Genomic DNA, 43,438 nt, shown 5'->3' with positions numbered 1-43,438 from the left:
GGATATCCATATTGCAATTCATATTTCTGAAACAAAATATTATTAAGTCTTGCATTTACCGATAACCAGTCTGTTAACTGATACTCACCTTTAAAGTTCAACTCATTTATATCCTTCATTTTCAACACTTGCCACTGTTGAACCATCGATGTTCTAAAAATAGTTTTACGGCCACCGGCGTATAAGTAATTGACTGAAAGAGTCAGGTTACTGATTGGTTTAACATCTGCATTTAATTCGGCAGTGAATGCAGGTCTACCCCAAGCCTTCTTCTCAGAAAAGTCGGACAGCGTAGGAGAACCAACATATGCCACATAAGCATCCTTATATTTTACATTATAAAAATAAGCTGTGAGTCTGGCCGAAAGGTCCGTATAAGGAATTAGATTGGTTTTTATAAGGCCTCCGATATTCCCTGTACCTATATTTGCATATACAGGTGCACTTACATTTCCCCAAGCACCCTCAGATACAAGACTATTCTCTAGATTATTCTGATAAATATACAAATGATCCTTGTCTGTTTGCTTATAGCCTGCAAATATATCAAACTCGAAACCCTCAACAACCCCTGATTTAAAGCCGGCCTTAAGATCATAAAGTGTTTTAGAATATTCTATTCTCGACCAAAGATTGACATATCTGTTTTCTTGCAAAATATCCAGAAAAGTGTTGTTGTTAATACCACCTGTAGCCTCAGCATAGAAAGTATTCTTTTCATCAATATGAATAGCTGCTTTTAAGTTAGGGGAAAATAATATCTTATTCTTAACATCGAATACAGTACTCACGTTCACACCTAAGTCAGCGTTCCAGCTGCTTCCCTGAAACTTGATATAAGGAGTTGCCGTAATACTTGTCAGGCTATGATAGGCATCAGGCATATATATAGAATTATCGCTAAAAGACTGATTCATCAACCATCCTTTTACACCAATAGATTTATCTGAACCAAAATCAGTGAAGAAATTAGCATTTAAATCAATTTGTCCACCTTTAGGCCCTTCACCTGCGACTTGATAACCATACTTGTTCTTAAAGTTCTGATACGTAATTCCTGCATCATATTTTAATATACTCTCACTTTCCTCTCTTGACTTAAGGCCTGCGCCTACGCTGAATACATCTACATTCTGACGAGAATCTAAATCGAAACGATTAATTTCCGGAGAACTTTTAGCGATAAAAGGATTACCATAATAGTTATATGACGTATTATAGAAAGAGGCATCTATCCACAAAATAGATGGATCGAATGTATGTTCATACTCCAGATTGATCTTGCTTGCTGAATATTTTGCCTTGGCATCTTCCAGTTCTAAATTCTTTTGAAGATAATCGACAGTACCACTAGTGGATGAATGAGTGGCAAAAATATCTAACCGATCTCTTGTTGCATGAACTATTCTATATCCTAACGCTCCTTCTATATTCGAATTACTACCGGCTCCTAAATTGAGATAACCTCGCTTCTTACTATAATCTACACCTGTTTTTATATCTCCGGGCTCAGCACTTCCCAATTTATTGTTAGCTAATGAAATCTGAGGAACTGAACTTAGATATTTTAATTCCTTCGGCTTGATTATCGGAGAGTATATAGATGGCAATGTATTTATTTTGGAAGCATCCTGTAATGTCGGATTATAATCACGCTCAAGTAATACCTGACGGATTATAGTAGAATCTTTCTGGGCTACGGCTGCCAAACTCACAAAGCCTAAAGCCATAGCAAAAACCGATTTATATAATATTTTCTTCATCGTTATTCTTTTTTCTATTTTGTATATCCTCATATTATTTCAAGTCTGCAAGACGTTTTGATATCATATCCTTCAGATCTGATTCAGACCCTTTATAGTTCGCTTGCAAACTTTCGAGATACTGACGAGCTTGGAACTTATCGCCCTTAGCTGCATATACATCTGCCAATACAACAACGGCACGCGCCATCCAGTATTCGTGCGGTGTACCTTCTTTCATAAAGGCTTGTACTTGTTTTTCTGCCTTATCGTATGATTTTGCTTGATAATATATTTCAGCCAACAAATATTGTGATTCGGCACCGAATACAGAACGAGTATCTTTAGCTACTTCCTGCAAATCGGCGATAGCCTTATCTCCTTGTCCTAGATTTTTCAACGATTGGCCTCTATAGAAACGAGCTTCGTTTGCTACACTTCCTGTTTTACTACCTTGTAGTAGCTTGTCTGCTGCCGCAACTACTTCGTTGTCTTTTTTCATCAGATAAGCGCAACGCAACATACCCAATTGAGCTACATCTTTATTTGCTATATTGGATGCTACCATGTTCAAATGTTCGTATGCTGCATAAGCCGATTCATAATTTTTTCTGTCAAATTCTATACCTGATGCATAAATCAATGCATCATCAATATATTTAGGATTATTACTATTGATAACTTCTTTGAAATGGTCTAAAGCCGATGTAAAATCTTTAGCTTCAAAAGCCATACTACCTAGATAAAAATTGGCATCACTAGTAAATACTCCCCTAGGGTATGCTTGCAAATATTTGTTCAATGCAACTTTTGAATCATCTTTACGCCCTTTCATATATACATTCTCTGCTGCCAGATATGTAAGCGAATCCTGGCGTGTGGCTGAAAGAATAGTTCCCTTACCCAAGGAGTTTACATATGAAGCATAAGAACCTATATCATTTATATCTTTATAAACACCTTCTAAACTCTGAATAGCAGTACGAGCTTCTTCTGTATTGGGATAGCTATCAACAACCTGTTTATAAGCTGCTATAGACTTCTGTGGATTATTGGTATTGAAGTATAGCTGACCTAATTGCACACCGGCTTTCTGTGCTAAATTAGATTTTGGATATTCTTTCAATAGTTTTTCTAAAACAGAAATTGCTTCAGATTCTTTGTTCAGCATTACTAAGGCTCTACTCTTTTCATATAATGCATTATCAAAATAATTAGAGTTCGGATACTTAGCCATCATGCTGTTCAACGCGGATATTTTTCCATTGTAATTTCGTTGAAGACCCAATACGAATGCTTTCTGAAATTCTGAATAGTCGGCGTTTGTAGGATTAATATTAGCTGCCTGAGAATAATAGCTTTCTGCATCTGAGAAATTACGGTTGAACAGATAACAGTCTCCGATACGATTTAAAGCATCCGGATAATTGGCTGATTGGCGATTAACTTCTGCAGATGTATATTTCTTAAAATTAGTCAAAGCCTTATTGTAATTCTTCTGCTGAAAATCAGTATAAGCCAGATTGTACAAAGCTAGTGGGTAATTTGCCTGCCTTGGCGACACTTGCGCTATATAAGTCGAGTAATCGCGGGCTGCGGCCGAATAGTCGCCTTTGCGATAAGCAATATCTCCACGCCAAAAATAAGCTTCATTTTTGGCTTCGGTATTGTAGTTTCCCATATTAATGGCTGCATTCAGATCTCTTTCGGCAGCATCGTATTGTCCGTCTATAGACTCTTGAACACCTAATTGAAATAAAATTAATTGTTTGGCGTCCAATATTTGTCTCCCCGGCGATTTAATAGTATTAATAGCAGACAGTGCTGTATTATAATTTTTAGTAGACAAGAGTGTCGTTGCTAATGCACCATTCACTTCGTCTGTATATTTCGAAGATGGATATTCCGTTAGAAATCGTTGGGAGGCAGTGATTGCTTGTCCGAAAGCCGAACCGCCATCACGATTCATAAGCATTACATAATTATATAAAGCCTCTTCGCTAATGGTAGTATTAAATTTAGTACGTGCTGCAGCATCGAATGCCATAATCGCATTTGAAATATCATTTACTTTCAGGTATGATTGTCCCAAAAGCATATAACCGGCTTGTCCCAATAAATCGTCGGTAGAAGCCACATCTTTTTTCAAAGCATTCACCGCATTACCATATGCTCCCGTTTGATAATAAGCTTCAGCTAATTGATACATATCTTCGCGGAAAAGGGCAGGCGCAGTTTCCATATGTTTTTCATAATTCTGAATAGCATTTCGAATATCACCCTGACGATAATAGCTGTTAGCTAACAAACGGTATACTTCCGTTGTATTTGTACTATTCGGATATGAGTTGATGTAATCTCGTCCAACTGATAGTGTTTCATTTAGGTCTCCTTGCAAATAAGCCGACTGCATAAGAAAGAATGTGGAAGTCTCTTTATATTCCGACTTACTTTTTAGTTTTCTAAAAATTGGTATAGCCAGATTGTACTCTCCATCCTGAAAATTTGCATAAGCCAAATAGTATGACGCCGGCTCTGCATATTTCTGACTATTACGAGTTAAGAGGCCAAAAAGACGTTTTGCCTCTGCTCTATTGCCAGTTTGTAGATTTGCATAAGCTGTTCTATAACTATAATCTTCTTGCTCCTTTACATTCAGGTAATCAACATCGGCCTGAGACAGCCAATACAAAGCCTTTTTCCAGTCTTTTTCAGCAAAATGTGTAGATCCAATGAAAAAACAAATCTGATTGCGATGATATGTTTCGGGATATTGCTCAAGATAATCTTTCAACTTATTTGCAATATCGGCAGTTCCCATATAATACATGGAGCTAACAAGCATATAATCTGCTTCGGGCATTAACTTTTCGTCCGATGATTTCTTTTTAAACTCTTCCAATGTGTTTATACACCCAACAAAGTTATCGTCTATAAACATCTCTTTTCCTTGTGTAAAAAGCCTGCCGGGCAGTTCCGTATACACAGACTTTTGTGCAGAAGCATATTGCATGCTCAACACAACTCCTAATGCTACAAGTAGTCTCTTCATATTTTCATTTTTTGTATTTTCTTAATCACTTCTTTCACTGAGATCAGTCCGAATAAGTCCGGATTAAGATCTGATATTTTAATAAATTCAAGTTTAGAAACATCATCCGCCGCCTTCAGATTTTGTGTATCTCCTATCTGACAAAGATATACTAGATCTAAAGTCTGAACTTCAAATTCTGAATATATATATTTATTAGGAATCGAAAATAGATACCTTGTATCTTTCACTTCTAGATTTGTCTCTTCTTTTACTTCACGAATCACTGCTTCCTCTCCCGTTTCTTCCATATCTACAAAGCCTCCGGGAAGATCTAATGTTCCCTTAACCGGTTCATGTGCACGGGTGGCTACCAGTAATTCATTTTTATCGTTTATAATAATAGCTATTGTAGAAGAACAAGAATTGAAATAATAGATGAATCCACATTGTTCACATCTTTTCGATTTGAAATTATTTTCTATAAAATGGTCTGAACCACATTTTGGGCAATATTTAAATTGTGTTAGAGGATGCATCCTTTATTATTTAGTTATGTACTCTGAATTCCCTTCTCTTTTGTGTATTCGTCCGCAATCAAAGTAAGTTCTTTATACCAATCTTCTCCAAACCGACGAATAAGCGGCTCTTTAAGAAACTGATATATCTTGAGGCCTTCTTTATTACCAAGCAATACTGCTGCTTTACAAACACGCCAACGATGATAGTTAACAGCAGTAAATTCTCTGTATTTTTCTAAACGTATTGGATATAAATGACAGGAAATGGGTTTGTAGAAATCTACTCGCCCCTCCCGGTAGGCCTTTTCTATAGCACATTTACAAATTCCTTTCTCATCGTAATAAGTAAAAACACAGTCCTTACCATTTACAATAGAGGTTACCATATCCCCATCGGTATCTTGATAAGCTACACCTTGTTCTTTAATTACTTGCTGAGCCTGGGGAGAGAGGTCATCCCAAACTTTAGGTAAGATATCCTCTATAATCTTAACTTCTTCATCTTCCAGAGGAGCCCCGGATTCGCCTTCTACACAACATTCCCCTTTACAAACAGACAAGTCACAAAGGAAATTTTCTTCTATGATATCCGTTGCAACTATCGTATCGTTGATTTGAAACATTTATTTTCGTTTTAACTTATCTTGATTTATTATAATATATTTAATATTTGGCTATAAAGATACATTTTTGTATCCACATGATATACACCTTTACCTGTTAATTAAGGTTTACGAGCGATCCCTCCTCCACTCAAATTCAGAAGCAAATATGCTAACATCCGTCATTTAACAAGTGACCGAATATTAATATGAATCTTAGTTACGTATTCGAATTTAACAAAAGCATTTGCCTTATGTCGGAAATTCTCTTATTTTTGCACTTGATTTCTTTAAAGGCAGGACAATTTAGCCTTCCGGCGCAGTAGTTCAATGGATAGAATAGAAGTTTCCTAAACTTTAGATTCGGGTTCGATTCCCGGCTGTGCTACTCAGAACCCGTCTAAACAGCGGGTTTTTCATTTATTTATCCAGTTCTGATATTCATAAATATCTTTTCAATAAAAAGTCCAACAATATACAACAAGTATACCTTTTATTTTTTTCACATCTGCCAAAAGTATTTATCATTGTTTTTTGCTTACTTTTGTGATGTAGGTAAACCATCATTCTTCCTATTTGTTATAATCATATATATTTTTTTTAAAATGAATTACATTATGAGAACAAAATATTTATTATTACTAGGATTATCCCTACTGTTATTTAGCATCAATACATCGGCTCAAATCAGATTTGGTGTAAAAGGAGGTATTGATGTAGTTAATAACAAGCTTGATCTCAACATTCTAAAAACGAGCAATAGATTAGGCTACCAGATAGGACCTTCAGTAGAGTTTATAGTTCCGGCTTCGGGTTTCGGAGGAGAAGTTTCGGTCCTGTATGGTCGCAAGGAGTATAAAATAGAAGATAAGACCGCTGATGCCACTATATCTGACTACGACTACATCAGCATCCCGGTAAATATCAAGCAACGTATCGGACTTGGACCCGTATTTGGTGTATTCTTCACCGGAGGGGCTTATGGTAATGTTAAAGTTAATGGTGGTAGCATTAAGGTTAAGGATGTAATTAACGAATATAAGTCTAAAAATTTCATTTTGGGGTTAGGTGCAGGTGCAGGAGTAACTGTACTTCGCCGTATTGATGTAGGCCTGTATTTTCGTGGTGATCTTACAAAGAACTATGGAGATGAATATATGGATGCAGGTATATTCCAAAACAAGAAAAATCAAACCTGGACTGTAGGGCTTAATTATTACTTCTAAAATTAAAAATGCTTTACGCCGACGTAGTATTACCCCTTCCATTACAAGGCTTCTACACGTATATTATTCCGCCTGATTTACCTTTCACTGTAAAAGAAGGTAGTAGAGTAATTGTACAATTTGGGAAGAAAAAATTTTACACGGCAATTGTATTCAAAATATATGAATCGGAAGAAAAGCAATCTCCGATAAAAGATATTGTCTCCACTCTTGAAGACACTCCTATTGTGACCCCTCTCCAAATGAAATTTTGGGAGTGGGTTTCTTTTTATTATATGTGCTCTCTTGGTGATGTTTACAAGGCGGCTGTTCCCTCGGCATTGAAGCTCGAAAGCGAAACCCATATTTTATTAAATTCTGACTTTGAAGCCTTAGAGCCATTTACATCGAACGAACAAAAAGTTTTCTTTCTACTTTCGCCCGACAAACCTTTTAGCATAGCCGAAATAGAAAAAAAGTCAGGCTTATCAAATATAATCCCGACGATAAAATCATTAACAGACAAAAAGGCTATCTACATAAACGAAAATATTCAAAATACCTATACGGCTAAGACTCAACCTGTAGTCCGTTTAGCGAAACAATTTACTGAGGAGGAACTAAATAATATTCTGGATGAACTAAGCCGAGCAAAAAAACAACAATATTTACTATCGATATTCTTAGATATAAATAAGTCGGATAAACTTATTACAAAAAAACGACTACTGGATGAAACTTCGATATCTCCATCTGTGCTTTCCGAATTGGTAAAAAAAGGATTCTTAGACATTTATGATCATGAAATAAGCAGATTCGATTATGGTGATGAAAATATGGATTCAGCCTATATGCTAAATATACATCAACAAAAAGCATATACGGAAATCACCAATTCATTCAAGGAGAAAGAAACAACTTTGTTATATGGTGTAACCTCCAGTGGAAAAACCGAAATATATATCCAACTCATAAAGGATGCAATCAGTAAAGGAAAGCAAGTTCTCTATCTTTTACCTGAGATTGCGCTTACCACCCAAATTACGAACCGATTGAAAACGGTCTTTGGCAATAAACTGGCCGTATACCATTCTAGATTTAATGACAATGAACGGGCAGAAACATGGAAGAAGTTATTGAAAGATGATGAAGTCCAAGTAATACTAGGAGCTCGCTCGGCTATCTTTCTACCATTCAACAAACTCGACCTGATTATCGTGGACGAAGAGCATGAAGGATCATATAAACAACAAGATCCGGCCCCTAGATACAACGCCCGCAATTCGGCTATTGTTCTGGCAAATATGCATAATGCAAAAGTTCTGTTGGGTACTGCTACACCTTCAATCGAATCATACAACAATGCTCTTTCGGGAAGATATGGGCTAGTAAGATTAACTCAAAGGCACGAAAACATAGAGCTTCCGCACATCGCTGTCATAAACACAAAAGAGTTAAGGCGTAAAAAGCAAATGAAGTCCATCTTATCCCCACCTCTGATAGATAAGATAAGAGAGACACTGAATAGAAAAGAACAAGTAATTCTTTTCCAAAACAGGCGTGGCTTCTCTTCTATGCTCGAATGTAAGAACTGCTCATGGACCCCACATTGCACACATTGTGATGTCAGCCTCACATATCATAAATATCAACGAATGCTCGTATGTCACTACTGCGGAGCTACATACAATGTACCAACTCTTTGCGATGAATGTAAAACCCCTACACTTGAATTTCTTGGTTATGGTACAGAACGTATAGAAGAAGAGGTAAATACAATTATTCCCGAAGCTTCAATTGCCCGTATGGACCTTGACACTACACGAGGAAAAAAGTCATACGAACAGATTATTTCTAAATTCGAAAACAACGAGACGAATATATTGATCGGTACACAAATGATATCGAAAGGGCTGGATTTCGACAATGTATCTATTGTAGGAATATTAAATGCCGACAATCTCCTTAACTACCCTGACTTCAGAGCATATGAGAAAGCTTATCAGTTAATGACTCAGGTTAGCGGACGAGCCGGACGAAAAAATAAGCAGGGTCTTGTTATTCTACAGACTGCACATCCTGAGCACCCCTTGATAAAATGTGTGAGAGAAAATGATTACGAATCCTTTTATCTGGCGCAGTTAGAAGAACGCAGACTATTTCGATATCCCCCATTTTTCAGACTTATTTCGATTGTTATCCGTGGACGGGATGAGTCCCTTGTAGAGAATACCTCTACTCAATTGGCCGAAGCTCTCAAACAACCTTTTGGGGAAAGAATCCTTGGTCCGAGCAAGCCTGCTATATCACGAATACAATCACTATATATACGAAACATTCTACTAAAAATAGAGAATAACGCATCGATACAAAAAGTAAGGGAGATGATAAACTATCATCAGTCTGTTATCTTTACAAATCCGGCTTTCAAGTCTATCTTATTACATTACGATGTAGATCCAATGTAATTCTAACTAGTCTCTCATAAACCCTCGTAACCTTTCAAAAAATAGGCATTTAAGCATTTAAGTATTTTTATCTGCATAATTGAAACGTTTTATTTAAATTTGCACCCACATAAGACTTAAACTTATATATGAATAAGAAAGCAAAATCAAAAAAAGGAATATTTTTTAGCAAATACACACCAAAAGATATTGTTAAAAAGTTATGGATGGCTTTTGGTTGTATTATTGGACTAGTTATTATCCTATTCACATTAATCAGTACCGGAGTTATAGGCTATATGCCCGATGTGGAAGAATTGGAAAATCCGATAGATAAATATGCATCTCAAGTATATTCATCTGATGCTGTACAATTAGGCACTTACTCACAAGCTCGAAACAACCGCATTTATTCTAATTACGAAGATCTACCACCTTATCTTGTACAAGCCTTAGTTGCCACTGAGGATGCCAGATACTATTCTCATTCGGGAATAGACATTATAGGTCTTACTCGGGCCATCGTAAAAACAGTTACAGGACAAAAAACCAGTGGTGGTAGTACAATTACACAACAATTGGCAAAACAGCTATACTCCCCACCTGCCGAAAACTGGATGGTACGTATGTTTCTGCGCAAACCTATCGAATGGGTAATAGCAGTCAAACTTGAAAGATATTATACTAAAGATGAAATTATAAATTTATATCTTAACCAATACGACTTTGGGAACAATGCTGTAGGAATACAATCTGCAGCTCAGGTATATTTCGGCAAGAAACCTAAAGATCTTTCTATGGAAGAGGCCGCCATGCTTGTTGGTATGTGCAACAATTCGTCGTTATACAATCCGAGGGTAAGACCTGAGGTTACAAAAAATCGCCGAAATGTTGTATTTTCACAAATGAACAGATATGACTATATCACAGACCAACAATTAGATTCTTTAAAAGTAAAACCTCTAAAGCTAGATTATAGAAGAGCCAGCCATAATGCCGGATTAGCACCATATTTGAGAGAATATCTCAGAATGACTCTAAATGCAAAAAAACCGGATAAATCGAATTATGCTTCATGGCAAATAGAACAATATGCAAATGATTCGCTAAGTTGGGAAACTGACCCTCTATATGGATGGTGTAATAAAAATAAAAAACCCGATGGCAGTAGCTACAACTTATCGACAGACGGCCTTAAAATATACACAACCATCGATTCGCGTATGCAGCAATATGCAGAAGAAGCCGTAACAGAGCATCTTAGCAAAGAATTACAACCCGACTTTGATAAAGAAAAGAAAGGAAGGAAGTATGCTCCGTTTTCATCTTCGGTTGCCAAAGATGTGGATACTATTCTATATCGGGCAATGAAAAATACAGACCGATACAAGAATTTGAAAAAAAGTGGTATTTCGGAGAAAGAGATATATGCCGAATTTAAGAAACCTATAGATATGAAAGTGTTCTCGTGGAAAGGAGAGATTGATACTGTAATGACTCCATGGGATTCGATTCGCTATCACAAAAGTTTCTTACGCACAGGATTCATGGCTATGGATGTACACACAGGCTATGTAAAAGCCTACGTAGGCGGAATTGACTATAAATACTTCCAGTACGACATGGTAAACATGGGGCGCCGGCAAGTAGGGTCCACAATAAAACCATACCTATATACACTGGCTATGGAAGAAGGAGCAACACCTTGTGACGAAATGTTATATGTGCCACAGACTTTAATAACAGAAAGTGGAAAAGAATGGACTCCACGTGGAGGCCGATCGTCCAAATATGGTGAGAAAGTTACAATAAAATGGGGCTTACAAAACTCCGACAATCTTGTTACTGCTTATCTGATGAGTAGAACATCTCCATATACATTCGCTCGTCTCCTACATTCCTTTGGCATTACAGGACGAATAGATCCTGTTGTTTCTATGGCTTTAGGTACTCACGATGTATCTGTATCTGAAATGACTGCTGCTTATACGGCTTTTGCAAATAAAGGTGTTCGTTCAGTACCTCTCTACATCACGCATATCGAAGATCGTTCCGGAAACACGATAGCAAACTTCACACCTAAGCTACAAGAAGTCTTTAGTGAGGGTTCTTATGTGAAAATGCTTGACATGCTTCGTGGTGTAATTGATGGTGGCACAGGGGGCCGTGTGAGAAGAAACTACGGAATCACAGCACCAATGGGAGGTAAAACAGGTACAACTCAGAATAACTCTGACGGATGGTTTATGGGCTTTTCACCCAAATTAGCCGCAGGTTGTTGGGTAGGTGGAGAAGACCGTTCAATCCATTTCGATCGAACCAGTGATGGACAAGGAGCAGCTATGGCTCTACCAATTTTCGGACTGTTTATGAAAAAAGTATATGCCAACCCGAAACTTGGATATAAACAAACTGATCAGTTTGTAACAGTTCCCGGATATGGTATTTGCGACAGGGGCACAGATGAAGATATACCTGATGAACATGATAGTCATGTTGGAATAGATAAAATGTTTAAATAGGAATAAACCTATTACATATTAATCTAGGGAAAGGTGATTATCTTGGTATGAACAACATAAATTAAATCAAAGCCAACAATGTAGAACAGTAGGCTTTCTTATTTAATAAGATGTTAAATAAAGGAGATAAGCAACCAAGAAAAAAAAGCAAACATATCCAACAACTTTTAGCAATAGTATTTTTACTACTGACAGGAGGTTTGTTTTACTATCTCTTCAGCCCAGAGGAATCGGATTTATTCCCCAAATGTGTATTTCATTCTATGACAGGACTGGATTGCCCGGGATGTGGATCGCAAAGAGCAATACACCATCTTTTGCATCTCAGAATAAAAGAGGCTTTTCTCAGCAATGCCCTGTTAATACTTGTGATCCCATATATTATTTTATGTATATATATTGAATACTTCGGAGGTAAAGAGAAATTTCCCAAAATAAGAAAAATAGTTTTTTCAAAAACTGCAATTTGGGGCATCTTGATAATTATTCTTTTATTCTGGATAGGGAGAAACCTGATTTAATTCTATCTTTTGAGTTAGGCTAGAAATAACCAACAACTATGTGATTCTTTCAGTTTTTAATCCTAGACACCCCAAATATTACATAATATTATATCATTCTTTATTACCCTTTTCAAATTCTTCAATTTCTTTTATTGAAGCTTGTAATTTCTTTATGTTATTCAAATACAATAGTCTATACGTCAATAAAACAAAAACTAACCCAACTACTATTACAATAGACAGAGCTACAATACGTCTTAATAGATGATCTGTATTTTCAGAAATATCTAAATATCCTAAAAGAATAAAGAAAAGAATAAACCATACAACACCAAAAGATATCTCTTTTAGTATAGCTGTTCGGTACCAATGTATATGCTTAGACACTTGAGTAATAGTCATCAGTTGCAGATCAACCTTCTTGAGCCTATTTATTTTATAAAGTTGCCATACGATTCCAGACAAAGTTGTTATCAAATAAATTACTCTCATTGAAGTATGGCGCTCGAGGACAAAGTAACCTATTGGGATAAATATTATAAGTATAAACAGCCCCAACTTTTCGTGAAAAAGTAGCCTTCTGAATGCACTTTTCCCTTTATTGGAGATCATTTTCCGTATTTTATCTTCATTTATGGTAGGTTTCAGATTTGTTTCCTGCCATGTTTTTTTTATATTATCTAAATCCATAACGATTTATTTTTACTCATTCGACATATGCCTTAGCTTTTCTTTAATCCGACTCAACTTTGTAGCTACATTAGTAACAGATAGCCCCGTTATTTCAGCTATTTCTTTATATGACTTATCATCAAGATAAAGCAAGACTAAAGCTCGTTCTATTTTCCCTAAGCAATTTATTAATTTATACAGTTCTTGTATAGCTTCACTATTATCTACTGTATCAGGTATATCCATTGATATATTCACATAAGTCACATTCTTTTTACTACGACGATAAAAAGAAATACACGTATTCAGAGCAATACGATATATCCATGTCGAACACTTACTCTCTCCTCGGAATGAAGAAAAAGACTTCCACAGATTCAGTACTACTTCCTGATAAAGATCCCCTATAGGATGCTCCGCATCGGCATAAAAAGAGGTAACCTTATAAATGACACCTTCATTTTGACGTATCATTTCTAAGAATTGTTCATCATCTCTCGCTACCTCTCTCATTCTTACAAATAGTTTACAATAAATTTGTCGCTATTTTACGCAAATTGTCACACAATAATAGATATTTTTCTTTTTCCATATCTATTATAATTCACATAACTTGAAACGGATACCCAAATATAGCTTGCTTTTTTCTTATCTTTACGATCAATTTCAATTTGTATTGATGTGAAAAGATTTATATATATACTGATCTTCGGAATTAGTTTATCCGCATGTAATTCAATTAAAAATATGACCGAAAAAGAAAAGACATTAACCAATAATTCAGGTATTGAAACACCATTCAGAGTTTTACAAACAACCAATAAAGAAGACTCTATCTTTTTAAGAAGAAAGAGTTCAGATATAAATAATCCCTCTAAAATTTCAAAAGATAAAGACTGGCAACACTTTATTCAACGACTGAAACTAACATTGGCTATAGAATCGGGAGTAGGTATAGCCGCACCTCAGGTAGGCATAGGGCGTAACCTGTTTCTTTTTATGCGGATAGACAAACCCGATAAATCTGTTGTTGTTGCCATTAACCCCCGGATAGTAAACCATTCGGATGAAATTATATGTTTTGAAGGTGACGGATGTTTATCAATCCCAGATTTATCGGGTATAACAAAGCGTTATGCATGGATAGATGTAGAGTATTATAACGAAAACGGCGAACTAATAAAAGAACGACTTTCCGGACAGTCTCGCGGAGGCGACTTTACCGGGATCATTTTCCAACATGAATTCGATCATTTGCAAGGAACTTTATTCATAGATAGGCTTTGCGAATGAAATGAAATGTTACAATAACAGTTTTTATTAAAACATTATAATACTTTTAAACCCTTTTATCAGCTAAAATTGTATTTTTGTAAAATAAACAAATCTATCAACTATATTGACCCAAAAAAACTTTTATTAATTATGAATGCAATAGACTGGTCAAATTTGTCTTTTGGATATATAAAGACAGATTACAATGTAAGAAGTCACTACAAAGATGGCGTGTGGAGCACACCTACCGAAACAACATCTGAAAGTATCGACATCCATATGGCAGCAACTTGTCTCCATTACGGTCAGGAAGCATTCGAAGGGTTAAAAGCATTCAGAGGTAAAGACGGGAAAATACGTATATTCAGAATGAGAGACAATGCTCTGCGCATGCAATCTTCGTGTCATGGCATTATGATGGCCGAGCTTCCTGTCGAAGTATTTGAAGAAACTGTATTAAAAGCTGTAAAATTAAATGAACGCTTTGTTCCTCCTTATGGAAGCGGAGCTTCATTATATATACGACCTCTACTTCTAGGGGTGAGTCCACAGGTCGGAGTTAAACCTGCAAATGAATATTTATTCCTTGTATTTGTAACCCCTGTAGGCCCTTACTTTAAAGAAGGATTCAAGCCAACTCCTGTAGCCATTCTTCGTGGATACGACCGGGCCGCTCCACTAGGAACAGGGACAATAAAAATAGGTGGCAATTATGCAGCAAGTCTTGTTGCCGGCCATAAAGCACACGAAATGGGTTATTCTGCTGTTCTATATCTGGATGCTAGAGAAAAGAAGTATCTGGACGAGTGTGGACCAGCCAATTTTTTTGGAATAAAAAATAATACGTATATAACCCCACTCTCATCTTCAATTTTGCCATCAATAACCAACAAGAGTTTGATGCAGTTAGCTGAAGATATGGGAATGAAAATAGAGCGTAGACAAGTACCCGAAGAAGAACTTGCCACCTTTGAAGAAGCAGGACAAGTTGGTACTGCTGCCGTGATCAGCCCTATTCTAAGAGTAGATGATATAGATGAAAACAAATCGTATATTATATCTAAGGATGGTAATGCCGGTCCGATCAGTACAAAATTATATAATAAACTGAAAGGAATCCAACAGGGTGATGAACCTGATACTCACGGTTGGGTTACTATCGTAGAATAAAACATACCTACCCATAGGCATGAAAGAAGAAAGAAGAGAAATAAAGGATAAATCTATTGCTGATCCAGAAAAAAGAATGGTACTTCGTACCGAAAATCTGGTAAAACGATATAAATCCAGAACAGTTGTAAATCATGTATCTATAGACGTAAAGCAAGGTGAAATTGTGGGACTGCTAGGACCTAACGGAGCTGGTAAAACCACAACTTTCTATATGACTGTAGGGCTTGTAATGCCTAATGAAGGTAAAATCTTTCTCAACGAACAAGAAATAACTAAATTCCCTGTATATAAACGTGCGCAAAACGGGATTGGTTACCTGGCTCAGGAAGCGTCTATTTTCAGAAAAATGACAGTAGAAGATAACATCCGATCTGTCTTGGAGATGACCAAAACATCGCCAGCTTATCAAAAAGAAAAACTGGAAAGTCTTATTGATGAATTTGGTTTACATAAGGTAAGAAAAAACACAGGAGACCGACTCTCTGGTGGAGAAAGGCGACGAGCTGAAATAGCCCGATGTCTGGCTATCAACCCCAAGTTCATTATGCTGGATGAACCCTTTGCCGGAGTAGACCCTATTGCAGTACAAGATATTCAGGAAATTGTAGCTAAGTTAAAGTATAAAAATATAGGGATACTCATTACAGACCATAATGTGGACGAAACTCTGAGTATTACAGACCGGGCTTACTTACTATTCGAAGGTAAAGTTCTTTTCCAAGGTACAGCCGAAGAATTAGCTGATAACGAAATAGTTAGAGAGAAGTACCTGGGTCGTGATTTCCAACTAAAACGAAGAAACTTCGAACATCTAAAAAATTAGATAAAAGTAAAGGATAAGAAACAGGTGAAAGATGTTAACTCTTTCACCTGTTTCTGCTTTTATAAGTATACCTAGTAAAAAGAACGTTTTTTACACTATTTATCTAATTATATTAGAGATAAATAAATATTTTTTATCTACCTTTGCCTGCTATTATGGGACGATTTCTGGCATTGGATTATGGAACTAAAAGAACGGGGATTGCGGTATCTGATACACTCAAGATCATAGCTAACGGTTTAACGACAATTCCCACCCATACCCTTTTGGATTATCTGAAATCATATTTGGAGAGAGAAGAGGTAGAATGTATTGTCGTCGGGTTGCCTAAACAAATGAATAATGAATATTCTGAAAGCATGAAGCATATTCGTCCTTTTGTAAAAAAACTAAGCACCCTTTATCCAAATATCCAGATTGAATTATATGACGAACGGTTTACGTCAGCCTTAGCTCAAAAAACAATTATTGATGCAGGACTAAAGAAAAAAGACAGACAAAACAAAGCTCTTGTGGATGAAGTCAGCGCAGTTATCATTCTGCAAAGCTATATGGAAAGTCTACGATTACAAAACAAGTGAACAACAATTTATTATGATATTACCTATATATTTGTACGGTCAACCGGTGCTGCGCAAAGTAGCGCAAGACATCCCCAACGATTATCCTAATCTCAAAGAACTTATAGACAACATGTTTGAAACTATGTACAATGCTGATGGCATTGGACTGGCTGCACCTCAGATAGGTCGCGACATACGTCTTTTTGTTATCGACCTGGAAGTATTAGCTGAAGATGATCCTAAATATGCAGGATTTAAAAAAGTATTTATTAACCCACGCATAGTAGAATACACGGGGGAAATAGTAAAATTGGAAGAAGGCTGCCTCAGTATACCGGGAATTAACGAAAGTGTAGAGAGAGAGGAAAAAATCCGTATACAATACCTTGACGAAAATTTCGTAGCCCACGATGAAGTATACGACGATTTCTTCGCTCGTTGTATTCAGCATGAATATGACCATATAGAAGGGATTCTTTTCATAGATAAAATATCAGGTATACGTAAGCAACTAATTAAGAGCAAACTCAACAATCTTATAAAAGGACGTGTAAATTGTCGCTACAGAGTAAAATCTGTAGAAGGAAAAAACTAAGAAACAATAATAATGGTTTATGAAGAACATAAGATATATATATTTAATAATACTCTGTGTTATTGTTAGTCTTAGTTCGTGTGTAACAAACAAACAAACAGACTTACTACAAGACATAAAATTAAATCACCCTCAGCTTATAGTAAAAGCTGAAGAGTATAAAGTGATTCCCGGTGATCAGCTAAGTATTGTGGTCTACGCTTGGGATCCGGAAACAGCTAAAATGTTTTCGGGATATACCCCTCAATTTACTTACCAAGGCATGAATGAAAGCACTGGCGTAAGTGTAGGATCACAAATCAGAGGCTTGGAAAATACAAGAAATATCAGGCCAACAAACATATATGCCGATGGAACGATTAATTTTCCTTATATCGGGAAAATATATGTGCAAGGTCTTACTATGTTACAGATAAAAACAATACTCAGTAAAAAACTAAACGATTTTGCAGAAGGTACAATGGCTGACGTTACTCTTGCAAATAGATATTTTAGTGTACTGGGTGAAGCGGGAGCTAACAGGATAACAATGACCAGCACATCCATGACCATATATCAGGCTCTGGCTATTGCAACCAACATAGGACCTTACGGTGATAGGTCTAAGGTGACTATTATCCGTCAAAATGAAAACGGATCCATAACCAAGACATTTGACTTGAGGAGCAAAGAAATAATTGATACCGAATTTTATTACATACAACCAAATGATGTATTGTATGTGCCACAAACGAAAAGTAAATTCTTAGGTTCAACAACATCTTTCACTGGGATGTTTGGTTTGCTAACTTCAGTCGCTAGTGTTATAATAATAATACTCAGAGTTTTCTAATATGAAAAACATAATATACTTTCTGCTATCCGGCATATCTATGATTGGCTTATTCTCATCCTGCATTTCCAGTGAGGAGATTAATTATCTTCAGGCCATCAATAAACAATATCCTTTAGTGGATTATAAAGAATATAAGCTTAATGTAGGAGACATGATCTCTTGTGCTATTTCATCTAGCGATACAGAACTCGTTGCTACATTCAACACTGTATTATCAGACAATCAAAATATACTGAAAACGTATACTATATATGAAGATAGCACTGTTATTCTTCCATTTTTTGGTTCGGCTAAAATTGCAGGGCGTACTGTCCAAGAAGCCGAAACAATTATACAAAAAGTAATGCAGGAGTCGGTAAAAGATGTACAGGTAAAAGTGACTATGGCAAACAACTTTTTCTACATTTACGCAAACGACAAGAGAGGCTCTTATCAGGTATATAAAGATAATCTGACAATATATCAGGCATTGGCCATATCACAACAAACTACAGGAACTATGGATTTAACTAAAGTAACCATCCTTAGAAAAAATGCAGAAGGAGGTACTGACAAAAAAACATTTGATTTAAGGACTCAAGATGTTATACAATCGGAATATTATTATATACAACCGAATGATGTAATATATTTTCCGACTAATAAAAACTCGTTTTTCGACATAAGTTCTTTGAGTTCATTCACAACAACTCTGTTGATCCCTTTACAATTCCTACTATTTTCTATTCTTTATAATTTCTAACGAAAGGACTCCCAGACAATGGATATCAACATCAATAAAAAAACAGTAGATTCAGATCCTTATTTCGAAGAAGTTAAAGCAAAGACTAGTATCTCGTTCGACTTTGTTCTTTGGTTTTATAGAATATTGAAATATTGGTATCTTTTCGTAATATCAGTTGCCCTATTTCTAGCCTATGCTTATATTAAAAATAAGTCTTGGGTTCCTGTATTCTATGTACAGGCAATGATGATAATGGAGGATAAGAATACGGCAAGTATTGTAGCAGGAGCTGTTCCCACAGCGAGCCTTTTGCGTAATACCGAAAATCAGCAAATCGTACTAAAATCATATGGGCTAACCAAACGAACTGTAGAGAAACTACCATCTCATATGCGTGTCAATTACTTCAAAAAGACCCGTTTCAAAACCCTTAGCCTATACACCGATACTCCTATACAAATAGAGGTTATTGAGACCAAGCCGGAAGCATATTATTATTCATACGATTTTACATTCATTGACCAAAATAAATGTGAAATAAGCTATAAGGTAGATCCTGAAAAAGATGAAAAAATAAAGATTATAGCTCCGTTTAATGAAGAAATAGACTATAAATTCTTTAAAATAAAGTTACATAAGACATCAGCATTCGTTCCGGATATAAATGCATTCAAACCCGACCTTACAGAGTTTAGTTTCAATTTCTTATCCAACGACCAACTGATAGGCATGTATAATGGAAGAATAAACTCCGGTCCTCAGGGGGACAACTCGACCATTCTCTTAATATCTATGTCTGGAACTGATCCTGCAAGAGATATTGATTATATGAATACTTTGCTTAAAGAGTTTAAAGAATACAGTCTTTCTTTAAAAAATGAACAAGCTGAACTAACAATTGATTTCCTTGACAATCAGCTAAAACTGATTAACGACTCTCTCGATATATCACGCCTCAAACTTGAGAAGTTTCAGAAGGAGACTGGTGTATATGACGTTTCGTCCACATCTCTTAGAATTGATTTAGATAGTGCTAATAGAGAAAAAGATGCTTTAGCTCTAAAAGAAAAATCAATTTTAGTATTGACTGAAAGGATGAAGCAGACAATAATGGGTAGTGAAGACCTAATAGAACCCAACAGTTTGAATATCCATAATCCGAAGTTGACTGAGTATGTAATAGAATATAATTCGTTATTGGACAAAGCTAGGAATCTGGGCGCAAAAAATCCGATTTACAATAAGACCATCGATCAACTGAATGATTTAAGAAAAAAGATACTCACTGAAATTCAGGTACTTCAAATTAATTTACAAAATCAGAAAGACAATTTAGTACGAAAATACGGAGTACTGGAACTAAAGATAGAAAACCTGCCTCCACAAGAACGCGATTTGATAAAGTTTCAAAGAGAATACAGAGTCAACGAAATGTACCATCAATATTTGACCCAAAGGCAGTATGAAGCTAAAATACAAAAGGCTTCGAATACCTCTGATAACTCCATATGGGAGGAACCTCGTCAGCTTGGTGGCGCTATCAATGGCGGTGAGATTGGAAAAAACTATATGTATTTCTTTATATTGGGTCTGATAGTTCCATTAGCTTTTGTTATTATAAAAGAGGAATTATTGAACTTCTCAATTATGACAAAAGAAGAGTGTGAGAAAATATCCGGACTTCCTGTAATTGGAACGATAGAGAATGTATCAAAAAAACTTAGTAATGGAGTTGTATTGGTGAAGAACTATCCTAAATCAAGTTTCGCCGAATCGTTCCGTAATATGCGAGTCCGAATTGAATACATGGCTCAACGGGAAAACAAGATTACCGTTTTAGTAACTTCAACAGAACCTGCTGACGGTAAAACTTTTATAGCCACTAATATCGCATCTGTTTACCAATTAATGGGTAAGAAAGTTATAATCATAGACTTGGACTTAAGACGCCCATCGGTAGGAAAAACATTACAAATAGAGGCTCAAAAAGGAATCTCGAACTACCTTATTGGGCAAGTAAGCCTTGATGAGATAATCATATCTCACCCTGACTATGGATTCGATATTATTCCAGCCGGCACACTTCCTCCAAATCCGAGTGAGTTGATAAAAACAGCCAAAACAAGGCAAGTATTGGAGCACCTGAAAGAACTTTATGATTATGTAATTATCGACTGTAGCCCGGTAGGACTAGTTTCGGACGCTTATATATTATCTGAGATAGCAGATACTACTTTATTTGTAGTTCGCCGAGCTAAGACAAACAAATCATTCTTCAAAAGTGTAATAAGTCAATTAAAATATGACGGCGTTGAAGATATCGCATTGGTATTTAACGATGTAAAAGGACGTGAAGGGTATTATGGCACATCCCGCTATTATGGAGATAAAACTTATTACCTCAAAAAGAACTCCTACTACCACGATGATTATTTCGAAAACTAAAAAATATATTAAAAAGAGAGGCACAAAGAGTCTCTCTTCTTTTTTATTAATGTATTTTCATATATTTGCTGCTCAATGATTAATACAATCTATCGTGAAGAAATTTATTTTCTCAATACTGCTGTTACTAAGTAGTCTGTTTTCAAACGCCCAGATCAATACAGACCGTGTTATTTTAATAGGCCGTAATTCCCTATACTTCGAGGATTACGTATTAGCTATTCAGTATTTCAATCAGGCTATAAAGGCAAAACCATATTTAGCCGAGCCATATTTCTACCGAGCTATAGCTAAATATTATCTTGATGACTATAAGGGCACTGAAGATGATTGTACTTTGGCTTTGGAAAGAAATCCCTTCATGTCCAAAGCATATCAGTTACGCGCTGACGCCCGCCAAAACCAAAATAATTATGATGGAGCTCTCGAAGATTACAAAACGACATTAGAAGTATATCCTAATGACAAATTTGCACTTATCAATATGGGTATAGTAAATATTCAAAAAAAGGATTATGATGAAGCAGAAATATACCTTAACTCTCTTTTAAAGCTATACCCTACTTATACACAAGGGTTTCTAACAAGAGGTGCATTATTCCAAGAAAAAGGAGATACGGTTCAAGCGTTTGACAACTATAATCAAGCAATAAAATTGGATAAATATTTACCGCAATCTTATTCTATGCGAGGATTACTCCATTATTATAAGAAAGATTATGATGAAGCATTAAATGATCTGGACGAGGCTATTCGTTTAGATCCTCTTCAAACCGGTAATTATATCAACAGAGGGCTTATCCGATATTCAAAAAATGATTTACGTGGAGCAATGGCTGACTATGATAAAGTTATCGATCTTGATGCCAACAATATAATAGCACGATTCAACCGAGGATTACTTCGCTCGCAAGTGGGTGACGACAACCGTGCAATAGCCGACTTTGATGTTGTACTAAAATACGAGCCTAATAACTATATTGCTTATTTCAACAGATCTCTTATTAAAAACAATATTGGTGACTATGCCGGAGCATTGGATGACTTAAATGCTGTCCTAGCCGAATATCCTGAATTTTATCATGGATTTTATACACGTGCAGAAATCAAACGTCGTCAAAATGACCTGAAAGGGGCTGAACGAGACTTTAATTATGCCCGAAACGAGGAGACTCGTAAAAATAAAGAATTATTAGCAGGACAAACTGAAGAAAAATCGGATAAGGATAAAACAAGAGAAAAATCAGATAAAGACATCGATAAGTTTAACCTTCTTGTTGTTGCTGACAAAACTGAAGAAGAAAAGAGCAAATACAATAATGATACTAGAGGTAGAATTCAAAACAAACAAGTCAAACTTGATTTAGAGCCTCAATTCATTGTAACATATTACGAAAAACCTAACGATATCAGAAGATTCGTCTACTATAGCCAATTAATAGATGCTGTAAATAAAAAATCGATCATGAGCCGGAAACTTAGGATCACAAATAGCGAAGCATCTTTAAATGAGCTTCAAATACAAGAACATTTTAAATCTATTGACGACCTATCCAAAAGAATTGCAGATCAACCGGCAAATGCTGATTTATACTTTGCCCGAGCGATGGACTACATGTTAGTTCAGGATTTTACCAACTCAATTGAGGATTTTAGCAAAGCAATTGGCCTCGACCCTAAATTCACATTGGCTTACTTCAACCTTGCTGTGGTATATACTAAACAATTGAATTTAAAAGAGAACCTCCCTGAATATGAAAAGAAAAGCGAGATGACAGATCTGGCAACCTTAGGAGGTGTCAAAAAGGACAACTCTCTGCCATCAACAGCAACACTGATCGATCCGGGTAAAATGGAATATGATCTGATTATTAAAAACTATAATAAAGTAATAGAACTTAATCCTGAATTTATATATGCTTATTATAACAGAGCAGGAATCCGCTACAAACAAAACGATTTTCGTGCAGCTATACTTGACTATAATGAGGCATTAAGACGTGATCCGGAGTTTGCCGAAGCGTATTACAACAGAGGGCTTGCCCGTTTTCAGGTGAAAGATAAAAACCGAGCTTTAGATGATATGCGCAAAGCAGGAGAAATGGGAGTCGTGGAAGCATATAGCATAATTAAGCGTATGACAGAATAAACTCTCCAAAGATATCCTTTCAACCCTTCATTTCCGGTGGAGGGTTGTTTTTTTAAAGCAATAGTGATTGATGTTTATTATTTAAGCATACTACTATATATTAACTATTTACTAAAAATTTTATCTATACCTGAACTAGAGGTAATCACCCCAATAGTAGCAAAAAGTAACAACTTCCGGAAAGTATAAAATATGTAACCTTTGTCACCTTATTATTCGTAAAGGTAGAAAATTAAAGCAAATAGGAATATGAACGATATTAGGTTGCAAACTATGCAAAATAACTAACCCAATTAAATGATACTATTTAGCTGTATAATTATATAGAAAATCTAGCTTATAATATCATTTAGTCTATAAAAATTCATTATTTTTGCAAGTCAAAAAAGCAGCTTATTTGTAGGAGCTGCATAATATAAATAGAAATAAAATGATAAAAATTACATTTCCGGATGGTTCGGTGCGTGAGTTTGCTAAAGGAACCACATCGATGCAAATAGCAGAAAGTATTAGTTCGCGTCTGGCACAAGATGTGCTTGCAGCCAAAGTCAATGGACAAGTCTGGGATTTAACCAGACCGATCAATGACAATGCTACGATAGAACTTCTGAAATGGGAAGATGAGGATGGCAAACATGCCTATTGGCACTCTTCAGCTCACCTTATGGCTGAAGCTGTGCAAATACTTTACCCTCATGCCAAGTTTGGAATTGGTCCTGCTATCGAAAACGGATTTTATTACGATATAGACTTTGGTGACACTCCTGTAAAAGACGCAGATTTTCCTAAAATCGAAGCTAAAATGATGGAGTTGATCGCTAACAAAGAAGAAATCAAGCGTCAGGATATTTCTAAAACCGATGCACTGAAGATGTTCGATGATCGTAACGAAAATTATAAGGTAGAACTTATCAATGATCTTGAAGACGGTACTATCACTACATATACACAAGGTGTGTTCACCGATCTTTGTAGAGGGCCTCACTTACCTAATACATCATACATAAAGGCCGTAAAAATCCTTAGCGCCGCCGGTGCATATTGGCGTGGAGACGAAAAGCGCAAACAACTTACCCGTCTTTATGGCATTACTTTCCCAAAAAAGAAAATGCTTGATGAATATTTGGTTATGCTTGAAGAAGCAAAAAAACGTGACCATCGTAAAATAGGAAAAGAACTGGAACTCTTTGCTTTCTCCGAAAATGTAGGAAAAGGACTTCCTTTATGGCTTCCTCGCGGTACTCAGTTACGCTTAAAACTTGAAGATTTCTTAAAGAAAATTCAAAAGAAATTTGATTACCAACAGGTAATGACACCGCATATAGGTAGTAAAATACTATATGTAACTTCAGGGCATTATGAAAAATATGGGAAAGATTCGTTTCAACCTATTCATACACCGGAAGAAGGAGAAGAATTCTTATTAAAACCAATGAACTGCCCTCACCATTGTGAAATATATAAAATAATCCCTCGTTCATATAAAGACCTACCTTTGCGTCTCGCAGAATTTGGAACTGTTTACCGTTATGAACAAAGTGGGGAACTTCACGGTTTAACTAGAGTTCGTGGATTTACTCAAGACGATGCGCACATTTTCTGTACTCCGGAACAGTTGAAAACTGAGTTTTTAAAAGTAATGGATATTGTTTTCATAATCTTTAAAGCTCTTGACTTTGAAAATTTTGAAGCGCAGATTTCATTACGTGACCCTGAGAATCGTGAAAAATATATAGGCAGCGACGAAAACTGGGAGAAGGCAGAGCGCGCCATTATAGAAGCTTGTGAAGAAAAAGGCTTACCTGCAAAAGTAGAGCTTGGCGAAGCTGCTTTTTATGGCCCTAAACTTGACTTTATGGTGAAGGACGCATTAGGCCGTCGTTGGCAATTGGGAACAATACAGGTAGATTACAATCTCCCTGAACGTTTCGAACTTGAATACACCGGGGCTGATAATCAAAAACACCGCCCTGTAATGATTCACCGTGCCCCATTCGGTTCTATGGAACGCTTTATTGCCGTTTTGATAGAACATACAGCAGGTAAATTCCCGTTATGGCTGGCACCTGATCAGGTTGTAATATTACCAATCAGTGAAAAGTTTAATGATTATGCTGAACGTGTAGCAAAATACTTTAAACAGAACAACATTAGTGCCCAAGTCGATGACCGAAATGAAAAAATAGGACGAAAAATTCGAGATAATGAGTTAAAAAGAATTCCTTATTTGCTCATTGTAGGCGAGAAAGAAGCAGAAACAGAAGAAGTTTCGGTAAGAAAACAGGGCGAAGGTGATAAAGGTTCGATGAAATTTACTAACTTTGCTGCCCAATTGAATGATGAAATAGAAAAAATGATGAATGCATGGGAACATTAACCCCTGCTATTCTTCATTTATATTACTGAAAATATAATATTTAAATAAAAAAGATAAAGGAATTCTAACAGTTATTGAATGAGAAACAACAGATTTAATAATCGCAAAGAAGAGTTACACAAAATCAATGGAAATATTCGGGCTCGGGAAGTCCGTTTAGTCGGTGACAATGTAGAACAGGGTGTATACACTATAAACGAAGCCTTACGACTAGCTGATGACCTAGAACTTGATTTAGTTGAAATATCTCCAACAGCCGATCCTCCTGTTTGTAGAATCACTGATTATCAGAAGTTCCTTTATCAGCAGAAGAAGAAACAGAAAGAGGCTAAAGCCAAATCGGTAAAAGTTGTGGTTAAAGAAATCCGTTTCGGACCTCAAACCGATGATCATGATTTCAACTTCAAATTAAAGCACGCTAAAAGCTTTCTTGAAGAAGGTTCTAAATTGAAAGCCTATGTATTCTTTAAAGGACGTTCTATTCTTTTCAAAGAACAAGGAGAAGTCTTGTTGCTTCGTTTTGCGACTGAACTAGAAGATTACGGAAAAGTAGATCAACTTCCTGCATTGGAAGGAAAGAGAATGATCATGATGATGTCTCCTAAGAAATCTCCTGTAAAAGTAGCTCCAAAACCTAAAGAAACAGAAAAGAAGGTTATAGAGAAAAAGGAAGATAACAAAGAGGCGAAAAAGGAAGAAGAATAATCAATTTATATAATTGAATTCATTTTAAATAATTAAAATAAATAAACTGAGATGCCAAAAATGAAGACTAATTCCGGTGCCAAAAAGAGGTTCGCCCTTACCGGATCAGGAAAAATCAAAAGAAAACATGCTTTCAAAAGTCATATCTTGACTAAGAAAACAAAAAAACAAAAGAGAAATTTGACTCACACTAGCACCGTACACAAAGTGGACGAAAACGCAGTGAAAAAATTATTAGCTCTTAAGTAATCATTTGTTCTCAAAGAAGCAAGTTTAAAAGATTTATTAACCGGATGTATGCCCCAAAGAGTTCTTAAATTGAAGAACCGCTAACATTCAAAACATTGTAAATTATGCCTAGATCAGTCAATCATGTTGCGTCACGCAACCGCAGAAAAAAAGTATTAAAGCTAACAAGAGGTTACTACGGAGCCAGAAAAAATGTATGGACAGTAGCCAAAAACACATGGGAAAAAGGTCTTACCTATGCATTCCGTGACCGTCGTGCTAAAAAACGTAACTTCCGTGCACTTTGGATACAACGTATCAATGCAGCTGCACGTCTTGAAGGAATGTCTTATTCCCGCTTGATGGGCGCTCTTCACAAAAACGGAGTTGAAATCAACCGCAAAGTTCTAGCTGACCTTGCGATGAATCATCCTGAAGCGTTCAAAGCAATCGTAGATAAAGTGAAATAAATAAACTTTATTATATTAAAAAGGCCAAACTATATGTTTGGCCTTTTTAATTTTAAACCGGCATCATACAAAATGTAAAAACAATATATTTTTTAAAGCCACAAACTCTCTTTCTTAAATCAAAATTGATATATTTGTTTTCACTATTTAAATAAATGCCATGAAACGTATTATCCTTACTTTAACGATCTTATTATCTCTTTCTTCTATTACAGCTTTTGGTGGAAACAAAGGCAAGTGGAAACCTCTTTTCGGAACAAATCTTTCGGAAGCTAAATACAATCCTGATGTCTGGAGCGAGAAAGACGGAGTACTTGGTGCCATAAAGGATGAATCCATATGGAGTACTACCGAATATGAAAACTTTGAACTGGATCTCGAATTTAAAACAGACGAAGCAACTAATAGCGGAGTTGTGGTATATTGTACTGATATTAAAAATTGGATTCCAAATTCAGTTGAAATACAAATCGCAGACGACCATAGCGAACACTTTAAGAATGCCAAGCCATATGAAAAATGCGGTGCAATATATGGCCATTTAGGTGCAAAGAAAGATAAGGTAGTAAAGAAGCCCGGAGAATGGAACCGCATGCATATCAAATGTGCCGGACAACGTATTATCGTAACGCTAAATGGAAAAAAAGTTACAGATATGGATATGAGCAAATGGACATCAGGCACTAATAATCCTGATGGATCTAAAATACCGAGCTGGTTACCAAAACCATTTGCCGAATTACCAACAAAAGGCTTTATCGGTTTACAAGGAAAACACGGTAATTCGTTAATCTGGTTCCGCAACGTAAAGATTCGTCCTCTAAAATAATTATTTAATAGAGATATCTATTTTATATGAAGGGAGATGAATAGAAGTATCTCCCTTTCATTATTTTAGTGAATGTCCTTTTTATACTATTTCGTAAAGAACAATATATCTAATTTTATCTCTATTATATTGTCTAGACTTCTACATCGATGGAAACTTTTTCTTTTATTCTCCCTTCACCCCTGCTAAGCCCTTATATCAAACATTATTGGATATTGAAAATAAACGAAACTAACCCTATATCAGAAAGGATTATACCTACAGGTTTTATGCAACTGGTTTTCCATCGTGGCGATAAGATGAAATCCCTAACACACAACAAACTACAGCCACAATCATTTATATGTGGTCAATCGGACAGCTATACCAACTTAGAATCGACAGGAAAAGTAAATATGATTGTTGTTGTATTCCATCCATTTGGTGCAAAAACCTTTTTCCCGATGTCGATGAATGAGTTTTACGGAATGAATATATCCCTTAAAGACCTCGGAGATCAATCTTTAAAGGAACTCGAAGAACGTATACACGAAACGCCTGACAATTACGAAGCAATAAAATTGATAGAAGAATACTTAACCCCGCGCCTATATAGATTTGACAACTATAATTCCAAACGCATATCGAAAGTCATAGATTCTATCAACAGTAAGCATCAACCAAATATCACACAACTATCAAATATTGCTTGTCTCAGTTACAAGCAATTTAACCGTATCTTCACCGAATATGTAGGAGTAACCCCTAAAGAATTTACCCGAATCATCCGTTTCCAACGTACTTTATATATGTTACAACAAAATCCTAATATAGATATTATGCAAATAATTGTTGACTGTGGCTATTACGACCAATCACATCTTATAAAAGAATTTCGGAATTTCTCGGGTTACACACCCTTCGAATTTATAGCAATTTACGATCCTTACTCCGATTATTTCTCATAAAAAAATTATAGAATGTCCTTTTTCTACAAGATCAAGGTATTACGACACTCTACTTTTGTAAAGTCAATTTATTAACTAACACTTGATTTTATGAACAAATTAGTATCGTTTTTCGAGATTCCTTGTAACAACTTCGACCGTGCCGTTAAATTTTACGAAGCAATATTCGACATTAGTTTGTCGACATTCGATTGTGAACATGAAAAGATGGCATTCTTTCCTGATGAGGACGGATTAGCTCCCGGGGCTATTTCGTGGGCTGAAAACTTTAAACCCTCACAAAACGGAGTGCTTATAAGTTTGAAATGTGAAGATATAAACGCTACCCTTTCCTTAATCGAAGCAAATAAAGGTAAGGTAGTAATTGCCAAGACGAAGATTGAAGCAGATAATCGTGGATATTTCTCTGTTTTTGCTGACTGTGAAGGAAACCATATAGGTTTGTATTCTGAAAAATAATTCGATCAAGCAAAATGAAGAGGGAGGCTTTCAAATTGAAGGCCTCCCTCTTTTATTTTAGATCACAGTCTTAATTAGCATTTAGCACAATTAATTGGCTTTAACTGTTGAAAGAAATCATTTCCTTTATCATCTACAAGAATAAAGGCAGGGAAATCGACCACTTCTATTTTCCAGATTGCCTCCATACCTAATTCCGGGTATTCTAAGCACTCCAGGCTCTTAATACTATTTTGAGCTAGGATGGCAGCAGGACCACCAATACTACCAAGATAAAAACCTCCATGCTTCTTACATGCGTCAGTCACCTGTTGACTACGATTTCCTTTTGCAATCATAATTAAGCTACCTCCTTGCGATTGAAATGAATCCACATACGAATCCATACGACCTGCAGTAGTTGGCCCCATGGAACCGCTGGCATAACCTTCAGGTGTTTTTGCAGGACCAGCATAGTATATAGGATGATCTTTAATATATTGAGGAAGCCCCTCTCCTTTATCTATTCTTTCCTGTAATTTTGCATGTGCAATATCACGTCCGACAATGATTGTTCCGGTCAGAGATAAGCGTGTCGAGACAGGATACTTCGTCAATTCGGCAAGAATTTCTTTCATCGGACGGTTTAGGTCTATCTTCACTCCCCCTGCTTCACCTGCATTACGATATGCTTCTGGAATCAGGCGAGCCGGATTATCTTCTAACTTCTCTAACCAAATACCATCCTTATTAATTTTGCCTTTAATATTTCTATCTGCCGAACAAGAAACTCCCATACCAACCGGGCAAGACGCTCCATGGCGAGGCATACGGACAACACGTATATCATGTGCAAAGAATTTACCACCAAATTGTGCTCCTAGTCCAAGTTCTTGAGCTGCCTGCAACAATTTAGCCTCCATTTCCAGATCACGAAATGCCTGACCGCCTTCATTTCCTGAAGTAGGCAAAGCATCATAATATTTAGTAGATGCCAGTTTAACTGTTTTTAAATTCGTTTCGGCCGAAGTACCCCCGATAACAAATGCAATATGGTAAGGAGGACAAGCTGCTGTTCCGAGCGACTTCATTTTTTCAATAAGGAATGCCTCCAGTTTACCCGGCGTTAGTAATGCTTTTGTTTCCTGATATAAATACGTTTTATTGGCGGAACCTCCTCCTTTAGCAACAAACAAGAATTTATATTCATTGCCATTTACTGCATAAAGATCTATTTGAGCCGGAAGATTAGTCCCCGTATTCACTTCTTTATACATATCCAAAGGCGCATTCTGAGAATATCGAAGATTATCTTCTGTAAAAGTATTATATACACCTTTCGATAGGGCTTCTTCATCATTACCTCCGGTCCATACATTTTGGCCTTTTTTGCCCATTATAATGGCTGTACCTGTATCCTGACAGAATGGGAGTATTCCCTTTGCCGATATTTCCGAATTACGGAGAAAGGTTAATGCCACAAATTTATCATTGTCGCTAGCTTCCGGATCGGATAGTATCTTAGCTACTTGTTCCTGATGTTCCGGGCGGAGTAAAAACTCCACATTATGGAAGGCATGCTGAGATAGTAATGTAAGAGCTTCAGGTGCTACTTTAAGAATTTCCTGACCTTCAAAGTTTGCAGTAGAAACAAAGTCTTTCGACAAGAGATAATATTCAGTTGTATCTTTACCCAACGGAAAAGTCTCTTGATACTTGAACGGAGATGTTGCCATGATTATATTTTTATAGTTGATTTATCTAATATACAAAAGTAGCAAATATTCACTATTTTATCAAGATTCACAGATTTATAAAAGATTTTAAATAAGTGCTTATTATACTAAATTACGTAAGGATCAATATCTTTATAAAAAAAACTTGTATATTTGCACATTATAGATCAAACTAGACTTACAATAAGCATAAACTCGAAAAAACAAAATCAAAAACAATGAATGCAAACAGGTATATCCTACTATTAATTTTAATGGTACTATTTCCTATATTTGCTTCCAGTCAAACATACAGACCTCCCACAAAAAGAGAGGCTGAACAGATAGGAAAGAAAACTTATATTCTTAGCAATGGAGATACTACTAAAGTTGTGAATACTGTAGGCAGTGGACTCCGAGATTCATACTCAAATTTCTTATTCCGCAAAGTGCATACTACTGAAGTCGATTCAATATTCTCTGATACAGAATCGGATTACAGCAGCCTGGAAGAAGCAGCATTGGATATAGATAAATTATTACGGGAGGTAGAACTAGAAAAGAAACTAAACAGTGGAAGAAACGATGCTTTAGCTTTTCGTTTAGCCCGAGATAATAGAGCTCTAAAAAGGAAAGAACGGACTGCAGCACAAACAGCAGACAGCCTATTAAAACAAAAAGATCCTTCTGTTCAAGAACTCACATCAATATATGTCGGATTTGAAGGTAAACCAACATATTATATCAATGGTGTGGAAGTTTCTCATTCGTTGGTAAATCAACTTTATCCGCAAGAAGTGATAAAACGCGAAATGCGTGTTAGTAATACTGTATCAGGAAATCCTTACGGAGAAGTGTGGATACAGGTTGCGGAAAAGACTCTCAATAGAATTAAAATCCCTGTGTATCTGACAAGCGACTATATACATGAGAGTACTGCGTCGGCAACAGTAGTAGACCCAACAATCATTAAAAAAAGGCCTGAACCCGCTCCTCTCCCAGTTGTAAGAAGAGAAATAACTGCCGACGGTAAAAAAATAGACGTACTTGTCACTCAACCCGAGATGAAAGATCAAAAGGATGAGAATACGACAAATAACAGAACAAAGGTTTTGACCAGAACAATTAATGATCAAAAAGTTGAAACGAATGGTAACCCTGTGCCCACATCTACTCCTACATATAATAATGTAAGAAGTAGCCAACCTGTAGTAAGAAGGGCTCAACCTACCCTAAACAAGGATACCTATAATTCAAAACAACAAATTAGCAATACAGAAAAAGATTCTGCACCCAAGAAATCTGTTCGTAAAATAAAAGAAAGGCAGCAGAACAAAGACTAATATTAATATAGCTTATGGCTTTAACAAACCATCTATAACTTCAGGAAAGTGCATATACTCCAATGTATGCACTTTTTTTGCAACCTGATCATAGGTATCGGTTGGCAATACTGGACATTTTGCCTGAAAGATAATATTCCCTTCATCATAATTTTCATTCACATAATGAATAGTTATGCCCGATTCTGTTTCTCCTGCTGCCACCACAGCCTTATGCACGTTATCACCATACATACCTTTACCCCCATATTTAGGAAGTAGAGCTGGATGAATATTAATTATTTTATTTGGATAGGCATGTAAAAGATTATCTGATACCTTCAGCAGAAAGCCTGCCAATACGATGAAATCAACTCTGTTTTGTAATAGACAAGCCAGAACTTTATCAGTTGTATCAAAATCACTCTTAGAAAACGTCACCGATTCGATATTTAACTCCTTGGCCCGTTCATGCACATAAGCATCTTTCTTATTAGAAACAATAAGAACAATCTCGACATAAGACTTATCCGAAAAGTACCTCACTATATTTTCAGCGTTAGAGCCTGATCCTGAGGCAAAAATAGCAATTCTAGTCATTGTATATTTTTTAAGACATCTGCACACAAACAAAAATAATGTGCAATTTTAACTATTTTATCCACAAAATATTTGTTTCATATGCATAAAAAACTGTTACTTTGCAGCGACAAAATTAGAATAAAAAATTTTATTAATAATCAAAACTAAAAATTATGTCAGAAGTAGCATCAAAAGTGAAAGCAATTATTGTTGATAAGTTAGGTGTTGAAGAGTCTGAAGTAACAGATACAGCAAGCTTCACTAACGACCTAGGAGCTGATTCACTTGACACAGTAGAATTAATCATGGAATTCGAAAAAGAATTTGGTATTTCTATTCCAGATGATCAAACTGAAAAAATCGCTACAGTAGGAGACGCAGTTTCTTACATTGAAGCAAATGCAAAATAATCTTTTTTCCAATATTTACTTATGGAATTAAAAAGAGTAGTAGTAACAGGTCTAGGTTCGGTATCACCGATTGGCAATAATGTAGAAACTACATGGAACAATGCCATCAAAGGAGTAAGCGGAGCTGGACCTATTACTCATTTTGACACGTCAAAATTTAAAACACAATTCGCTTGCGAGGTTAAAGATTACGATCCGTCTGTTTATTTAGATAGAAAAGAAATCCGCAAATGCGACAGATATACATTATTAGCCATTGGTTCGTCAGAAGAAGCAATTGCAGATTCGAAGTTAGACTTTTCGAAAGAAAATTGTGACCGAATAGGCGTTATCATGTCAGCCGGTATAGGTGGTATTAAAACTTTTGAAGAGGAAGTTGGATACTATGCTACACACGAAGATATGGGGCCTAAGTTTAATCCTTTCTTTATCCCAAAGATGATTTCGGATATTGCTTCCGGATTAATCTCTATTCGTCATGGACTTAGAGGTCCTAACTACGGAACAGTTTCGGCATGTGCTTCATCTACACATAGTGCAATATCAGCATTCGACCACATCCGTCTAGGTAAGGCAGATGTAATGATTGTAGGTGGCGCTGAAGCTGCTATTACAGCAGCAGGTGTTGGTGGCTTTAATGCAATGACAGCTTTATCTACACGTAACGACTCTCCGCAAACAGCTTCGCGCCCATTCAGTGCAAGCCGTGACGGATTCGTTATAGGTGAAGGTTCAGCTTGTCTTATATTCGAAGAGTTGGAACATGCATTAGCTCGCGGTGCTAAGATTTATGCAGAAGTAGCAGGAGGCGGTATGTCAGCCGATGCTTATCACCTTACTGCATCACATCCTGATGGATTAGGAGCAAAGCTAGTTATGAAAAACGCCTTACAAGATGCACATCTAAATCCTACGGATATGGATTACATCAATGTACATGGCACTTCTACACCGGTTGGTGACCCTTCAGAAATAAAAGCGATTAAAGAAGTATTTGGTGATCACGCCTACAACTTGAACATTAGCTCTACAAAATCGATGACAGGACACCTATTAGGTGCTGCGGGAGCTTTAGAAACAATGTTCTGTGTATTGGCTGTTCAAAACGATATAGTACCTCCTACAATCAACTTTACTGAAGGAGATGAAGATCCTGATATAGATTACAAATTGAATCTTACATTTAACAAGGCTCAACAGAGAACTGTTAATGTTGCCCTATCCAACACTTTTGGATTTGGAGGACATAATGCCTGTGTTATAGTAAAAAAGTTTAAGAAATAAGACACAACGTGCTTAAAAAGATATATCGAGGTATAAGGCTTCTTCCTAAACGAGGGAAGGAGCCTTATGTATCTTTTAGCAAAATACTTGGGTTCTATCCATACAATATAACATTGTATGACCAGGCCTTATTACACAAGTCATCTTCAATCAAATTGAAAGATGGCAGGTGGATTAATAACGAACGTTTGGAATTTCTTGGCGATGCAATTCTTGATGCCATAGTTGCAGATATAGTATTTAAAGAATTCGAATACAAAAAAGAAGGATTCCTTACTAATATGCGATCGAAGATTGTACAACGAGAAACGCTCAACAAACTTGCTTTGGAGATAGGTATAGATAAGCTTATCAAAACCTCGACCCGCAACATGACTCCTAATACTCATATGTATGGTAATGCGTTGGAAGCATTAATCGGCGCAATATATCTAGACCAAGGTTATCGTGCTGCAAAAAGATTTGTATTGGAACGTCTTATCCGTGAACATCTGAATATAGAAACTGTAGCCGAACAAGAAGCCAACTATAAATCAAGATTAATAGAATGGAGCCAGAAACAAAAGATATCGGTAAGCTTCGATCTTGTTGATAGTTTTGTAGATGACAACAACACTCCTATATTCAAAACCGCTGTGATAATACTCGGAGAACAGGCCGGAATAGGAACAGGTTACTCAAAAAAAGAATCACAACAAAAGGCAGCTAAAGAAGCCTTCAATAAACTTCAACGCAACACAAACTTCAGAAATCATATTTTTGAACTACACGAGGAACAACAGAAATTACAGAGCGAGACTTATTTAACCTCAGAAGAAGAAGAATCCTCTTCTGAACCTGAAAACGATTCAAAGGAATTATAATATACTGTATATTTAATAAAAAAGAGACTGCTCCTGAGAACAATCTCTTTTTGTATATTCAATTTTCTTCTTAATATTTGAAACTACTTCCACCAACAAATTCTCTTAACAACGATGTAGGAGGTAATTCTCTATCGTTTATATAATTAAAATATTTCAGAAACTTTAGTAATCGATGAGCCTCTGCGTACTCAGGCGCATTATTTGGCACTTGCGACAATATTGGTTCCGCATAACGACGTAATGCAGCAAACTCATACATCATAGCCGAGTTAAACATAACATCTGCATTCTCTTGATAAGGGAAGATCCATTTATCTTCGCCTTTGCGTACACTCTGCCACCGGGATAGAGTATCTATAGCAGAATAGTTACGATAGCGGTAATCGCGTATCAGACGACGCAACAGACGATTATCTGTAGTTGGAATCCAATTATGATTATCTAACGAAATAGTAGTTAACGCTGATACATATACTCTATATTTCTGATTATCAGGAATACCAATCGTCAGATCCGGATTTAATCCATGTATGCCTTCAATAACAAGGATTGAATGATCATCGAGTTTTAATTTATCACCTTTATACTCACGCTGTCCGGTAGTAAAATTGAAAGTAGGTAAAGAAACCTCTTCTCCCTTCAGTAAGTTCTCCAAATCTTCATTAAACTTAGTAATATCCAAAGCATATAAAGACTCAAAGTCATATCCCCCGTTTTCGTCTAACGGTGTATGATCTCTATCCACAAAGTAGTTATCGAGAGACAACCCTACGGGCTTCATCAGATTAACCATCAATTGTACTTCCAACCTCATACGGAAGGTTGTTTTGCCTGAGGATGATGGGCCTGATATCAACACCACACGTACTCCGTCTTTAGAACGAGTAGCAATCTCCTCGGCTATGTTAGCAATTGTTTTCTCTTGATAAGCCTCCGATACCTTTATAACACCAGGCATTAGTCCCTCTTTGTTAGCCTTATTCATATCGCCGACATTATCCAAGCCAATAATATTTAGAAATTCAAGATGCTCCTGATATACATTATACATCTTAGGTTGCTCTATCATTGGTTCCAATACCACAGGATTGCTACGATTAGGAATGCGGAGCAATAAACCATCGTGATATAACTGCAAATCATACAGACTTATATACCCTGTAGAAGGAGCAAGACAGCCATAAAAATAATCGACAGAATCGCCTAAACGATAATATTTAGAGTACATTTCGCCAGTAGTTTCAAGGAGTAAGGCTTTATCGTCAAAACCTCTTTCTCTGAACATTTTCACAACCTGTTCTGTTTCCTCTTCCACTCCTTCGAATTTCATATCTGCGTCTATATACTCTTGTATCTTAGCTTTAATAGCTGCAATAGCATTTTCATCTATAACAGTAGATACATTAATTATTCGGCAGAAGTACCCCAAAGATATCGGATGTTCTATATATAGCTGCCCTTCAGGAAAAACTTCCGAAACTGCCTTTGCTAATAAAAAACATAGTGAACGCACATATGTACGCATTCCGGAAGGCTCTGACATATCAACAAAAGTCACAGTTTTATTATGGTAAATCTGATAATCCAGAGGTTCGGTCTTATTATTTACCCGCGCTGTGAGTACCTTATATTTTGTATTCGGTGAAAATTCTTTTAATACATCTATAAGATTTGTCCCTACTGGAAGATCTTTATATGTACTAGTATTTGTGCAATGAACAGTTACTTTATTTACCATGTTTTGTCTAGTTGAATTAAATGAAAAAACAAAGGATGTTTCAATAGAAAACATCCCTAATTATAAAGTTATAAAAATTATTGATTCAAATATCTTGGGGGGCTTTATTTAAACCTTTTTATGAAAAAAAATTGAACTATATCAAAGGCATACCAAGAAGTTCAGCATCCTTTCTCATTTTCTCAGGCCATATACCAGCCTGAATTTCACCAATATGCCCTTTACGTAAATAAAACATACAAAGACGGGATTGCCCTATACCTCCACCTATCGACTGAGGCAATTCTCCATCAAGTAGACGCTTATGAAAATATAATTCCTTCCGATTCTCCTGCCCCGATACCGTCAATTGCTGTAACAAAATATCCTTATCGACACGGATTCCCATAGAGGACAATTCCATCCCTTGTCCTAAAACAGGATTCCAAACAATAAGGTCTCCATTCAGCCCATGATATCCATTTTCTGAACGGGTCGTCCAATCATCATAGTCAGGGGCACGACCATCGTGAGGCTTACCATTACTTAAGTTGCCTCCAATACCAATAATAAACACAGCTCCATACTCTTCAGCAATTTTATTCTCCCGCTCCTTTGTTGTTAGGTTAGGATATCTTTGTAACAACTCTTCTGCATGAATGAATGTAATCTCGGATGGCAAAATCGGAGAAATTTCCGGAAAAGTCTCATATACAAGATACTCTGTACGTACCAAAGCTGCATATATCCGATTCACCACTTCTTTCAGAAAATCTAGATTCCTGTTTTGTGGCGACATTACCATTTCCCAATCCCACTGATCGACATATAAGGAATGAAGATTTCCCAGTTCCTCATCTGCACGTATAGCGTTCATGTCTGTGTATATCCCATACCCTTCATTAATTCCATAGTCGGCAAGGGTCAACCGTTTCCATTTTGCTAATGAATGTACAATTTCGGCACATTCATCTCCCATATCTTTTATAGGAAAATTCACTGCTCGTTCTACCCCATTCAGATCGTCATTAATACCCATCCCTTTCAGGACAAACAACGGGGCTGTGACTCTCCTCAACCTAAGTTCCGATGATAGATTTTGCTGAAAAAAATCTTTTATTTGTTTTATACCCAATTCGGTTTGTTGCAATCCAAGTAAAGCTTGGTATTGAATTGGCTTTATAAGATAACTCATTTTTATATTTTGAACGTTTTTACTATTAAATAAAAAACAAAGTTATCACAATTGCGTTAATATGAAAACAAAAGGAAGCTTTTTTAATAAAAAACGTCAAAAACTATCTCTAATATTTCTATAAAGGAGTAATTGAGTATTATTCAATAAAAAAGTCGAACTCTTTTTAGAATCCGACTCTTTATCTATAGTTTTAAATAATTACTTTCTCAAAATATACAACTCAGCCATATCTCCGGTAATCCTATTACCATCCAGATCCAACTGAATCAACGTATTCTCACCTACAAAATATTTATTTGGAGATGTTTTTATATCAGCACCTTCCAGAGTAATAGTATTCCCTTCGGTATTCCAAACATATTTTCCTTTCTCTATAATACTACTATTTTTCTTCCCTATGTATTCAACATTGCGAGTATAGGTACTATCATCTAAAACGATGGAAACAAGCATCCCTTCTCCACTAGCTGTAGGCAATGTTCCTTTATAAGTTCCCTGATAATCCAACGAATTCCTAGCATTATGTTCATCCGCAAGAGACTTAGCTATTTCAGAGAATTCATCTATTGATGCTGTCTCCTCCGGCTGTTTTTGAGTATTGCCTCCACAACTATAAAGCACGCCTATGGCAGCAATCATGACAAATAGTTTTTTCATTCTTTTTCTTCTTTATGGATTTTAACCTCGTAACCTAGTTTCTCTATTGCAGCCTGAAGATTTGCAACTGTTGTCTGAGTCTTCTTAAATTCTATTTGGACTGTCTTATTTTCAAGATCAACTTTCATATCTGTTACTCCTTTTTCAAAAGCAACAGTCTTTTCTATGCGCTTTTGACAATTTTCACAAGTCATTGACACGTCGAACAAAACCGTTTCTTTATCATTCTTCAGTGGCGCTTTTTTATTTTGGGCAACTAAAGTAGTTCCTAACCCAAACATAAGAACAAGCGTTATCAAAAAAATCTTCATATTCATAGTTTTCAGTATTGTGTTTATTACTTTAATAAACGGTTAATTATATATATTGTTTAGTTAAATTGCATTTTAATCACCCCATATCGCACAGACAAGTAACCAAATTCCTGTCTCCAAAGGCATTATCTACACGGGCTACATTTATCCAAAATTTATTTTGTTTCAAAAATTCAAGAGGATAAGCTGCCTTAGAACGAGGATAGGTATGTTTCCATTCATCAGCACAAACCTCATATTCTGGATGTGGAGCATTTACCAATACATTATCATCTTTTGTATATACTCCGTCTTCTACCTCCTTGATTTCTCCCCATATTTGATTCATAGTATCTACAAAGCGATTCAACTCTGCCAAGCTTTCGCTTTCAGTAGGCTCAATCATCAATGTGCCATGAACCGGAAAAGACAATGTAGGAGCATGATAACCATAATCCATTAAACGCTTAGCAATATCTGTTTCAGTAATACCTGATGTTTCTTTCACTTTGCGACACTCCAGAATCAGTTCATGCCCTACTCTTCCCGATGCGCCTCTATAAACGACGCCATATGTATCCTTAAAGCATTCGGCCAAGTAATTAGCACTCAATATCGCTATTTTAGTGGCACGAGTTAACCCAGAACCTCCCATCATACGAATATAGCCATATGTAATAGGCAATATGCCTGCACTTCCAAAAGGTGCTGAAGCAACTGTATTCACATTACTTCCATCCAGTTGAGGATGATGTGGCAGAAATGGAATTAAATGTTTCGCCACACAAATAGGGCCTTCACCCGGTCCACCTCCACCATGAGGTATGGCAAATGTTTTATGCAAATTCAAATGGCAGACATCGGCTCCTATAAAACCCGGATTGGTAAGTCCAACCTGAGCATTCATATTTGCCCCATCCATATAAACCTGTCCTCCATTATTATGAATAACATTACACATCTCTTTTATCTCTTTCTCAAATATTCCGTGAGTAGAAGGATAAGTTATCATACATCCTGCCAAGTTATCTTTGTGTAACTCAGCTTTTGCTTGCATATCAGCCAACACAACATTACCTTGAGTATCACAATCTACAGTTACAGTTTCGTATCCGGCCTGTATAGCAGATGCTGGATTAGTACCATGAGCCGACGCAGGGATCAATATTATATAACGATGCCCTTGGCCTATACTTTCCTGGTATTTACGAATTGTCATCAATCCGGCATATTCTCCGGCAGCTCCCGAATTCGGCTGAAAGCTTACACCGGCAAAGCCGGTTATTTCTTTAAGATACTCTCCTAATTCTCCTATAAGCTCAGTATAACCCTGGGTTTGTGATTCCGGAGCAAATGGATGTATATTCTGGAAACCACCTAATGATAAAGGAAGTAATTCCGATGCTGCATTTAGTTTCATTGTACATGATCCTAAAGAAATCATCGAATGCGCAAGAGATATATCTTTTCTATCAAGGCGCTTAATGTAACGCATCAACTCTGTCTCGGTATGATAGATATTAAACACCTCATGTTGCAAATATTCACTTTTCCGCAAGAAGTTATCCTTTATGATAATCTTTTCAGGCAGATCATCTATCATAAACACTTCTGTACGACCTACAGTTAAAGAGAATACTGCAAGCAATTCATGAGCTTTATATTCAGTAATTGTTTCATCTAAACTAATACCAACTTCTCCACTCTCAAAATAACGCAGGTTGACGTCTCTCATTTCTGCATACATCCGTAGAGATTCCTGATCGATACCACTAGGCAACGATACCTTCAACGTGTCAAAATACTGTTCGTTAAGAACAGTATATCCCAATTCTCTCAGTTCATCGGCAATCAATGCTGTCACAGAATGGATACGTTTAGCTATCGTCTTTAAACCTTTTGGGCCGTGGTACACAGCATAAAACCCAGCCATAGTAGCTAATAATGCCTGCGCAGTACAGATATTAGACGTTGCTTTTTCCCGCTTGATATGCTGTTCGCGAGTCTGTAAAGCCATACGATATGCCGGTTTCCCATATACATCTTTAGAAACTCCGATTATACGTCCCGGAACATTGCGTTTATATTCATCTTTAGTTGCAAAGAAGCCCGCTGAAGGACCTCCATAAAACATAGGAACTCCGAATCGTTGACTACTTCCAAAAGCAATATCTGCACCCCACTCTCCGGGAGGAACAAGTAAAGTTAGTGCCATAAGATCTGTCGCTACAGCAACTTTACAATCCGAAGCATGAGCTTTTTCTACAAATGCTCTATAGTCCACAATACTTCCGTTAGAATCCGGATATTGAATAACAGCTCCAAAGAAAGTATTATTAAGTTCAATAGTTCTATAATCACCTTCTACAACTTCTATACCTTGAGGTTGCATACGCGTATTGATTACAGCTAGTGTCTGTGGAAATATGCTTTTATCTACAAACAACTTATTCGCTCCACCTTTTATTTGCTCACGACTACGTAAGGCAAACATCATCGTCGCAGCCTCAGCTCCAGCTGTTGCTTCATCGAGTAATGAACAGTTTGAGAGAGGTAACCCGGTCAATTCGCTTACCATCGTTTGATAATTCATCAATGCCTCTAAACGACCTTGCGATATTTCAGCCTGATAAGGAGTGTATGAGGTGTACCAAACTGGATTTTCAAATACATTTCGGTAGATGGGAGCCGGTACTACAGTATCATACCATCCCATCCCTATATAGGATGCAGTTATACGGTTTTTAGATGCCATCAAAGCCATTTCTTCTGCATATTCATGCTCACTTAAAGCTTCTGGCAATTTTAATCCTTCTTGTAAACGGATATTTTGAGGAATAGTCTGATCTATCAACTCATCGAGGGATTTTACTCCAATTTTTTTCAGCATTACTTTTTCATCTTCAAGACTAATGCCGATGTGACGATTTTCAAATCTTTCGTGCTCCATGTATGTTTCTCCTTCGTATTTTATTGTAAATAAAAATTACTTTTAATCTCGTCTCCGATAGTCGTTAACGGCCCATGGCCTGAATAAATAACTGTTTCTTTCGGTAATCTCAGCAGTTTTTCTTTTATACCATTTATCAACTGCTGGTGATTTCCTCCTGCAAGGTCGCTACGACCTACACTCCCGCGAAATAACACATCGCCAACGAAAGCGCAACCTGCATCCTGATTATAAAAAACAATACTACCTGGAGAATGGCCCGGTATCTGCAACACAATAAACCTTTGATTACCAAAGGTCACTACATCATTCTCTTTAAGATATTTTCCTATTTTAGGAATCAGAGAGTTTTCGCTTTTAAAACCAAACATTTGTAATTGTTTCGGCATCTCCTCTAGAAGGAATTCATCCTCCTTATTCGCTTCTGTCTCCAACTGGAATTGTTCATATATAAAATTATTTCCAAATACATGATCAAAATGTAAATGAGTATTAAGCAGGTGTTTTACCACCAAATCATTATCAAGTATAAAATTAAGCAATGATACTTTCTCATCCGGAAAGAAGCAGCCGGGATCTATAATAACACATTCTTTGGTTTCATCATATGCAATATATGTATT

Annotated in this window: 38 protein-coding genes and 1 tRNA gene; 25 read left to right on the top strand and 14 right to left on the bottom strand. The window is 36.4% G+C overall.

Features of this window, described 5'->3' with window-relative positions; translation table 11 throughout:
• The 4 genes from JGH11_RS06310 to JGH11_RS06295 all read right to left on the bottom strand — a co-directional run.
• A partial coding sequence (locus JGH11_RS06310) for a hypothetical protein (RefSeq protein WP_201110724.1) occupies positions 1-1,763 on the bottom strand: 1,763 nt, incomplete at its 3' end.
• Positions 1,764-1,797: 34 nt separating this feature from the next.
• A complete protein-coding gene (locus JGH11_RS06305; RefSeq protein ID WP_201110723.1) occupies positions 1,798-4,794 on the bottom strand; it encodes a tetratricopeptide repeat protein in 2,997 nt (998 codons plus the stop codon).
• Positions 4,791-5,312: an NUDIX domain-containing protein gene (locus JGH11_RS06300; protein ID WP_201110722.1), complete on the bottom strand. Its 522-nt coding sequence runs from the start codon at positions 5,310-5,312 to the stop codon at positions 4,791-4,793. Before JGH11_RS06300 ends, JGH11_RS06305 begins: the two co-directional genes overlap by 4 nt.
• A gap of 14 nt (positions 5,313-5,326) precedes the next feature.
• Positions 5,327-5,917, bottom strand: coding sequence for a DUF3109 family protein (locus JGH11_RS06295; RefSeq protein WP_201110721.1), 591 nt, complete (start codon positions 5,915-5,917; stop codon positions 5,327-5,329).
• A 295-nt stretch (positions 5,918-6,212) separates the two neighbouring features.
• Between JGH11_RS06295 and JGH11_RS06290 the strand changes: the two genes are divergently transcribed.
• The 5 genes from JGH11_RS06290 to JGH11_RS20450 all read left to right on the top strand — a co-directional run bounded on the left by JGH11_RS06290 (position 6,213) and on the right by JGH11_RS20450 (position 12,591).
• Positions 6,213-6,284, top strand: a tRNA-Arg gene (locus JGH11_RS06290).
• Between the two features lie 229 nt (positions 6,285-6,513).
• Positions 6,514-7,122: an outer membrane beta-barrel protein gene (locus JGH11_RS06285; RefSeq protein WP_201110720.1), complete on the top strand. Its 609-nt coding sequence runs from the start codon at positions 6,514-6,516 to the stop codon at positions 7,120-7,122.
• Between the two features lie 8 nt (positions 7,123-7,130).
• Positions 7,131-9,569 carry a primosomal protein N' gene (priA, locus tag JGH11_RS06280; RefSeq protein WP_201110719.1) on the top strand — a complete coding sequence of 813 codons (2,439 nt, stop codon included), beginning with the start codon at positions 7,131-7,133 and terminating at the stop codon, positions 9,567-9,569.
• Positions 9,570-9,697: 128 nt separating this feature from the next.
• Positions 9,698-12,070, top strand: a complete 2,373-nt coding sequence (locus JGH11_RS06275) for a transglycosylase domain-containing protein (RefSeq protein WP_201110718.1) — start codon at positions 9,698-9,700, stop codon at positions 12,068-12,070.
• A gap of 110 nt (positions 12,071-12,180) precedes the next feature.
• Positions 12,181-12,591 carry a DUF2752 domain-containing protein gene (locus JGH11_RS20450; RefSeq protein WP_201110717.1) on the top strand — a complete coding sequence of 137 codons (411 nt, stop codon included), beginning with the start codon at positions 12,181-12,183 and terminating at the stop codon, positions 12,589-12,591.
• Positions 12,592-12,684: 93 nt separating this feature from the next.
• Here the strand turns inward: JGH11_RS20450 and JGH11_RS06265 are convergent, their stop codons facing one another.
• On the bottom strand, positions 12,685-13,263 hold the full coding sequence (locus JGH11_RS06265) for a hypothetical protein (protein ID WP_201110716.1): 579 nt from the start codon (positions 13,261-13,263) through the stop codon (positions 12,685-12,687).
• Positions 13,264-13,275: 12 nt separating this feature from the next.
• Positions 13,276-13,758, bottom strand: a complete 483-nt coding sequence (locus JGH11_RS06260) for an RNA polymerase sigma factor (protein WP_201110715.1) — start codon at positions 13,756-13,758, stop codon at positions 13,276-13,278.
• Positions 13,759-13,992: 234 nt separating this feature from the next.
• Here JGH11_RS06260 and def (JGH11_RS06255) point away from each other — a divergent pair, with 234 nt between their 5' ends.
• The 16 genes from def (JGH11_RS06255) to JGH11_RS06180 all read left to right on the top strand — a co-directional run bounded on the left by def (JGH11_RS06255) (position 13,993) and on the right by JGH11_RS06180 (position 29,842).
• Positions 13,993-14,538 (top strand): peptide deformylase, encoded by a 546-nt coding sequence (gene def, locus JGH11_RS06255; protein WP_201110714.1) that lies wholly within the window; start codon positions 13,993-13,995, stop codon positions 14,536-14,538.
• A 132-nt stretch (positions 14,539-14,670) separates the two neighbouring features.
• Positions 14,671-15,690 carry a branched-chain amino acid aminotransferase gene (locus tag JGH11_RS06250; RefSeq protein WP_201110713.1) on the top strand — a complete coding sequence of 340 codons (1,020 nt, stop codon included), beginning with the start codon at positions 14,671-14,673 and terminating at the stop codon, positions 15,688-15,690.
• A gap of 19 nt (positions 15,691-15,709) precedes the next feature.
• A complete protein-coding gene (gene lptB, locus JGH11_RS06245; RefSeq protein ID WP_236263888.1) occupies positions 15,710-16,516 on the top strand; it encodes an LPS export ABC transporter ATP-binding protein in 807 nt (268 codons plus the stop codon).
• 155 nt (positions 16,517-16,671) lie between these two features.
• A complete protein-coding gene (ruvX, locus tag JGH11_RS06240; RefSeq protein ID WP_201110712.1) occupies positions 16,672-17,097 on the top strand; it encodes a Holliday junction resolvase RuvX in 426 nt (141 codons plus the stop codon).
• A 13-nt stretch (positions 17,098-17,110) separates the two neighbouring features.
• On the top strand, positions 17,111-17,674 hold the full coding sequence (gene def / locus JGH11_RS06235) for a peptide deformylase (RefSeq protein ID WP_201110711.1): 564 nt from the start codon (positions 17,111-17,113) through the stop codon (positions 17,672-17,674).
• A 19-nt stretch (positions 17,675-17,693) separates the two neighbouring features.
• On the top strand, positions 17,694-18,506 hold the full coding sequence (locus tag JGH11_RS06230; RefSeq protein WP_201110710.1) for a polysaccharide biosynthesis/export family protein: 813 nt from the start codon (positions 17,694-17,696) through the stop codon (positions 18,504-18,506).
• A gap of 1 nt (position 18,507) precedes the next feature.
• Complete coding sequence (locus JGH11_RS06225; protein ID WP_201110709.1) at positions 18,508-19,251, top strand: polysaccharide biosynthesis/export family protein; 744 nt, start codon at positions 18,508-18,510, stop codon at positions 19,249-19,251.
• Between the two features lie 18 nt (positions 19,252-19,269).
• Positions 19,270-21,678 (top strand): exopolysaccharide transport family protein, encoded by a 2,409-nt coding sequence (locus tag JGH11_RS06220; protein ID WP_201110708.1) that lies wholly within the window; start codon positions 19,270-19,272, stop codon positions 21,676-21,678.
• A gap of 94 nt (positions 21,679-21,772) precedes the next feature.
• A complete protein-coding gene (locus JGH11_RS06215; RefSeq protein ID WP_201110707.1) occupies positions 21,773-23,827 on the top strand; it encodes a tetratricopeptide repeat protein in 2,055 nt (684 codons plus the stop codon).
• 430 nt (positions 23,828-24,257) lie between these two features.
• Positions 24,258-26,204 (top strand): threonine--tRNA ligase, encoded by a 1,947-nt coding sequence (thrS, locus tag JGH11_RS06210; protein ID WP_201110706.1) that lies wholly within the window; start codon positions 24,258-24,260, stop codon positions 26,202-26,204.
• 78 nt (positions 26,205-26,282) lie between these two features.
• A complete protein-coding gene (gene infC / locus JGH11_RS06205; protein ID WP_201110705.1) occupies positions 26,283-26,909 on the top strand; it encodes a translation initiation factor IF-3 in 627 nt (208 codons plus the stop codon).
• Positions 26,910-26,960: 51 nt separating this feature from the next.
• Positions 26,961-27,158 (top strand): 50S ribosomal protein L35, encoded by a 198-nt coding sequence (rpmI, locus tag JGH11_RS06200; protein ID WP_201110704.1) that lies wholly within the window; start codon positions 26,961-26,963, stop codon positions 27,156-27,158.
• A gap of 104 nt (positions 27,159-27,262) precedes the next feature.
• Complete coding sequence (gene rplT, locus JGH11_RS06195) at positions 27,263-27,607, top strand: 50S ribosomal protein L20 (RefSeq protein WP_006798843.1); 345 nt, start codon at positions 27,263-27,265, stop codon at positions 27,605-27,607.
• Between the two features lie 160 nt (positions 27,608-27,767).
• Positions 27,768-28,436, top strand: coding sequence for a DUF1080 domain-containing protein (locus tag JGH11_RS06190; RefSeq protein ID WP_201110703.1), 669 nt, complete (start codon positions 27,768-27,770; stop codon positions 28,434-28,436).
• A 149-nt stretch (positions 28,437-28,585) separates the two neighbouring features.
• Positions 28,586-29,383, top strand: a complete 798-nt coding sequence (locus tag JGH11_RS06185; RefSeq protein WP_201110702.1) for a helix-turn-helix domain-containing protein — start codon at positions 28,586-28,588, stop codon at positions 29,381-29,383.
• A gap of 90 nt (positions 29,384-29,473) precedes the next feature.
• Positions 29,474-29,842 (top strand): VOC family protein, encoded by a 369-nt coding sequence (locus tag JGH11_RS06180; RefSeq protein WP_201110701.1) that lies wholly within the window; start codon positions 29,474-29,476, stop codon positions 29,840-29,842.
• A gap of 74 nt (positions 29,843-29,916) precedes the next feature.
• On the opposite strand, the gene JGH11_RS06175 is transcribed toward JGH11_RS06180, so the two are convergent.
• Positions 29,917-31,557, bottom strand: coding sequence for a fumarate hydratase (locus JGH11_RS06175; protein WP_201110700.1), 1,641 nt, complete (start codon positions 31,555-31,557; stop codon positions 29,917-29,919).
• A 218-nt stretch (positions 31,558-31,775) separates the two neighbouring features.
• Here JGH11_RS06175 and JGH11_RS06170 point away from each other — a divergent pair, with 218 nt between their 5' ends.
• Positions 31,776-32,879 (top strand): hypothetical protein, encoded by a 1,104-nt coding sequence (locus tag JGH11_RS06170; RefSeq protein WP_201110699.1) that lies wholly within the window; start codon positions 31,776-31,778, stop codon positions 32,877-32,879.
• Positions 32,880-32,891: 12 nt separating this feature from the next.
• On the opposite strand, the gene purN is transcribed toward JGH11_RS06170, so the two are convergent.
• The gene (gene purN, locus JGH11_RS06165; RefSeq protein ID WP_201110698.1) at positions 32,892-33,458 is read right to left on the bottom strand and encodes a phosphoribosylglycinamide formyltransferase; all 567 of its coding nucleotides are present in this window, start codon (positions 33,456-33,458) and stop codon (positions 32,892-32,894) included.
• Between the two features lie 155 nt (positions 33,459-33,613).
• Between purN and JGH11_RS06160 the strand changes: the two genes are divergently transcribed.
• The 3 genes from JGH11_RS06160 to rnc are packed head-to-tail and all read left to right on the top strand — an operon-like array spanning position 33,614 to position 35,997.
• Positions 33,614-33,850: an acyl carrier protein gene (locus JGH11_RS06160; RefSeq protein WP_006798850.1), complete on the top strand. Its 237-nt coding sequence runs from the start codon at positions 33,614-33,616 to the stop codon at positions 33,848-33,850.
• Between the two features lie 21 nt (positions 33,851-33,871).
• Entirely contained in the window at positions 33,872-35,134 is a 1,263-nt protein-coding gene (fabF, locus tag JGH11_RS06155; protein WP_201110697.1) for a beta-ketoacyl-ACP synthase II, read from the top strand.
• An 8-nt stretch (positions 35,135-35,142) separates the two neighbouring features.
• Complete coding sequence (gene rnc / locus JGH11_RS06150) at positions 35,143-35,997, top strand: ribonuclease III (protein ID WP_201110696.1); 855 nt, start codon at positions 35,143-35,145, stop codon at positions 35,995-35,997.
• A gap of 70 nt (positions 35,998-36,067) precedes the next feature.
• Here the strand turns inward: rnc and JGH11_RS06145 are convergent, their stop codons facing one another.
• The 6 genes from JGH11_RS06145 to JGH11_RS06120 form a co-directional block, all read right to left on the bottom strand.
• Complete coding sequence (locus JGH11_RS06145; RefSeq protein WP_201110695.1) at positions 36,068-37,738, bottom strand: nucleoside kinase; 1,671 nt, start codon at positions 37,736-37,738, stop codon at positions 36,068-36,070.
• Between the two features lie 136 nt (positions 37,739-37,874).
• Positions 37,875-38,912 carry an aspartate--ammonia ligase gene (gene asnA, locus JGH11_RS06140; protein ID WP_201110694.1) on the bottom strand — a complete coding sequence of 346 codons (1,038 nt, stop codon included), beginning with the start codon at positions 38,910-38,912 and terminating at the stop codon, positions 37,875-37,877.
• A gap of 201 nt (positions 38,913-39,113) precedes the next feature.
• Positions 39,114-39,572, bottom strand: coding sequence for a copper resistance protein NlpE (locus tag JGH11_RS06135; protein ID WP_201110693.1), 459 nt, complete (start codon positions 39,570-39,572; stop codon positions 39,114-39,116).
• Positions 39,569-39,883 (bottom strand): heavy-metal-associated domain-containing protein, encoded by a 315-nt coding sequence (locus tag JGH11_RS06130; RefSeq protein WP_236263887.1) that lies wholly within the window; start codon positions 39,881-39,883, stop codon positions 39,569-39,571. The genes JGH11_RS06135 and JGH11_RS06130 overlap by 4 nt, the downstream gene beginning before the upstream one ends.
• A 79-nt stretch (positions 39,884-39,962) precedes the next feature.
• The gene (gene gcvP, locus JGH11_RS06125; RefSeq protein ID WP_201110691.1) at positions 39,963-42,815 is read right to left on the bottom strand and encodes an aminomethyl-transferring glycine dehydrogenase; all 2,853 of its coding nucleotides are present in this window, start codon (positions 42,813-42,815) and stop codon (positions 39,963-39,965) included.
• A 20-nt stretch (positions 42,816-42,835) separates the two neighbouring features.
• Positions 42,836-43,438, bottom strand: a 603-nt coding sequence (locus tag JGH11_RS06120) for an MBL fold metallo-hydrolase (protein WP_201110690.1), incomplete at its 5' end; no start/stop codon positions are given.

Origin of the sequence: Dysgonomonas sp. Marseille-P4677 (genome assembly GCF_016652235.1) — a bacterium.
Lineage (GTDB): Bacteria > Bacteroidota > Bacteroidia > Bacteroidales > Dysgonomonadaceae > Dysgonomonas.
Note: the sequence above shows the minus strand (reverse complement) of the source record. Positions and strands in the feature narration are given on the sequence as shown.

Excerpts from the sequence above, each read along its gene's own strand:
- JGH11_RS06305 (WP_201110723.1), bottom strand. The coding sequence starts at position 4,794 with ATGAAGAGACTACTTGTAGCATTAGGAGTTGTGTTGAGCATGCAATAT.
- JGH11_RS06300 (WP_201110722.1), bottom strand. The coding sequence starts at position 5,312 with ATGCATCCTCTAACACAATTTAAATATTGCCCAAAATGTGGTTCAGAC.
- JGH11_RS06295 (WP_201110721.1), bottom strand. The coding sequence starts at position 5,917 with ATGTTTCAAATCAACGATACGATAGTTGCAACGGATATCATAGAAGAA.
- JGH11_RS06285 (WP_201110720.1), top strand. The coding sequence starts at position 6,514 with ATGAGAACAAAATATTTATTATTACTAGGATTATCCCTACTGTTATTT.
- priA (WP_201110719.1), top strand. The coding sequence starts at position 7,131 with ATGCTTTACGCCGACGTAGTATTACCCCTTCCATTACAAGGCTTCTAC.
- JGH11_RS06275 (WP_201110718.1), top strand. The coding sequence starts at position 9,698 with ATGAATAAGAAAGCAAAATCAAAAAAAGGAATATTTTTTAGCAAATAC.
- JGH11_RS20450 (WP_201110717.1), top strand. The coding sequence starts at position 12,181 with ATGTTAAATAAAGGAGATAAGCAACCAAGAAAAAAAAGCAAACATATC.
- JGH11_RS06265 (WP_201110716.1), bottom strand. The coding sequence starts at position 13,263 with ATGGATTTAGATAATATAAAAAAAACATGGCAGGAAACAAATCTGAAA.
- JGH11_RS06260 (WP_201110715.1), bottom strand. The coding sequence starts at position 13,758 with ATGAGAGAGGTAGCGAGAGATGATGAACAATTCTTAGAAATGATACGT.
- def (WP_201110714.1), top strand. The coding sequence starts at position 13,993 with ATGACCGAAAAAGAAAAGACATTAACCAATAATTCAGGTATTGAAACA.
- JGH11_RS06250 (WP_201110713.1), top strand. The coding sequence starts at position 14,671 with ATGAATGCAATAGACTGGTCAAATTTGTCTTTTGGATATATAAAGACA.
- lptB (WP_236263888.1), top strand. The coding sequence starts at position 15,710 with ATGAAAGAAGAAAGAAGAGAAATAAAGGATAAATCTATTGCTGATCCA.
- ruvX (WP_201110712.1), top strand. The coding sequence starts at position 16,672 with ATGGGACGATTTCTGGCATTGGATTATGGAACTAAAAGAACGGGGATT.
- def (WP_201110711.1), top strand. The coding sequence starts at position 17,111 with ATGATATTACCTATATATTTGTACGGTCAACCGGTGCTGCGCAAAGTA.
- JGH11_RS06230 (WP_201110710.1), top strand. The coding sequence starts at position 17,694 with ATGAAGAACATAAGATATATATATTTAATAATACTCTGTGTTATTGTT.
- JGH11_RS06225 (WP_201110709.1), top strand. The coding sequence starts at position 18,508 with ATGAAAAACATAATATACTTTCTGCTATCCGGCATATCTATGATTGGC.
- JGH11_RS06220 (WP_201110708.1), top strand. The coding sequence starts at position 19,270 with ATGGATATCAACATCAATAAAAAAACAGTAGATTCAGATCCTTATTTC.
- thrS (WP_201110706.1), top strand. The coding sequence starts at position 24,258 with ATGATAAAAATTACATTTCCGGATGGTTCGGTGCGTGAGTTTGCTAAA.
- infC (WP_201110705.1), top strand. The coding sequence starts at position 26,283 with ATGAGAAACAACAGATTTAATAATCGCAAAGAAGAGTTACACAAAATC.
- rpmI (WP_201110704.1), top strand. The coding sequence starts at position 26,961 with ATGCCAAAAATGAAGACTAATTCCGGTGCCAAAAAGAGGTTCGCCCTT.
- rplT (WP_006798843.1), top strand. The coding sequence starts at position 27,263 with ATGCCTAGATCAGTCAATCATGTTGCGTCACGCAACCGCAGAAAAAAA.
- JGH11_RS06190 (WP_201110703.1), top strand. The coding sequence starts at position 27,768 with ATGAAACGTATTATCCTTACTTTAACGATCTTATTATCTCTTTCTTCT.
- JGH11_RS06185 (WP_201110702.1), top strand. The coding sequence starts at position 28,586 with ATGGAAACTTTTTCTTTTATTCTCCCTTCACCCCTGCTAAGCCCTTAT.
- JGH11_RS06180 (WP_201110701.1), top strand. The coding sequence starts at position 29,474 with ATGAACAAATTAGTATCGTTTTTCGAGATTCCTTGTAACAACTTCGAC.
- JGH11_RS06175 (WP_201110700.1), bottom strand. The coding sequence starts at position 31,557 with ATGGCAACATCTCCGTTCAAGTATCAAGAGACTTTTCCGTTGGGTAAA.
- JGH11_RS06170 (WP_201110699.1), top strand. The coding sequence starts at position 31,776 with ATGAATGCAAACAGGTATATCCTACTATTAATTTTAATGGTACTATTT.
- purN (WP_201110698.1), bottom strand. The coding sequence starts at position 33,458 with ATGACTAGAATTGCTATTTTTGCCTCAGGATCAGGCTCTAACGCTGAA.
- JGH11_RS06160 (WP_006798850.1), top strand. The coding sequence starts at position 33,614 with ATGTCAGAAGTAGCATCAAAAGTGAAAGCAATTATTGTTGATAAGTTA.
- fabF (WP_201110697.1), top strand. The coding sequence starts at position 33,872 with ATGGAATTAAAAAGAGTAGTAGTAACAGGTCTAGGTTCGGTATCACCG.
- JGH11_RS06145 (WP_201110695.1), bottom strand. The coding sequence starts at position 37,738 with ATGGTAAATAAAGTAACTGTTCATTGCACAAATACTAGTACATATAAA.
- asnA (WP_201110694.1), bottom strand. The coding sequence starts at position 38,912 with ATGAGTTATCTTATAAAGCCAATTCAATACCAAGCTTTACTTGGATTG.
- JGH11_RS06135 (WP_201110693.1), bottom strand. The coding sequence starts at position 39,572 with ATGAAAAAACTATTTGTCATGATTGCTGCCATAGGCGTGCTTTATAGT.
- JGH11_RS06130 (WP_236263887.1), bottom strand. The coding sequence starts at position 39,883 with ATGAAGATTTTTTTGATAACGCTTGTTCTTATGTTTGGGTTAGGAACT.
- gcvP (WP_201110691.1), bottom strand. The coding sequence starts at position 42,815 with ATGGAGCACGAAAGATTTGAAAATCGTCACATCGGCATTAGTCTTGAA.